Source organism: Cloacibacterium sp. DMC96 (assembly GCF_056313765.1).
Map to the genome: position 1 here is coordinate 787,313 of NZ_JBQUZQ010000001.1, position 57,671 is coordinate 844,983.

The following is a 57,671-nucleotide window of genomic DNA, read 5'->3' on the forward strand; positions in this document are numbered from 1 at the left end:
AGTTATTTGGAGAGCTTTCTCCTACTCAATTGAAAATTATTAATGATAATGAATCAAAACATATTGTAGTAGCAGCTGGTCCGGGTAGTGGAAAGACCAGGATTTTGGTACATAAACTGGCTTCGCTTCTTTTGATGGAAGATGTAAAACATGAACAGTTGTTGATGCTTACATTTTCAAGATCCGCTGCTACAGAATTCAAGAAAAGATTATTAAAGTTAATAGGCAATGCTTCTTATTTTATAGATATCAAAACCTTTCATTCTTATTGTTTTGACTTGTTGGGGAAAGTAGGCAATTTAGAAAAGTCTGAACACATTATAGAGAATGCTATTGAAAAAATCAAGAATGGAGAAGTAGAAATAAGTAGAATTACCAAAACTGTTTTGGTAATTGATGAAGCACAGGATATGAATAAGGAAGAATACCAACTGGTGAGAACTTTGATGGAGTATAATGAAGATTTGAGAGTAATTGCGGTTGGAGATGATGACCAGAATATTTATGAGTTTAGAGGAGCAAGTTCCAGCTATCTAGAAGATATGATGGTAAGGGATAAAGCTGTTAAATATGAATTGGTAGAAAATTATAGAAGCAAATCCAATTTGGTAGAGTTTACCAATTATTTTGTAAAACAAATTTCACATCGTCTTAAAGATACGTCTAATCTTTCTACGCAATCAGTCAATGGCAAAATTAAAATAGTTCATCATCAGAGTTCTCACCTAATAGAACCTATGGTATATGATGTGTTGAATTCAGAATTGGTAGGCAGCACCTGTATTCTTACGAAAACCAATGAAGAGGCTTTGCAGATTACAGGTAGACTACTGAAAAATCAGGTGAAAGCAAAATTAATCCAAACCAATGACAGTTTCAATTTATATGACTTAAAGGAAATAAGATATTTTATAAGTAAATTAAATCTTAAAGAGGATGTTTTCACCATTGATGATGAGATTTGGGAACAAGCCAAAAAAGATTTGAAATACCAATTGACTCAGAGCAATAAATTAGAGATATGTCTTCATTTAATCAGAGATTTTGAATTGATCAATGTCAAAAGGAAATTTGTGTCAGATTTAAAAATATATTTATTTGAATCTAAATTAGAAGATTTCATCAGAGAGAGTGGAGATACCATTTATGTATCTACTATTCACAAGTCAAAAGGGAAAGAATTTGATAATGTCTTTATTCTATTAGAAAATTTTAAATTATCAACCGATACTGAAAAACGACAGTTATTTGTAGCAATGACAAGGGCTAAAAATAACTTAACACTGCATCTGAATTCTTATTTTTTAAATACTATTTCTGTACCACAATTAGAGTTTATAGATGATTTTAGAATGTATGATGAGCCCAAAGAAATTGTTCTTCATTTAAATTATAAGGATGTAAATCTAGGTTATTTTGAATTTGTTCAACATAGAATCAAAGATATGTTTTGTGGACAATTATTAAAAGTTTCTTCAGAAGGATGTTGTAATGAAAATGGAGAACAGGTCTTAAAATTTTCAAAAAAATTCCTTGAAGTGATAAAAGCAAATGATGCAAAAGGATATGTAATGAAAGATGCAAAAATTAATTTTATGGTATATTGGTTTAAGGAAGAAATAGAAAAAGAAATTTTAATTATTTTACCAGAATTAAATTTTGAGAAAAATATTTAATATCTTTTTTTTTTTCTCTCTCCTGGTAGTGTGGATTTCTAATCCGATGGCGCGGATTTTTAACCAGAACTCTGTCATTCTGAACGAAGCACAGCATAGTGAAGAATCTCTTTATAATAGAATAGGTTCTTTTCTACATACATAAACTGAAAAACCTGTGCACTTGCCAGAACATCTCCGATGTTCCTCAGTGCTCTCAAAAACACAATCATTTCACCAATTCTCCGTGAACTTTGTGAAAGAAAATAAACAGACTTTCCACCCCACTTCATAGCGAATGAATTTCGCCAACTTTGCTTCCTTAAAACATAAAGAAAAAAAATCTTTGCGTTTAAAAACAATTATCCAAGAAAACCCATCCCAAGAATCTCCTCACCCTCATAAATAGCAACAAACTGCAAAGCTTCCTCCTCTTGAAAATAAGAATCAAAGGTGAAAATACCATTGTCAGCACTAACTTTTTGCTCTAGAATTTCAAAACGGTAACTTTCGTAATTCGGTAAAATTGAAACCAAATGCAGAGAGCGTAGAGGTTGTGGCGTATTTAGTTCTACCAAAATCCCATCATCATAACTTGTTTTTTTAATAAAATCCTTCGCCGAAGGAATCTTCCCAAAGACAAAAGAAGAAAGCAACCTTTTCCCTTCTGAGGTTTTCAAACCTTGGTAAACAGTTCTTTTTCCACGTTCAGAAATGGTATCTAAATCTTTAATCGCTGTCATTAATTTTGCGAATTTCTGATACAGATATCGGTCGCCACATTTTTTGTAATACGGATAAATGGCATTTCTGAGCATTTTCCCAGTTTTAGAACAATGCCCAAACTCACTACTGTTTTCTCTTACTCGAGCATAGTTTTCTTTGGTTTTAAAATCATCACGATTAAAACCCGCGATGGCGCGGATTTCTAATCCGTGACTTTCCCTAACTTATTTCATTTATTTTAATTAAATTTGTTTAAACTAATAAACAAGAACTCAAATACCGAACTAAGCAAATACTTATAATCACATACAAACGAATATTTATTTGATTATAAGTGTTTTACAACTACACTTTGTCTATTTGAGTGTTAGCAGATATTTTAGAAAACCAGAAAAATGAAAAGAACTTTACTATTATTATTGACACTTTTTAGTTTTACATTAAGTTACTCTCAAAATCTTTATCCAGAAAAATATAAAAATTGTAGTTTAACAAGTTTTTGTCTTGATTGTGGAGATACAAAAGCTGAGCCACCAAAATCTCTAATGAGTGAATTGTTGAATAAATTTGACAAAAAGAGCTTGAATAAGATAAAAGGAACCATTGAAGTACAAATTCTAATTGACGAAAATGGAAAACCGTGTTTATTGAGTTCCGTAAATCAAACAAATATTTCATCAAAAAAATTAGGATTACAAAAAGCGATAAATTCTACATCAAATTGGGAATCTGCAATTTCAGACAACAAAAAAACAAATAGCTCTGTTTCATTAATTTTTGAATTTGAAAATGGTAATTTTTCTGGAAAACGAAGAGTTTTCGACTTTAAAAATCAATCAAATGCAAAATCTGTTGGAAATCCACATGTAAAAGGAACAGACAAAAACAAACTTTCAAAAAATTGGACTGTATTTAATCAACAGAATTCAGAACTACCTTGGGATATGTCAAGAACGGTTGTAAATGATTTAGACAATAACATTTGGATTGGAACAGACAATGGAATTGTAAAAATAAGTAATGGAAAGTGGGAACATTTTAATTCAAAAAATACTACCATATCTTCTCCTGCTTATAACAAAAATGAAACACAATCTGTACGAGATTTAGAGGTTGACAAAACCAACAACAAATGGTTTGTTGCTGGCTGGGATGTTTACAGATATGATAATAAAACCTGGACTAAATACGACTCAATAAACTCTCCAATAAATTGGGCTCGAAAAATATTTGTTGACCATTCAAATAATGTGTGGTTTACATCTTGGGATGGTGTAGCAAAATTTGATGGAAAAAATTGGTCAGTAATTAACAAGCAAAATTCAAATCTGCCAACCGACAAAACTCTTGGTGTTTACGTAGATAAAAAAGACAGAATTTGGATTGGAACATTTGAAGGAAACGTTATTATTGAAAACGGAGTTACGAAATTATTAAACGATAAAAATTCACCTTTATCAAAAGCATTCATTTCAAAAATATATGAAGACAAAAAAGGAAATTACTGGTTTGATTTATACAATGACAAATCTGACGAGGCTGGAATTTACGTTTTAGACCTGCAAGGAAAATGGACAAAAATAAGTCATCCAAATTCTAAAATGTTTAGTGAAAATACTATCAATGATTTTTATTTGGACGAAGAAAGCAATTTGCTATGGATAACATTAAACGGAGTTGGTATTTTATGTTATGACACAATCTCAAAAAAATGGGAAACATATACAAATGAAAATTCAAACGTTCCAAGCATTCATTGCGAGAGAATAACGAAAGACAAAGATGGCTCAATTTGGATTGCAACTTACGCTGGAATTATAAAACTGGAAAAATAGAAACATCTGCTAACATCGGTTTGCCCGATGGCGCGGATTTCTAATCCGTGACTTTCCATACTCATATCATTTATTTTAATTAAATTTGTTATAAACTAATAAACAAGAACTCAAATACCGAACTCAAACAAATACTTACAATTATTTAAAAATGAATATTTAAATGATTATAAGAGTTTTTAAATTGTACTTCATCTATTTGAGTGTTAGCTGAAATATTTCTAAACCAGACCTCAAAAATGACACCAGAATTAAAAAATATCGAAAAGCAAATTAAAAAAACTCACAAATTTGCTTTTACCCCAAAATATAAATCCGAGTTTCACACCCAACTTTCTGAGAAAGCTTTTTTTGCAATTTCTAACCAAACATTTGAAAAATTAGATTGGGACATTATTTATGTTGATGAACATTCTATTGAAGCTAAACGAAAAGTAAAAAGCTTAGGAATGACTCAATATACAGAATCTATCATTGTTACTTATAATTATGGAAAAGTAACAGTGAAAAGCGAATCATTAGGGAATGAAATTTGGGATAATGGGCGAAATTCTAAAAGAGTCCACCTTTTCATTCACGTATTTCAAGACATTGGAAAAAAATACAATCGAGAGAAATTAAAAGAACTCGAAAAGCAACAAGAAGCAAAACATAATTGGGATGATTATATAATTCCTACTGAATTACCCAAACCCAATACCATACGTAAATCAAATATTTTTTTTCCGATTTTATTTGCTATTATTACAGCTGTAGTTTTAGCTTTTTTAATTGCTAAAATATCATTAACAGGGAATTATATTATTTTCCTTTTTGAATATATAGTTGGATTAGTATTAGCTTTTTCATTAAATATAGGTATTAAATTAGGTAATTTTACAGATTTTAATAAATTAAAAAATATACTAATTGGTTCAATTTTTATATTTTTCATTGGGAATCAGTTATTTCAATATAATCTAATTTTAGCAGAAAACAATTTTGATAGAATTGGATTTTTTGAATTTTTAAAACTTAGACTTGAACAAGGTTTAACTATTAAAAGTTTAAATGTTGGCACAATTGGTTTGATAATAAGTTGGCTTTTACAATTAGGTTTAACCTTTATATTTGGATATTTAAACTTAACCCGTTTTTTAATTTCTTATGTAGTTAAAAGAATTCCAACTGAAGTAATTGATTTTGCATTTTATCATATCGTTAAAGGTAAAGATGAAACCCAAGTTAGAGCTGAACTTTATTCTCTTGGTTGGACTAATGAAATTAATCAAAATGAAGTCTTTGAAGCTATAGATGGAATTCAGGGAGGTAATGAAATGAATAGAACTACTTAAATATTTCAGCGAGTATCGGTTTGACGAAATGCGTGAATAAGTTCACGATGCCTCAGATTTCTAATCCGTGACTTTCCATACTCATATCATTTATTTTAATTAAATTTGTTAAGAACTAATAAACAAAAATTCATATATCGAACTAAACAAATACTTACAATCATTTACAAACCAACATTTATTTGACTATAAGTTTTTTACAATTATACTTCGTCTATTTGAGTGTTAGGCATTATTTATTCATAACAAGGCTTTTGGCGAGTCATTGTTAGGAAATGTTTGTTAATCTTAAATACAAATAAATAATATGAGCATTAAACTTTCATTTGAGTTACAGAGAGAAGATTATATGAACTTTAATAAGTTTCATTACAAAAAAACACAGCTAAAAAAGACACTAATTACTGGTGGCCTAGTTTTAATAATCTTGCAAGTAGCTTTAAACCTCAATAAGTTTGATTTGATAGCAACGATTATTTCTTCTATTATTTTTATTGCAATTTACTTTTTCTTGATTTCAAGGAGTTTAAATAATACTAAAAAAATTCCAAAGGATGATGGTTCTATTCTTGGTAGAAAGGAAATTGAATTTAGTGATACTGGGATTGCATATATGGACAAAAATTCAAGTGGAAACTTCAATTGGTCCGCGATAAAAAGTTTGCAAAGTGATACAACAGAATTTTATTTATATACAGATACTAATATGGCTATTGTTATTCCTAAAAGGATTTTCAATAGCGATACAGAAATAATTGAATTTGAAGAATATATTAATGATAAAAAAAACAACTCCTAACATACCCCGATGGCGCGTATTTCTAATCCGTGACTTTTCACAAATCATTTCATTTATTTTAATTAAATTTGATTGAAACTAATAAGCATAAATTGAAATACTGACCTCATTAAATACTGACAATCATTTACAAACGGTAATACGTGTTTTACAGTCTATTTGTGTGTGAGCTGTTATAATAGAGAGACTGTCGCATGAACAAGAACATTTTAATAATTTTTATTTTACTAACCTTGACATTTTCTTGCAAATTCAAGGATAATAAAGTTGTTGAAACTAAGTCAACAGAGAATGACGCTATTTACAAAAACGATAGTTTAACTTATATACTAAATGCCAACAAAAAATTTATCAAGGACAGTTTATTGAAAGAAAAAACCGGAATTATTGAGCACTATTTTTCACTATATCAACCAGACAATTGTGAAGTTTTAACACATAGAAATTCAGAGCTGAAAGAAGGGTTTGAAGGGATAAGAATTATTAAAGGAATTAGAACAAGCAAAAAAAATGACACTGTCTTTGTAATGCCTAATTTCAATTATTGTGACGATGGAGAATCCTATTGTTTTTATGACAAGACATTACCCAGACTTTATACAGATTCTTATTGTTGCCTTCCCGATAATTTTTTTGTTTGTAGTGACATTGATGAAGACGGAATTAACGAAGTTGGAGTTTTCTATTCTTCTTGTGTGAGCAGATATAAATCTTTAAGAATTTACAGTTTAAAGAAAAACACTTGGAACGAAATTGCCATTACTACTTTTGACATAATGACGAAAGACCCTACAGAAGTTAAGTTTAGCGACTTGGTAAAGAAAATAAGTAAGGACAAATTTCAAATTTGTAGCTTTGACCAGGGGCAAACAAAATGGAAAACAATAAAAATGAGATAATTAAAGCAACTAACCCAACGGCGCTGAATTTCTAATCCGTGACTTTAATTTAACAAAACTTTTCATAATTTACAATAAATAATTTTCCTTCCATGGTGACTGAGCTTGTCGAAGTCAGGGTCGGGGAAAAGAAAATTGTCTCAGTCACAGTGGTATTTTCTGTTGAAGCTATATTTTTACATAAAAACCTAGATGCCTCAAATTTCTAATCCGTTATCATTAAAACTGCCAAATTTTTTACAGAATTCGCAATAATTAAAGAAAGCCCTGCGCTTCCCAGAACATCTCCGATGTTCCTCGGTGCCCTCAAAAACATAATCATTTCACCAATTCTCCGTGAACTTTGTGATAAAAAATAAGCTCAGTTTCCACATCGCTTCATAGCGAATGAATTTCGCCAACTTTGCTCCCTTAAAAACATAATGAGAATAAAAAAAATCTTTGCGTGTAAAAACAATTACCCAAGAAACCCCATCCCAAGAATCTCCTCTCCCTCATAAATAGCAACAAATTGCAAAGCTTCTTCCTCTTGAAAATAGGAATCAAAAGTGAAAATGCCATTGTCAGAGTTAACAACCTGCTCTAGAATCTCAAAACGATAACTTTCGTAATTCGGTAAAATAGAAACCAAATGCAGAGAGGGTAGAAGAAGTGGTGTATTCAGTTCTACAGAAATCCCATCATCATAACTTGTTTTTTTAATAAAATCCTTCGCCGAAGGAATCTTCCCAAATACAAAAGAAGATAGTAATTTTTTCCCTTCTGTGGTTTTCAAACCTTGGTAAACAGTCCTTTTTCCACGTTCAGAAACGTTGTCCAAATCTTTAATAGTGGTCATCAATTTTGCGAATTTCTGATATAGATATCGGTCGCCACACTTTTTATAGTAAGGATAAATGGCATTTCTGAGCATTTTCCCCGTTTTAGAACAATGCCCAAACTCACTGCTATTTTCTCTTACTCGAGCATAGTTTTCCTTAGTTTTAAAATCATCTCGATTAAAACCACTTTTCTTGCGTACCACAGAAACCCCGTTCAGTTCATAAAAAACCAAACCGTCTATAGCCCCCTGAAATTGTAAAATGCTCTTGTATCTTGCCATGAGTTAACTGAATGAATATCAAAAGTAAGGAATACTCATGACATATACAACTTTAATGTATAGTTATAGTATAGTTATAGTATAGTTGATATATAAATAATTAATGTTATATTTGTGTCAAAGTAGTAAATGAAAGGTGTTATAAGCTATAAATTTCAATAATGAATAAATCGTTGTAATATCCAATAAAGAGAGAAAACTAAATAATGAATAAAAGAATACTTTTTCTAGTTATAATCATACTTACGGTAATTTCTTGTGGTTCCCGTAAAACGGTGTCTCACAAACCTTATTCATCCACAGAAAACCTTAGAAACCTAACCTCTAAATTTGAAGGTCAAAATTCTTATCAAGTCAAAAAAATCCTAAATGACGCCGAAGATTTCTTAGGTGCTCCTTATAAATTGGGCGGAACCAGCAAGTCTGGATTAGATTGCAGCGGTTTGGTCATCAATGTCTACAATGAGAACAAAGTGAAAATGCCAAGACGTTCTGCAGATCAAGCACAACAAGGAAAAAAAATAGAAATTTGGGAAGCAAAACCCGGGGATTTGTTGTTTTTTGCCACCAATGGAAATGGAGCGGTTTCTCATGTTGGCATCGTAAAAGAAATTAAAAACAGAGGAGAAATTACCTTCATTCATGCTTCTACTTCTAAAGGAGTAATCGTATCTTCGCTGAATGAAAAATATTGGAATAAAGCTTTTCTCTTTGCCAAAAGAGTACTCTAAATAATGAATTATATTATCCAAAAACTTAAAAAATTACCTTATCATACGCATTTAGGTTCACTCTTAAAATCTATAGAAAGTGAACTGAAAGAGTATCAGTTTTTAATAACAGATTACCTTTTTCTATCTCCTGAAAAAGACTTGCCTATTCAGAATTTTTCCAGCAATTATGAAATCTTTGAAGCTGAAAAATTTTTAGAGTTAGCCCAAAAAGATATCAAGTTCAATTATGGATATTTTGCAGCTATTCCCAAGGATAAAGAGATTGTTTTAGACTTAGAAAATTTGCCTTATGTAGAAGGAAATCCAGAAATTTGGTATAATGATTTTTTAAGAGATGACGCCGAAATAGAGATTTATGCTTACGATGGCAGTTATAGTCTAATAAAATTTAAAAATTCAAAATTATCTAATACCTTTGCAGAGTATTTTCCAGAGGCTGAATTGCTGGAGAATTTTCAATTTTAACTAAAAAATTAAAATAATGATGTCTTTACAACAAACCATCGAGAACATTTGGGATAACAGAGATTTATTACAAAAAGAAGAGAGTAAAACTGCCATTAGAGAAGTGATTGCTCTTTTAGATAAAGGCGAATTGCGTGTTGCTGAACCTACAGAAAACGGTTGGCAAGTAAACGAATGGGTGAAAAAAGCAGTAGTAATGTATTTCCCTATTCAGAAAATGGAAACCATAGAAGTTGGTCCTTTTGAATTCCATGATAAAATTCCTTTGAAGAAAAATTATGCAGAAAAAGGTGTGAGAGTGGTTCCTCATGCTGTGGCTAGAGAAGGGGCTTACATTTCTCCGGGAGTAATCTTAATGCCTTCTTATGTAAATATTGGTGCGTATGTAGATTTCGGGACTATGGTAGATACTTGGGCAACGGTGGGTTCTTGTGCTCAAATTGGTAAAAACGTTCACTTAAGCGGTGGAGTAGGAATTGGTGGAGTTCTCGAACCATTACAAGCAGCTCCAGTAATCATTGAAGATGATTGTTTCGTGGGTTCTAGATGTATTGTAGTAGAAGGAGTTCATGTAGAAAAAGAAGCAGTTTTAGGTGCAAATGTAGTGCTTACAGCTTCTACAAAAATTATAGACGTAACAGGTGATACTCCAGTAGAATTGAAAGGAAGAGTTCCTGCACGTTCTGTAGTAATCCCTGGAAGTTATACGAAGCAATTTCCTGCAGGCGAATTCCAAGTTCCATGTGCTTTAATTATCGGTAAAAGAAAAGAATCTACAGATAAGAAAACCTCTCTTAACGATGCTTTAAGAGAAAATAACGTAGCAGTATAAATGGAGAAAATCGTAGTTTACACTGCTATTTTTGGAGGGTATAATGAGCTTATTGAACAACCCCAATTTGAAAATGTAGATTACGTTTGTTTTACAGACCGTAATCTTTCATCTTCTACTTGGAAGGTGGTGGTGGTTCCAGAACCGCCAGTTGGCGACGACAATACCCGAAACAACAGATACTACAAAATTTTACCGCATCTTCATTTGCAGGATTATCAATACAGCATTTATATTGATGGTAATTTTATCATCAAAAAAAATCCACAGTTATTGATTAAAAATTTCTTGAATGAAGAAGTTTCCATGGCCTGTTTTGATCATAATCAAACCATTATGGATCCTAGAAATTGCGTTTATCAAGAATATGAAGCCATCGTAGCATTAGCCGAAACTGAAAATAAGGTAAAAGACGATTTAGACGTTATCAAAAAACATATTGATTTCCTAAAATCTGAAAATTATCCTGAAAACAATGGTCTTATTTCTGGTGGAGTGTTAGTAAGAAAACATTTTGACGAAAAGCTCATCAAAGTCATGGAAGAATGGTGGTATTTCGTGAAGAATTTTTCTAAAAGAGACCAATTAAGTTTCAACTATGTCGCGTGGAAAGATCATTTTAAATACAATATAATTCCAGGAGACATCAGAAAGAAAAATGATTACGTTTACCTTCTTGGGAAGCATAAAAGCAATATTGCTAAAGACTTATGGAAATATAAAATCAAACGATTTTTAGGTCTTAACTCATAAAAAAAATCTACTCGAAAAGAGTAGATTTTTTATTTATGTATTTTCTTCTAATTTTTTCAATCCATTAAGTGTAACGTATCTTTTTAGCCTTTGATTTTCTTTCATAATGGCTTCATTTACACTTTGGTCGCTCCAATTTTCTTTGTGATAAAGGTGATATTGTATTGCAAAATTTCTAAGCGAATATAAGTGGTAACCCATTCCTTCAAAACGCCAAGTTAAGTCAATATCTTCACCAATTGCGGGCAAAACATAATCTTCATTAAACCCATTTATTTTTTCCAATGCTGATTTGTAACAAGAAAAATTACAACCTTTTATTTGGCTCATTTTTCTAAGATAGGCAATGAAAGAAAATATAGATTTTGGTGAAATGTAAATTCCTTCTTCATAGAATTTTGCACCATCTTTTTTGATGGATTTTATCTCGGGGAGAATCACTTTTGCAAATTCAGAAACCGTTTTTGCATTTCTTAATTGGTCAGAATAGTTAGGACCTAGCTTGATTCTTTTACCCGCTAAAATTCTATCTTCTCTAGCAAATTTTAAGTGATTTTCTATAAAATTTGGGTGTAAAACACAGTCGCCATCTATAAAAATAAAATAATCAACACCAATAGTTCTAATGGTATTGTTGAGCGCTTTATTTTTTTGCCAACCCAAATCTTCTTGAGTTAAGTGAATTAAATCTAATTTACCACTGTAATTTTTGACAAAATCAGCCATTTCTGTACTGTTTCCATCCTCGGAAATCACAGTTATAAAGCCAGAAACACTTTGTTGCTCTACAGATTTTAAAACGACGGCTAAATCGGCAGTATTTTTATATACAGAAATGATAAGTGCTGATTTCATATGTAGTTATTTATTGTTTTTTAAAGGTCATATGCAATCGCTGATTCTTCATTAGCTTTTGTGTTTGCTAATTATGGCGATTTCATACTTATAAATTGGTGGTGATTCCTTGTTCAGTCCAAGTCAGTTTTTGGTCTCTTGTGTTTTTTCTGATGGCATTGTTTTTTGCCCAAGTTTCAGGATTTACATAACCTCTTGCATGGTCTAGATGCACGCAAATTGCGCTGTATCTTATTTGTTTTCCTTTAATTCCTAAATTTTCCAGCCTTTCTCCTAATTCTCGGTCTTGTCCACCATATTGCATCTCTTGGTTGAATCCATTGATTTTAACCAAATCTTTTTTCCAGCCAGAAGCGTTATGACCATTCCAAGAAGGTTTAGTAGGGGTTAAAAAATTGAGAAGTTTCGCTTTGAAAGCTTTAGCTGTCAATTTATTATTTTTGAAAGACTTTTTCAATCCATTTTGGGTTAACCAATTCACATCAAAACACTTTTGTGAAAGCACATCTTCTCTACTGATGAGTTTTGAAATATTCATGGGCAACATGAAATAACCTCCCGATAAAAATCTTCCCGATTCTCTATTGTTAAAGTGAGTTTCTACAAAATCTTTTCTGGGAATACAGTCTCCATCAGTAAAAATCAAATAATCCGTAGTAGAAGCAAGGATGGCTTTATTTAGAATCTGCGATTTCTGAAAACCATTGTCTTCTTGCCAAACATGAATAATAGGAATATCGAGTTCAGTTTTGTATTTCTCAATCAAGTTTTTTGTGGCTTCTCTAGAGCCATCATCAGCAATAATAATTTCGAAATCTTTGGTAGTTTGTACGCTAAATCCCCAAATCACTTTTTCTAGCCATTCTTCCGAATTATAGGTGCTAAAAATTACCGATGCTTTCATATTTTTTATATTTCGTCACAAAGATACTTTTTTAGCCTAATATTCAAAAATTCAGCAGAACGATATTTGTTACGTTCAAAAAATTGAAAAATAATTTTCATTTTCAAAAAAATCTCTATATTTGCAAAAGAATTAGACAAAAAATGAAAAATTTAAACTTAATCCATCATCTTCATCATCTCATCTAAAGGCGAGTTGATAATGTATCATGTATTATAGTTAATAAAATATTTACAATCCGCCTTGAGTTTTTCAGGCGGATTTTTCTTTTTCATCACTGCAGAACTCGAGGCTTAAAAAAATAAAATCAAAAAATGAGTTCACTAAAAATTGCAGTTCAAAAAAGCGGAAGACTTTTCGAAGATTCTATTAAACTTCTTAAAGATTGTGGAATTTCTTATGATAATGGCAAAGACCAATTAAAAGTTCAGGTAGAAAATTTCCCTATCGAAATCTATTTCCTTAGAAATTCAGATATTCCTCAATACGTAGAAGATGGAGTGGTAGATGTAGCCATCGTTGGCGAAAATTTACTTATCGAAAAGCAAAAAGACATCGAAATTGTACAGAAATTAGGTTTTTCTAAATGTAGAGTTTCTTTAGCAGTTCCGAAAGAGGTAGAAACCGATGATGTAACGTATTTCCAAGGAAAAAAAATAGCGACTTCTTATCCAAATACCGTTAAAAATTTCTTATCCGAAAACAATATTGAAGCAGAAATTCACGTGATTTCTGGATCCGTGGAAATTGCTCCAAACATGGGATTAGCAGACGGAATTTGTGATATTGTAAGCTCAGGAAGTACACTTTTTAAAAATGGTCTTAGAGAGACTGTAACGATTCTTAAATCTGAGGCAGTTTTGGCAAAAAATAAAAATCTTACTGCTGAGAAATTAGAAATTTTAGAGAGACTTTTGTTCAGAATTCAGGCCGTTTTAAAATCTAAAAACACCAAATACATCTTGATGAACGTTCCAAATGAAAAAATTCAAGAAGTTTCTAGCATTTTGCCAGTATTGAAAAGTCCTACTATCGTACCTTTGGTTGAAGAAGGTTGGAGCAGTTTACACTCTGTGATTGAAGAAAAAAGATTCTGGGAAGTAATAGACCAACTTAAAAAAGCTGGAGCAGAAGGCATTCTCATCATTCCAATAGAAAAAATGATTCTATAATTTACAACTCGACGACTGTACGACTTCACATTTTTACGATTTTACGACTGTACAACTTTACAAACGAATTATGAACATAATAGAATTTCCACCTAGAAATACATTCAGCAGTCTTACCAAAAGACCTGTTTTTGAGAAAAATGACATCGAAAATCTTATCAAAGGAATTTTCGAAAAAGTAGAAAGAGAAGGCGATAATGCTTTGAAATTTTACGCTGAAAAATTTGATAATCAGATTCTTGAAACTATTGAAGTTTCTCAGCAAGAAGTTAAAGAAGCCATCAGTTTGGTTGATGAAGAACTGAAAATTGCCATTAATACTGCAAAAAACAATATTGAAAAATTTCACCAATCTCAAAAAGAAACTCCACAACAAATAGAAACAACAGAAGGAGTGGTTTGTTGGCGAGAAAGCAGAGCGATTGATAAGGTAGGTTTATACATTCCGGGAGGAACAGCGCCACTTTTTTCTACGGTTTTAATGTTGGCGGTTCCAGCACAAATTGCGGGTTGCAAAGAGATTATTCTCTGTTCTCCACCTCAGAAAAATGGAAAAATTAATCCTATTATTTTATATGTTGCGAATCTTTGCGGAGTTTCTAAAATTTTTAAAGTGGGTGGCGCTCAAGCCATTGCTGCAATGAGTTTAGGTACAGAAACTGTTCCGAAAGTGTATAAAATTTTCGGGCCAGGAAATCAATTTGTTACTGAAGCCAAGATTTTTGCTCAAAAATTAGGAATCGCTATTGATATGCCAGCTGGACCGAGTGAAGTTTTGGTCATCGCAGATGAAACCGCTAATCCAAGTTTTGTAGCTGCAGATTTACTTTCTCAGGCTGAGCACGGTGCAGATTCTCAGGTGGTTTTCTTGACGATTTCTAAGGAAATTTTAGAAAAAGTTAAACAAGAAACCGAAGCTCAATTACAAGATTTACCTAGAAAAGATATCGCCGAAAAAGCTCTAGAAAACAGCAGTTTTATTCTCTTGAATTCCATCGATGAATGCATAGTATTTACCAATGAATATGCTCCAGAACACTTAATTCTTTCCATTGAAAATCCTGAAAATGTTTTATCAGAAATTACCAATGCTGGTTCTATTTTCTTAGGAAATTACACGCCAGAAAGCGCAGGAGATTACGCGAGCGGAACCAACCACACTTTACCTACCAATGGTAATGCAAGAGCTTATAGTGGCGTTTCTTTAGACAGTTTTGTAAAGAAAATTACCATTCAAAAAATTTCTGAAAAAGGAATTCAGAACCTTGGGAAAACGATTGAAAAAATGGCAGCAGAAGAAGGACTTTTAGCACATAAAAATGCAGTTACATTACGCTTAAAAAATTTAGAAAATGGAATTTAAACTCGAAAATTTGATAAGAGAAAATCTTAGAAATTTAAAACCCTATACTTCGCTTCGGGATAGTCAAAATTTTGATGCACCCGTTTTTTTAGAAGCCAACGAGAATCCTTTCGGTGAGTACAATCGTTATCCAGATTCTACACAAAAGAAACTGAAGGAAAAATTAAGTGAACTTAAAAATATCAACCCAGAGAATCTCTTTGTAGGGAATGGAAGTGATGAATTGATAGACTTGATTATCAAAGCTTTTTGTGAACCCAAAAAAGATGAAATTTTGGTCATGAATCCATCATTTGTGATGTATTCTTTTTATGCTAAAATCAATGATAATAAAGTTAATTCGCTGGAATTAGATGAAAATTTTCAAATCAATAAAGAAGATTTTTTACAAAAAATTCAGAATGAAAATTTGAAGGTTTTGTTTCTTTGTTCGCCCAATAATCCAACAGGAAATGAAGTGGATGATTTAGAGTTCTTCATTGAAAATTTTTCAGGAATTGTGGTTTTAGATGAGGCTTATATAGAGTTTTCTTCTAGAAAATCAGCTATTTCTTGGTTAGCGAAATATCCAAATCTTATAGTATTGCAAACCCTTTCAAAAGCTTATGGAATGGCAGGTTTGAGAATTGGAATTGGCGCAGCTTCTACAGAAATCGCTACTTTGATGAATACCATAAAAGGGCCTTATAACGTGAATTCTTTAAGTCAAAAAAAAGCTTTGCAACAACTTAATGATGAAAAAGTTTTTAAGGAAAATCTTGAAAAGATTTTAGCAGAAAGAGAGTTTCTAAAAGTTCAACTGAATCAATTGGATTTTGTAAAAAAAATCTATCCTACAGAAGCCAATTTTTTCTTAATCAAAATAGAAAATCCAATAGAAATATATGAATTTTTACTCGCTCAGAATATTTTGACCAGTCTGAGACATCCTCAAATTGAAAATGCGTTGAGAATTAATGTAGGCTCAAAAGAAGAAAATCAAAAATTAATAGAAACCTTGAAAAATTATAAAAAGTAAAATGAAGAAAAAAGTATTATTCATCGATAGAGACGGAACTTTAATCATCGAACCTCCGATTGATTTTCAGGTGGATTCATTAGAAAAATTGGAATTTTATCCGAGAGTTTTTCAGAATTTAGCCAAAATCGCTAAAGAACTGGATTACGAATTGGTGATGGTGACCAATCAAGACGGTTTGGGAACCGAGAGTTTTCCGTATGAAGATTTCATCAAACCACAAGAAAAAATGATGAAAGCTTTCGAAAATGAAGGGATTTTCTTCTCTGAAGTTTGTGTAGATGATAGTTTCGAGCACGAAAATTCGCCTAACAGAAAACCAAGAACGGGAATGCTTCAGAAGTATATTTTCGGAAATTACGATTTAGAAAATTCTTTTGTGATTGGAGATAGAAAAACCGATGTAGAATTGGCGGAAAATCTTGGTTCAAAATCTATTTTTATTTCAGATGAAACCAATGATGAAGCTACTTTTTCTACAAAAAGTTGGGACGAAATCTATCAATATCTTAAACAAATTCCAAGAAAAGCCAAAGTAAAAAGAACAACTAAAGAAACCGACATTTCAGTTGATTTAAATCTTGATGGAAGCGGAAAATCTAGTATTGATACAGGCTTGAAGTTCTTTGATCATATGTTAGAACAAATTTCAAAACACGGAAATTTTGATTTATTTGTAAAAGTTGATGGTGATTTAGAAGTTGACGAGCATCACACCATTGAAGATACAGCCATCGTTTTGGGAGATTGTTTTTTACAAGCTTTAGGAAGCAAAAAAGGCATCGAAAGATATGCTTTTGTTTTGCCGATGGACGATTGTTTGGCGCAAGTTGCGATTGATTTTGGTGGAAGACCTTGGATTGTTTGGAATACAGAATTTAAGCGTGAGAAAATTGGAGAATTGCCAACGGAAATGTTTTATCATTTCTTCAAATCGTTTTCAGACAGTGCAAAATGTAACCTGAATATTTCTGTGGAAGGTGAAAATGAACACCACAAAATTGAAAGCATTTTCAAAGCTTTTGCGAAAGTTTTAAGAAATGCAGTGGCACAAACCGACCAAAATTTCAACCTTCCAAGTACAAAAGGAACTCTTTAAATTTTAAATTTTGGATTTTAGATTTTGTAATTTAAAAATATAGATTCTAAAAATCGTAAATCACAAATCGTAATTCGTAAATAAATATGATAGCAATTATAGACTACGATGCAGGAAATGTAAAATCCGTTCAAAATGCCTTGAAAAAATTAGGCTTTGAAGCGGTAATTACTTCTAATATCGAAACGATAAAAAACGCTGATAAAGTGATTTTTCCAGGAGTTGGGGAAGCTTCTTCAGCGATGAAAAAACTTATGGAAAGAGGTTTAGATGCAGTAATTCCTAATTTAAAACAACCTGTTTTGGGAATTTGTCTCGGAATGCAACTGATGTGTAATGCTTCGGAAGAAGGCAATACAAAAGCACTTGGGATTTTTGATTGCGAAGTGAAATTGTTCCCAAATTCAGACATCGTTCCACATATGGGTTGGAATAATGTTTCGGAAAGGAAAGGAAAATTGCTAGAAAATATATCAGAAACGGATAATTTTTACTTTGTACACAGTTATTATGCGGAAATTGGTGAAAGTACAACTTCGGTTTGCGACTATATTACTCCATTCAGTGCAACTTTGGAAAAAGATAATTTCTACGCAGCTCAATTTCACCCAGAAAAGTCTGGAGATGCTGGTTTTAAACTATTAGAAAACTTTTTGAAAATCTAAAAAATGAAAATTATTCCTGCAATAGACATCATCGACGGAAAGTGTGTAAGGCTTTCTAAAGGTGATTATGATACCAAAAAAATATACAACGAAAATCCTGTTGAAGTAGCCAAAGAATTTGAAGATTTCGGGATTCAATATTTACATTTAGTGGATTTAGATGGAGCAAAAGCCAAGAAAATCATCAACCAAAAAGTAATTGAAAACATTGCTAAAAATACGAATCTTATCATTGATTTCGGAGGAGGAATCCGCTCTGAAGAAGATTTGCAAAAAGCTTTTGACAGTGGTGCTAAAAAGGTGACTTTGGGAAGTATTGCTGTCGTAAATCCTGAATTGTGTTTGGCTTGGTTAGAAAAATTTGGCGCCGAAAAATTGATTTTGGGAGCAGATTGTTTGGATAGAAAAATCAAAACTTCGGGTTGGTTAGAAAATTCTGAAACAGATGTGGTAGATTTCATCAAAGAATATCAGAAAAAAGGCTTCAGAGAAGTGGTTTGTACCGATATTTCAAAAGACGGAATGCTGCAAGGTCCATCCACAGCATTGTATCAAGAAATTATAGAAAATTCAACCATTGAACTCATTGCAAGTGGTGGAATTTCGAACATAGAAGATGTGCAAAAAATGAAAGAAATTGGTTGCGCTGGAACCATCATTGGCAAAGCGATTTATGAAGGAAGAATTTCTTTAGAACAACTTTCAAAAATTTAAAAAATGCTCAAGAAAAGAATTATTCCTTGTTTGGATATAAAAGACGGAAGAACGGTAAAAGGCGTTAATTTTGTGGGGTTGATTGATGCAGGAAACCCTGTGGAATTGGCAAAAAGATATGTAGAAGAAGGCGCAGATGAATTGGTTTTTCTAGATATTACCGCAACTCACGAAAACCGTAAAACATTAGTGCAATTGGTAGAAAAAATTGCAGAGGAAATCAATATTCCGTTTACTGTTGGTGGTGGAATTTCAGAAATTTCTGATGTTGACAATCTTCTAAAGGCTGGTGCAGATAAAATCAGCATCAATTCTTCGGCGGTGAAAAATCCTGATTTAATCAAGACTTTTGCAGATAAATTCGGGAGTCAATGTGTAGTTGTGGCGATAGATTCTAAACAATTTGGAGATGAAGATTACGTTTTTGTAAACGGAGGAAGAATAAAAACCGACTATAAAACCCACGATTGGGCAAAAAAAGTAGAAGAATTAGAAGCTGGAGAAATCTTATTGACTTCCATGGATTTTGATGGAACGAAACAAGGTTTCGATGTGAGATTGCTCAATGAAATTTCACAAATCGTCAATATTCCCATTATCGCTTCTGGAGGTGCTGGAAAAATAAAAGATTTTACTGAAGTTTTTAACGAAACCAAAGCAACAGGAGCTTTAGCAGCAAGTATTTTCCACTTTGGAGAAATTAATATCAACGATTTAAAACAAGTTTTAAAACAACAAAATATTGCCATAAGATTTTAGATTTACGATTTTAGATTTACGATTTTAGATTTTAAAATTCAAATCAAAGACTTTTTCAGGTCTCATCTAATAAATAATTTTGAAATTCCGTAGGAATTTAAGGTTTGTAGAATATAGAATTAATAGTAATAGAGCTCCGTAGGAGCGAAACAAAAAATATAAAAATGATCAATTTTGAAAAAGGAAACGGATTAGTTCCTGCAATTATACAAGACGAAATTACATTACAAGTGTTAATGCTAGGTTTTATGAATGAAGAAGCCCTAAAATTAACAGAAGAAACGGGGAAAGTTCACTTTTTTAGCAGAACCAAAGATAGAATTTGGTTAAAAGGCGAATCTTCTGAAAATTATTTATACGTAAAAAGCATCGAAAAAGACTGTGATGATGATACTTTACTGATTAAAGTGAAACCAACAAATGTGGTTTGTCATACTGGTAATTTCAGTTGTTTTGGAGAAAAAGATACCAAAGGTTTTCTGTATGAATTAGAATCGATTATCAACCAAAGAATCGATGAAAATGTAGAAGGTTCTTATACTTCAAAACTCTATCAAAGAGGCATCAATAAAGTAGCTCAAAAAGTAGGAGAGGAAGCAGTAGAATTGGTAATTGAGGCGAAAGATAATAACGATGACTTGTTCAAAAACGAAGCAGCAGATTTATTGTATCACTTTTTAATTTTATTGAAGGCTAAAAATTTCAAATTACAAGACATTGAAGAAGTTTTGATGGGAAGACATTAATTTGAAATGTAATTTTCTTGTAAAAAAGTATTGAGAATATGTTTACCTTTACTAGAAAAATTAATAATGGTAAAATATTTAACTTTAGCATTTTCATTCTCTGGAATTGCTATTTTTTCTCAAACAGCAGAAAGTATTAACAGTAGTAGAGTTTCTCAGCAAACTTATAATAGTCAGGTATCAAATTATCAAAGAGAAAGAGCTTTGAGCCAAATGGAAGCTAGTGCAAAGGCAAGTAAATCTAGCGAAATGAAAGATTTAGATGAAAAATTTGAACTCAATTTTATAAAAAAGAGAGATTAGATTCTAAATTTAAAGTGCTTAATCAGAAAAAAATAGAATTACAATCCTTACTATTGTCTTCTAAAAATGATGCGGAGAAAGAAAAAGTAAATCGAAAATTACAAGAAATTGTAGTTGAATTAGATAAAAATCAAATGAAACAGAAAGAGAATGAAGTTGAACTCAAAATTTTACAAGAAAAGTACAATAGCTTACTGAAATAATAAAAAAGCAGAGCAAATAGCTCTGTTTTTTATTTGATAGATTTGATAAAAGCTTCTGCTTTTTCTTTCCAATCTTTATTTTCTAAAAGAATTTTCACGAAAGCAGTTCCTATAATTCCGCCTTGTGATTTTTCTGTAACTTGTTCAAAATCAGTTTTGTTTTTAATTCCGAAACCAATCATTACAGGATTTTTCAGTTTGATTGAAGCCAATTTATTTAAGTATTCATCATTTTTAACCTCTTTGTTTTCGTTTCCTGTGGTAGATGAACTAGAAACAGCGTATAAAAACCCTGAACTCAAAGAATCTAAATATTTGATGCGTTCTTCCGAAGTTTCTGGAGTCACCAAAAAGGTAAAATTCAATCCATATTTCTCTAAAATAGGTTGATAATTTCTTTCAAATTCAATCGGAGGTAAATCTGGAATAATTAATCCTGAAACTCCAGAATTGGCACATTCTTCACAGAATTTTTCGAATCCAAAACTTAAAACAGGGTTAATGTAGCCCATCAAAATCACGGGAATTTTAATTTCATCTTTTACAGATTTCAGTTGAGAAAAAAGTTGAGCGATGGTCATTCCGTTAGACAGAGCCAATTCGTGTGCACCTTGAATAACTGGACCATCTGCAACAGGATCAGAATATGGCATCCCGATTTCCATCATATCTGCGCCAGAATTCTGGATGGTTTTCATAATTTCTGCAGTATCTTCCAGAGTGGGAATTCCCGCAGTAAAATATATATTTAATTTTTTCATTTTAATATCTTTTTATTTGATAAATATTTCGCCTTTTAAATAGGTTTTGCACTTTCCGCTGATGAGAACTCTATCATTTTTGAGTTCACATTCTAAAACGCCACCACGTTTGGAAATTTGTTTTGCAGTAAGTTTAGTTTTGCCCAATTTTTCTGCCCAAAAAGGAGTTAATGTAGTATGAGCAGAACCTGTAACAGGATCTTCGTTTACACCGCAGTTTGGACCAAAAAATCTAGATACAAAGTCAAAATTTTCTGAAATCGAGCTTACAATTATTCCTCTTGCATCGATTTTTGCAATTTCAGGAATGTTGGGTTCTATATTTTGAATTTGATGTTCGTTTTCAAAAATCAATAAATAATCTGTTTTTCCTTGATAAGCTTCAATAGGTTGATACGCAAAACATTTCTCAAAAATAGCTAAATCTTCCACTTTTTGTAAGTTGTCTACTGGAAAATCTAAAGTTAAAAAATCTCCGTTTTTAGTTACAGTTAGCGTTCCGCTGTTTCTAGAAAAAAAGTTGATTTTTTCTCCTGAAAATCCTTCAAAATTCATCAATGTATAGGCGGAAGCTAATGTTGCGTGACCGCATAAATCTACTTCAACTTCTGGCGTAAACCAACGAATTTCGTAGCCGTTTTCTAGAGGAACAGTGAAAGCAGTTTCTGCCAAGTTATTTTCGGCAGCTATTTTTTGCATTATATCTGTATCTAACCAACTGTCTAACGGACAAACCGCAGCAGGATTTCCTGAAAATAAAGCGTCTGCAAAAGCGTCTATTTGATATATTTTTTGGCTCATTATCAATACTTGAGTTTAATTTTTATACAAAAATTTCTAATTTTTTCTGAGTTGCGCCCCGACTTGAGCGGAAATCCTTTTTTTTCAATGGCAAAAGCGTTGGCAAAAAAAAGATTGGGAGCGGAAGGCGGAATTTGGCGCCATAAAAAATATTATTTATCAATTATTTTGAGGTAAGTTTCCATGTCTTTATCGCCACGTCCGCTTAAACAAATCACTACTACATCGTCTTTTTGGAAGTTTTTTTTCTTCAGAACGTGTATTGCATGAGAGCTTTCCAAAGCAGGAATGATGCCTTCTAATTTGGTGAGTTCAAAAGCAGATTCTAGCGCTTCATCATCATCAATACTGAAAAATTCTGCACGATTATTTTTAAACAAATTCGCGTGAAAAGGCCCAATTCCTGGATAATCCAATCCCGCAGAAATAGAATGCGGCTCGATAACTTGTCCATCATTGGTTTGCATTACAATGCTTTTGCTGCCGTGCAAAACGCCAGTAGTTCCTAAAAAAGTTGTAGCGGCAGATTTCCCTGAATTTACACCAAAACCACCAGCTTCTGCTGCGATAATTTTTACACTTGGTTCATCTACAAAATGGTAGAAAGTTCCTGCAGCATTACTTCCGCCACCAACACAAGCGATAACGTAATCTGGGTTTTCTCTTCCGATTTTCTCTTTCAATTGCCATTTAATTTCCTCAGAAATTACACTCTGGAATCTCGCCACCAAATCAGGAAAAGGATGCGGACCAACTACACTTCCGATGATGTAATGCGTGGTAGTAGCGTTGTTAATCCAGTCTCTTAACGCTTCATTTACAGCATCTTTCAATGTTTTAGAACCCGAAGTTGCAGGAATTACAGTTGCGCCGAGCATTTTCATTCTGGCTACGTTGGGAGCTTGTCTTGCAATATCTACTTCGCCCATGTAAACGATGCATTCTAAATTCATCAAAGCGCAAGCCGTAGCAGTTGCAACGCCATGTTGACCAGCTCCTGTTTCGGCAATAATTCTCTTTTTTCCTAGTTTTTTGGCGAGAAGAACTTGTCCGAGAGCATTATTGATTTTATGCGCACCAGTGTGATTTAAGTCTTCGCGTTTTAGGTAAACTTTTGTGCCATATTTTTCGCTTAAATTTTTCGCAAAATAAAGTGGAGTAGCTCTTCCAACATAATCTTTCAATAAATCGTTGAGTTCTTTTTTAAACTCTTCAGATTCAATAATTTCTATATAATTTTGTTGAAGTTCTTCCACGTTTGGATAGAGCATTTCTGGAACAAATGCGCCTCCAAATTCTCCGTAATATCCGTTTTCGTCGGGATTTCTATATGTTGTCATTTCAATAATGATTTAAATGTTTTTATTTTTTCTAGGTTTTTAATTCCGGGTTCTGTCTCAAATTTTGAGTTGATGTCTAAAACTAAAGGTTTTTGATTTAAAATTTTTAAATTTTCTAGGTTTTCTAAAGAAATTCCACCACTCAAAAAATAAGGTATTGGAATTTCTATTTCGTTGAGAATTTGCCAATCAAAGGTTTTTCCTGTTCCGCCAAAAGCTTTGCTGTCTGTGTCGAACAATAGATTTGAGATTTGAGATTTGAGATTTGACATTTTTTTAATTTCGTTTTCAAAATTCTTTTTATCATCACCAATTCTAATTACCTTAATGATTTTAGTGTTTTCATTTAGCATTTGCCTTAACCTTTTTATAAATTCTTCATCTTCATCACCATGTAATTGGATGAAATTCAAATTGGATTTCTCTGAAATTTCCACAATTTTTTCAACCGTTTCATTTACAAAAACGCCTACTTTTCCTTGATGATTAATTTCTGAAATCTCTTCTAAACTCAATTGATTCAGGACAAATCTTGGTGATTTTTCGTAGAAAATAAAGCCTAAAAAATTGGTGTTCAAAGAAATTAATTCTTGAATTTGAGAGAGTTGTGTTAAACCACAAACTTTAAGTTGATAGTTGTTGGTTGATGGTTGTTGGCTCATTTTAATTTTAAAATTATCAAATTATCACATCAACAAATTCTTTGAATTTGTTTCCCGGATTTTCGTTTTTCATAAAATATTCTCCCATCAAGAAAGCATCAAATCCTTTTTCTTTCAAAAATTTAAAATCTTCCACTTTGTAAATTCCACTTTCTGCAACAGATAAAGTTCCTTTTGGAAGCAAGTTTTTCAAATTGACAGAATGTTGTAAATCTACCTTGAAATCTTTCAAATTTCGGTTGTTGATGCCGACCAAATCAATATTTGGATTGAAGTGTTCTAATTCTTCTTCGGTGTGAATTTCTAATAAAACCTCCAAATTCAATTCGTGTGCTAACGCAGTAAATTCTTGAACTTGAGCTGGAGAAAGACATGCTGCAATAAGTAAAACAACATCAGCACCAATAGATTTTGCTTCGTAGAATTGATATTCATCAACCATAAAATCTTTCCTTAAAATCGGGATATTTACAGAATTTCTCACACTCAAAATATCTTGGAAACTGCCTCCAAAAAAATCTTTATCTGTTAAAATTGAAATTCCACTTGCGCCAAATTCTTCATATTTTATTACAATTTCTAAAGGTGAAACTTTATCATTGATGATTCCCTTGCTTGGCGATTGTCTCTTGAATTCAGCAATAATTCCGTTTCTGGCTTTTACAGATTCTTTCAAAGAAAAAGTTTCTCTCTCGAAAAATTCAGAATTTTTCAGTTCCTCAACAGAGATTTTGCTTTTAGAGAAAGCAATTTCTTCCTTTTTTCGAGCTACTATTTTATCTAAAATATTCATTTTAAAGTTACATTTTATATACAATTTGAGCTTAAATTGTAACGAGTTTATTTAAACATTCTAGCGCTTTTCCACTTTCTAAACTCTCTTTTGCAGCTGCTAAGCTTGTCTCGTAGTTTTCATATTTTCCTGTGTTTTGAAGTGCTTTTGCAGCATTGGAAATAACTACAGCATTTTGTTCATAAGTTCCTTTTCCTTCCAAAACATTTTTGAAAATTTGTGCCGCTTCTTCCTTAGTATTTCCACCGAAAATAGTTTCTGCTTCTATATTTTTGAATCCTAATTCTTCAGCAGAAAAAATTTCCTCACCGTTTTTGTTGAAAATTTTACTGTCTCCTGTCAAAGAAATTTCGTCATAACCATCTAAAGCATGAACCAACATGAAATCTTCGTTGTTTTTTTGTAAAATATATTGATACAATCTTGCGATTTCTAAGCTGTAAACGCCAATCATAGAAAATTTAGGTTTTGCAGGATTTACCAATGGTCCTAAAAGATTAAAAAACGTTCTCAAGCCAAGACCTTTTCTCAAAGGAGCAACGGTTTTTAATGCTGGGTGAAAAAGCGGAGCGTGAAGAAAACAGATGTTTGCTTTATCTAGATCTTTCTTTAAATCTTCCTGATTATCTTTGAACTGATAGCCCAATTCTTCTAAAACGTTAGAAGCTCCAGAAATAGTAGAAGCGCCATAATTCCCTTGTTTAGCTACTTTTTGCCCGGTTCCAGCCACAATAAAACTTGCCAAAGTTGAAATGTTGAACGTGTTTTTTCCATCGCCACCAGTTCCTACAATGTCCACTAAATCATCTGTTCCTAAATCAATAGGTTTTGCCAACTGCAACAGAGCTTCGCGGAAGCCTTGCATTTCTTCCAGTGTAATGCTACGCATCATAAAAACCGTGATAAAGGCAGAAACTTCTGTTTCGTTGAATTTATTTTGTGCAATTTCAATCATTATTGCCTTTGCTTCGGCTTTGGTCAAAGTTTGATGATTGAAAAGGTATTGTAAAATTTGTTTCATTTTAATTTTTCAAAAAATTGATTAAAATTTCTCTTCCTTTTGGAGTTAAAATACTTTCAGGGTGATATTGAACCGCGTGAACATCATATTCTTTGTGTTTTAGGCTCATAATCATTCCAGAATCATCTACAGAGGTAATTTCTAATTCTTCTGGGAAATCGTCAGGATTCACAGCCCAAGAATGATAACGCCCAACTTCTAAAACTTCAGGTAAATTTTCTAAAATTTTATGAGGTTTTACCTGTTTGGCTTCGGTGGCAACACCGTGGTAGATTTCTGAAAGATTAATGAGACTTCCGCCAAATGCTTCGGCAATCGCTTGTTGACCAAGACAAACTCCGAAAATAGATTTAGTAGGTGCATATTTTTTAATCACGTCTAATAAAATACCTGCTTCCTCAGGAATTCCAGGACCTGGAGAAAGAATGATTTTATCATATTTATTGATGTCTTCTAAATGAATTTCGTCATTTCTGAAGACATCTACTTTTTCGCCCAAAATTTGTTCTACAATTTGAACGAGATTGTAGGTAAAACTATCGTAATTATCGAAAACTAAAACTTTCATAATTTTTCTGCTTTTTTAACTGCCATTTTCAAGGCATTTAGTTTGTTATTTACTTCTTGCAACTCATTTTCTGCGGAAGATTTGGCTACAATTCCAGCGCCAGCCTGATAGAAAAGCGTATTATTTTTGCTTAAAAATGTTCTAATCATAATGGCTTGGTTGCAACTTCCGTCAAAGCCTACAAAACCAATACAACCGCCATAATAACCGCGAGAAGTTTTTTCGTAAGCATCGATGAGTTCAAGAGCTTTATATTTTGGAGCGCCACTTAATGTTCCCTGCGGAAAAGTAGTCGCAATCATTTCATAAGGATTGGTTTTTTCGTCTAATTCTGCGGTGACTTCTGAAACCATGTGTATGACGTGAGAAAACAATTGAATTTCTTTCAGTTTAGAAACCGTTACATTTTTTCCTAATTTGCTTAAATCGTTTCTGGCTAAATCTACCAACATAGTATGTTCTGCGTTTTCTTTCGGGTCTTTTTTTAGGGTTTCTACCGATTGTAAGTCCTTTTCAGTATCGCCAGTTCTGCGAAAAGTTCCTGCAATAGGGTGAATTACGGCTTTATGATTTTGAATAATCAACTGGCTTTCTGGACTTGAGCCCATTAATTTATAATCGCCATAATCAAAGAAAAATAGGTAGGGAGAAGGATTGATATTTCTCAATGCTCTGTAAACATTGAACTCATCTCCTCTAAATTTTTGCTCAAATCTTCTGCTTAAAACCAATTGGAAAACATCTCCACGGAAACAGTGTTTCTTTGCTAATTCTACCAAATCTCTGTATTCTTCATCACTTAAATTAGAGGTTTCTTCGTCTATTTTTTCGAAAGGGTAGAGTGCAACGTCTTTATCTTGAATGATACTCTCAATTTCTGAAATATCAGATTTTAAACCATCAATTTTATTTTCGATGAGGAACATTTCATCATTAAAATGATTAATAGCAATCACATATTGATAAAATCTGTAACGTAAAATAGGGATTTCTACTTCCTTGCTTTGAGGTTTGAATTGGATGGTTTCAAAAAACTGAACGGCATCAAAACTGGTGTAACCAAATAAACCTTGAGCCATTTTTTCAACTGGTTTTTTTACCTTTTCGCAATCAAAACTTTTGGAAAAATTTTCTAAATATTCAGTGATATTGAAATTTTCTGGAATTTGATATTTTTCTGGAGCGGTTAATGGAAATTTCACTTCCATTTCCTGTAGATTTTTAATTTCTACTCCTGCAATCGCATTGATAGCGATGTAAGAAAAACTGTTGTTATTTACATTGTGGTCGGCACTTTCCAGTAGAATGGTATCTCTGAATTTATCTCTGAGTTTCAGATAAATTCCCATCGCTGTATGAAGGTCTCCCATCAATGATTTAGAGGTGGTTTTGATTCTAAGTTTTGAGTTTTGCATATATTTTAAGAGATATTTTTAAAAAGTTTTTAAATAAAAAAAGACTTCAACGGTATAATCGCTGAAGTCTTCTCATGAAATGAATTTTATTTTAGTATAGATTCAAAGCATAGCAGTATTACCTTAGACTCAGCGTAGAGTATAAGTGCCACCACCAATTTTTGTTGCTATTCATTTTCATTGGGGCAAATTTATAAAAGTTTTTGAAATAAAAAAATCCTAAACTAAAAAAGTTTAGGATTTATTATTGATAACAAATTTGTTTTACATTATTTTACTTGATCTACAACAGCTTTGAAAGCTTCTGGATGATTCATTGCAAGGTCTGCAAGAACTTTTCTGTTTAGCTCGATGTTGTTCTTTTTAAGAGCTCCCATAAATTGAGAGTAAGACATTCCGTGCTCTCTAGTTCCAGCGTTAATTCTGGTAATCCAAAGGCCTCTGAAGCTTCTTTTCTTCTCTTTTCTACCGCGGTAAGCATATTGCATTGCTTTTTCTACGGCATTTTTAGCTACAGTCCAAACATTTTTTCTTCTACCGAAAAAACCTTTAGCCTGCTTTAAAACTTTTTTTCTGCGCGCTCTAGACGCTACAGCGTTTACTGATCTTGGCATAATTTAAATTTTTTGTTTTTTTGAAAAGGGCGGAACTGCGTTTAAAGTTCTCTTATAGGCACCGTTTCAGGGTTAACTTTTAATGAATTTTTTAGGAATTCTTATAAACCGAATATTGATTTATAAAAACTACTTAATTGCTAATTGGCGAAGAACGCTTTTCTCATCCACAGTAGCAACGTAAGAAGTTTGCGTAAGATTTCTCTTTTGCTTCGTTTCTTTTTTAGTTAAGATGTGGCTTTTGTAAGCATTTTTTCTTTTGATCTTACCTGTACCAGTAAGAGCAAAACGCTTTTTAGCACCTGATTTCGTTTTTAATTTTGGCATTGTTTTGCTTTTTATGTATTTGTTATCAATGAGTTTGCAAAATTATAAAAATTTATAATACTCTGCAATACTATAATCAAGAGATTTCAGAGGAGAAATCCCTTGATGTAAAATTATTTTTATTAAAGATTATTTAGCCGCTTTTTTAGGGCTCATCATCATAATCATTCTCTTACCTTCCAGTTTAGGCATTTGGTCTACTTTTCCTACGTGTTCTAGCTCTTGAGCGAGTCTTAGAAGTAAGATTTCACCTTGATCTTTGAAGATAATAGAACGTCCTTTGAAGAAAACATACGTTTTCAATTTAGAGCCTTCTTCTAAAAATTTCTCGGCATGTTTTTTCTTGAACTCGAAATCATGATCGTCTGTTTGAGGTCCGAATCTGATTTCTTTAACTACAACTTTTACTTGCTTAGCCTTGAGTTCCTTTTGTTTTTTCTTTTGTTCGTAAAGAAATTTTTTGTATTCAAGAACTCTACAGATATAAGGTTCTGCTTTATCTGAAATAACGACTAAATCAAGATCTTGTTCCTGAGCAATTGCAATAGCTCTTGCTAAAGGATACACTCCTGGTTCTACATTATCTCCTACTAAACGAACTTCCTTTGCACGGATTTTTTCGTTAATTTGATGTAAGTCTTCTTGTACAGGGCGACGCATTGGTCCTCTTCCTCTGTTGTTAAATTTCTGTGCTATAGTTGTATAATTTTAAAGTTAATTCTTTGTTGTAAGCTTTTTTAGCTTTTTTAAATTTTTGCCGCTTCTTTGAAATAGGTTACGAAATCTTCTAATTTCATTACTCCTAAATCGCCCTCTCCACGTCTTCTTACAGAAATGGTGCCGTTCTGTTCTTCATTTTCTCCTACGACTAACATAAACGGAATTTTCTTCAATTCTGCATCACGAATTTTCTTACCTGTTTTTTCGTTTCTATCGTCAATTAGACCGCTAATATCGTGATTTTCTAATAATTGTGAAACTTTTTTAGCATAATCTACATATTTTTCAGAAATAGGCAGAATGATAAATTGGTCTGGACTTAACCAAAGAGGGAAGTCTCCTGCAGTGTTTTCTAGTAAAATGGCAATGAAACGTTCCATAGAACCAAATGGTGCTCTGTGAATCATCACTGGTCTGTGTTTTTCATTGTCATTACCAGTGTACCAAAGATCAAATCTCTCTGGTAGATTGTAATCTACTTGAATAGTTCCTAATTGCCAACTTCTGCCTAAAGCATCTTTTACCATGAAGTCTAATTTAGGACCATAGAAAGCTGCTTCGCCGTATTCTACAATGGTTTTAAGACCTTTATTTTGTGCAGCAGTGATAATTGCAGTTTCTGCTTTTTCCCAGTTTTCTTCTGAGCCAATGTATTTTGATCTGTTTTCTTTGTCTCTAAGTGAAACTTGAGTCACGAAATCTTCGAATCCTAGGCTTCTGAAAACGTAAAGAACCAAATCAATTACCGCTTCAAATTCGGTTAATAATTGGTCTGGAGTACAAAATAAGTGTGCATCATCTTGAGTGAAACCTCTTACTCTGGTTAAACCATGTAATTCACCAGATTGCTCGTATCTATAAACCGTTCCGAATTCTGCATATCTCTTTGGTAAATCTTTATAAGACCATTGAGAAGTTTTATAAATCTCGCAGTGATGAGGGCAGTTCATTGGTTTTAAGAAAAATTCTTCACCTTCGTTTGGCGTTTTAATCGATTGGAAAGAATCTGCTCCATATTTCTCATAGTGCCCAGAAGTTTTGTACAATTCAATATTCCCAATATGAGGAGTCATTACAAACTCATAACCGCCTTTTTTCTGTGCTTCTGAAAGGAAATTTTCTAATTTTTTTCTCAGTGCAGTTCCTTTTGGCAACCAAAGTGGTAAACCAGCACCTACTTTTTCAGAAAATGCGAAGATTCCTAGTTCTTTTCCAAGTTTTCTGTGGTCTCTTCTTTTTGCTTCTTCTAATCTTTCTAGATATTCTGTCAATTCTTTTTGTTTAGGGAAAGAAATTCCGTAAACTCTAGTTAATTGCTTGTTTTTTTCGTCTCCTCTCCAATATGCTCCTGCTGCATTAAGAATTTTTACAGCTTTTACGATACCAGTACTTGGAATATGACCACCTCTACAAAGGTCTGTGAAGTTATCATGAGTACAGAAAGTGATTTCGCCGTCTTGTAAATTTTCGATTAATTCAGTTTTGTAAGGATTGTCTGCATATTCTTTCAGTGCATCTGCTTTTGAAACCGAATAAAGATTGAAAGTCGCATCTTTTTTAGCGTTTTCGAGCATTTTTTTCTCGATTTTTTCAAAATCTTTTTCAGAAAGTGATTCATCACCGAAATCTACATCATAATAAAACCCGTTTTCAATCGCAGGACCAATAGTTAATTTAGCATTTGGATAAAAATCTAAAATAGATTGAGCCAAAATGTGTGCTGAAGAATGCCAAAAAGCTTTCTTTCCTAAATCATCATTCCAGGTGAGCAACGTAAGCGTAGCATCTTCTTTAATTGGCGTCGTGACTTCTACTTGTTTGCCGTTTACCACAGCAGAAATAGTGTTTCTAGCCAAACCTTCAGAGATAGATTTTGCAACTTCTAGAGGTGTAACTACACCTTCAAACTCACGAATGCTTCCGTCTGGAAGAGTAATTTTAATCATTTTGGAATCCTAATTTTAATAATGTGCAAAAATAAGGATTTTTTTTGATGTTTCTTAAATTCAAAGATAATATTAGAACTTAAAATAGAAAACCGAAGAAATTACTCTTCGGTTTTATTTTGTTCGGTATTGTCGGTTCTGCCATCTTGGTGAAGTTTAGAAGTTTTTTTGACTTGTTTTTCTTCAACTTTAGAAGCACCTTCTAATCTTGGAGTTTGAGGCAAATTAGGAAAATCTTGATTTTGTTTTGCGTTTTGCGCGTTATTTTCTGCGGTATTTTTTCTTTTATCTTTTTTCATGATTTTTGAATTTTTAAGTTATTCAAAATTCTGAAAAATTCTAAGGAAATCTGTTATACAATATTGTGAAAAGTTTTTAGAATTTAGACAAATCAAAGCTTTGCGTTTCGTCTACGATTTCATAATTCAATGCTTTCGCTAAAACGAAAATTTCATTCAGATTTGTCATTAATTGTTTTCTGCCTTCAGTTCTCAACTTGTTTTGGTCAACGGTTTTTTCGGCGTTTTTTCTAGCATTATTGGTTATTCTTTTGAAATCTTCTTCGGAAAAACGGTCGAAAAATGAATCGTCAAGCGAAGTGATTTCCGCATCAGTAAAAATCTTGATGTCAGCATTTGGTATTTCTTTGATAATCAGTTTTTTATCAGCAGAATCTACCTCGATTTTCATTTTTTTCAAATCATAAGTTACTTGCGCTTTTGCTTTGGTGAAAATCACGATTTCTTTTTCACTAGAAGGTAAACCTTTGATTCCGAAAAGTTGATTGGTGATTTTGGTTTTTTGCAAGTTTGAAAAATCTTGTTCTATCACCACCATTTTATTCATTTTAGAAATTTGGTTGGTGAGCACATAGTAATCTGTAGAAACTTGGTCATCATTTTTGCCCATATTTCTAAAAAAATAAACGAGCAATAAAGTAAGGATTACACCTAAGGTAAAACCAACGATTTGTTTAATGTAATTCATTATTTTTTGATAATGTTCAATAAATCTTTTTCAATAAAACCAGTTTCTGGTTCTTCGGTTATTCTACCAATTTCCTTGCCATATTTTTCTACGATAATGGTAGGAACGTGCGTAATGTTATATTTTACTTCTTCGCCATCTGGAGCTTGTTTCTGTCTGTTTACCCCAATGATTTGGAGTTTGCTTTCAGGGAATTTTGTTTCTTCTAGAATTTTCATCAGTCTAGGGAAATTTCTTTTGCTGTCTCCGCACCAAGTTCCTAGAAATACGATGATATTATATGAATTGATTTTTTCTTTCTTTAAACCTTCAAGAGCGGTTTTATCGATAGGATAGATGGTATAATTTTCGTCATACCAAGCTTTATAAGGTTCTTTTTGAAATTGATCCAAAGATTGGCTTCCTAGAAGCATTTTTCCGTATTCTGGAGTGTCAATTTCTCTATTGATGATTACTTTTTGAGCGCAAGAATTAAGTGCCATACCTAAAATAATTAATGTGATTATTTTTTTCATTTTTTTCAAAATTATGTGTTTATTTTTCTAATATACTTTTGAGATTTGCACTAGAATAGTACTTATTTTTTAAAACTTTATTGTCTGAAACTCTGTGTACATTATATTTGTCTCCAGACATTTCGTAATAAGCTTCTTCTCCTCTTGAAGTGTAATATTCTACGGTTTCTTGGGCTTGTTCTTCTGTTTCACAAGCTTTTGACATGTTAGAACGCTGTACTTCATTAAACAAATCTACAAATTTTTCGCCTAAACCAAATTCAAGAACCGCGCCAGAAAGTACATACTGTAAATCGCAAAGAGCATCTGCAATTTCTACGATGTCTTGGTCTTCAATGGCTTGTTTCAGTTCGTTTAATTCTTCCTGAAGTAAAGCTATTCTTAGGTTACATCTTTCTGCAGAAGGAATCTGTGGATTTTCTAAAATGGGTGCGTTAAAGGTTCTGTGAAATTCTGCAACTTGGTTTAAACTGTCTATTTTTTCCATTTAATTTTTATGATTTTTTATCTATTAATTTAAAACTTCTTTTAAGCATAATTGGAGTAGAAAGAGTGGTGAGAACTCCCATAATTACTAGAATGGAGAAGACTTCAGCGTTAATGAGTCCTGCTTTGTAAGCAATATTTGCAATCACTAATTCCATGATTCCTCTTGCATTGAGACCAATCCCAAGTGTAAGTGAATTTTTGCTGTCTAAACCAGCCATTCTTCCTCCAAAATAGCCTCCAAAAATTTTAGAAAAATATGAAACGGCAATTACGGTGAGTAAAAGTCCAATGTTTTGAATAGAAGTCACATTAAATTCTAAGCCAATTCCTGCAAAGAAAATTGGTGCTAAAAATCCCATTGCTAAACCATTTGTTGTTTTATGAAAGGATTCCAAATGTTTTTTGCCCACTAAATTTTCGCTGATGAGCATCGCTGCAAAAAATGCTCCGATGATAAAATGAAGTCCTAAAGATTCTGTAATGGTAGAAAAAGTAAGTACAAAAACAAAAAATATAGCATAAAGTGATTCTTTTCCTTTTAATAAAAGCAGTAATTTATTCAATTGTCTTTCGAAGTAATTCTCTCGATTAGACAATTTCTTAATTAAATAATAAGCAGCGAATAAAATCACTACAAAAATGGTTAGTTTTAATAGAGAAATTGAAGCGTTTTTTACCACATTAGAAAGGGTCATTTCGCTGTCATTGATATTCAGAATAAGTCCTAAAATGGTAAGTGCAATGACGTCGTCAAAAATGGCAACCGATATGATTTTCTGACCAATATAAGAGTTGATTTTTCCTAAATCCATTAAAATTCTAATACTTACAGGTAATGCAGTGATGGCTACACATAATCCTATAAATACGGTGGTCATAATGTCTTTGTCAAAATAATAACCTACGGCAATTCCACTTAGAATTGGTACAAAAAACGCCATCAATGAAATGATGATATTTCTGCCTTTTAAAGATTTTAAAATGTCATCTAAGTTGATTTCCAATCCGGCAATAATTACTAAAAGGAAAATTCCCAATTCTGAAATGACTTTGATGTCTTCTGTTCTGTGAACAATGTTTAAAAGTGAAGGACCTACAATAATTCCGGCTATAATTTCGCCAATCATAGCAGGTTGTTTGAATCTTTCAAAAATTTCACCAAAAACTTTTGCTACCACTAACAGAATAAGCAAATTGGTGAAAAAAGGAAGTTCAAAATGAGGCATGTTAAAATCCATAGTTTTCTCTTAATTTTTGACAAAAATATAATTTAAAATCGATAAATAAATAAAGGCAACTAAATTTTAGTTGCCTTTATGATTAAATTTAATGAATGATTTTATTCTTTGATGAAAATCTTAGAAACTTGGTCTATTTTTAGGATATAATTTCCTTTTGGAAGACCATTAACATGAATGGTGTCATTCGTAAGTTTTCCTTTTTGAACTAATTTTCCAGAGAAATCAATGATTTCGTAGTTAGTGTTGTTTTTTACGTTTTTCACCATCATCACATCTCCTTTTACAGGATTTGGAAGAATTACTACATCTGTAGGATTTAATGTAGTGTCTTTCACACCTAGTGCACTTGCAGGATTTACAATTCCTAGATTATCACAATTAGGAACTGTAGTTGTAATAGCAAGAACGTCCCATTCTGATGGAGTATATACAGGATTTGGAATAATTACATTTCTTCTTAAATCCGTATCTTTTGCAAAATTAGTAGTTCCGTTAAATGTTCCTACTACGTCTATTAAAGTTCCATTCTTAAATAAAGCAACTGGATCATCTCCGTTGAAATCTATTGGAGCCCCTACAACGCTTTGTGCTGTAAACGTACATGAAGATAATGAAGATAAAGAATTTTTAAGTAAAAATGTAGATTTAGGATTTATGGTTCCTGATAAATTTAACTCAAAACTCCAAGCTCCAGATCCATTTGATTGCTTTTTGATAGAATATCCACTTAAAGAAATTGCAGAAAGAGTAGGATTGGTAATTTCTAATACTTTATTATTGCTTGTACCTTCGTAATATTCTGAAATGTAAAGTTCTGTAGCGGCAGGAGCAGCTAAAGTGGTTACAGAAACTGCATTGCTTAATGGAGAAACATTTCCTGAATCATCTTTTGCTTTTACGGTAAAAATATAAGTAGTAGATGCGCTAAGTCCATTTACTGTGTAAGGAGAGTTATTTACGGTAGCGATTAACGCTCCATCTTTGTAAATTTCATAAGCGGTTACGCCAATATTATCAGTAGCTCCTGTAAATGTTAAAGTTGTAGAAACATTTGTAGTTCCAGAAGGTGACAGTGAAGGAGCTGTAGGAGCCTCTGTATCTGGAGCTAATGTCGTAACTGTAACAGCGTTGCTGCTTACAGAAATATTATTAGAAGCATCTTTTGCTTTTACCGTGAAAACATAACTTGTAGAAGCGGATAATCCTGTTACTGTGTAAGGAGAAGTGGTAGAATTTGCAACCAAAGTTCCATCTTTGTAAATATCATAACTAGCCACTGCTACGTTGTCAGTAGCTCCTGTCCAAGATAATGTAGTCTTTGTAGAAGTTGTATTATTTGCTGATAAGGTAGGAGCTGTAGGAACTTCAGTGTCTGGTGCAGTAACAGAAAAGTTAGCAGTGTTAACATTGAAGAAAACATTTCCAGATGCTTTTACCATAAATCTACAAGTATTACTTGTAACGCTAGGAATGGTAACGCTTTGTGAGCCATCATTAGGAGTCCCGGTAATTAGAGTAGACCAAGTGTTTCCTGAGTCTGTAGAAAGTAATATGTCTACATTTGCAGCAAGTGTATTGGTATTGGCTACATTCCAAGTTACATTTTGACTTGAACCTTGAGGATAAGAGATTCCTGTAGCGTTCTGTGAGGTTACCGTTAATGGACCATAACTAGAATTTACAGTTACTACCATATCGTCATAAGCATTTCCTGCGCCATTAGCTTTATTATCTCTCGCTGTAAATCTAAATTTTAAAGTTCTGCTTACAGATGGTAAAACTTCTACGTTAAGTTCTAGACCAGCAGTTGTAGTTGCGCCATTTAGAACAGAGCTCATTTTAGGAAAATATCTAACAGGAGATGTTGTAGGGCTGTAAGATCTAAAAGCAGGGCCAGTAGTTTTGGTTGCCGAAGGGTTAGATGTTGTAGAATTTTGAACATCCATCTGTTCCCATGTGTAGGTAAGTGCATCTCCGTTTGAGTCAGAAGCACTACCTGTTAGCATAAAAGGAGTACTTTTTGGAATGGTAAAATCAGCTCCAGCATTTGCAGTAGGAGCGTTATTTCCAGTAGGAGTATTTACCGAGCAGCTTCCACTTGTACTTTTTACATATTCTGTAATTTGTTGAATAGATACAGCATGAAAATAAGGATCTGAATGCGCTTGTACATCTTCTGTAGTGATACCTGCATATCCCATAATTGTAGAGCCGCTTCCAGGTTCTACTTGAGCAATCGTGTATTCTTCAGAATCTGTAAAAGTGTGGTTTCCGCCAAATTGGTGTCCTATTTCGTGTGCTACATAATCTATATCGAAACTGTCGCCAGAAGGTACATTATCTGCTGGTGAAGTAAATCCTTGACCTTTATACCAATACCATTGTTCAGTAGCATCATAAGTAGTGCTGTTATTACAAACGCAACCGATACATCCTGCATTTCCACCACCACCACTTGCTCCGAATAAGTGACCAATATCAAATTTACTGTCACCAATTCCGTAAGTGGTACCATGTAATACATTCATTAATTCTGTATTCCAAGCGCCATCTGCTCCAGCAGTTGCATTAGAGTACGGATCAGAAGAGGCAGAAGTAAATATAATGTTTTCCTGTTCTGGAATAAGAACTAATCTTATCCCAAAATCATTCTCGAAAACACCATTTACTCTAGTCATGGTGTTATTCATTGCTGCAAGAGCAAGAGCTTTAGTTCCACCAAAATATTGTGTGTATTCTCCAGTACAAGATAAAGCTAAACGATAAGTTCTCAATAAGCCATCATCTGCACTAAGGATTTTTCCCATTTTTAGACCATCGGTAGAACTTTTTGCAGAAGTAGCGCATTCAAATTTATTTTTTGAAATTCCTTTGTCAGATTTTTTATATACTACATAAGTAGAATTGTTATTATCATAAGGTTCTACAAAAACTGCTTCCTTGCCAAGTCTTAACTGCATAGACGAAAGTCCAAGAGGAGAAAGGCTGAAGTAAATTTTTGCAGATTTTCCATCAATGCTTTCACCATAATAGGTTGCGATTTCTGGATGTGCAGCTTCTAATTCTGGTGAGAAGTTAGAAGTTTTATAAATGCTGAAATTTTGAAATTCACTTTCAGAAATGGGAAACGAAACGGTAACCGCAGATTTTGAAAGTTTGGTTGTTTTTCTAGGGGATTCCGAAATAATTTGTTTCAGTTTATCTACGTCTAGATTAAACAGAGTGGGTGTGCTAATTGCTCTTTTGTTTGCCTTAATTTCTTTGTTGTTTAGATTCTTTGCGGGTGTCCACAAGTTGTCTTTTTGTCCAAAAATTAAAGTAAAACAAAGAAGAGCAAAAAGAGATAGTAGTGTCTTCTTCATAGTTAATTTTTTAAAAAGGACAACAAAGCTAGTAAATATCAATTAATTACCTGCGGTTAAATTAATAAATTTTTAAAAAGTTAATATTTGTGTTAAATTTAATTCATAAAAAAGCCATACTTAAAAAGTATGGCATGATACATTGAATTTATTTTTCTATCTGGTAATTTCTCTACCAATTACTAATCTTTGGATTTCAGAAGTTCCTTCTCCTATGGTACAAAGTTTAGAATCTCTGTAGTATTTTTCCGCTGGGAAGTCTTTAGTATAGCCATAGCCACCAAAAATCTGAAGAGCGTTGTTCGCGATTCTAACACAAGCTTCTGATGCGTAAAGTTTTGCCATTGCGCCTTCTTTGGTCATTTTTTGTTTATTATTTTTAAGTTCTGATGCTCTTTGGATGAGTAATTCTGCTGCGTCAATTTCTGTTGCCATATCAGCTAACATAAAATTTACCGCTTGGAAATTAGAAATAGATTTCCCAAATTGATGTCTTTCTTGAGCATATTTCAGAGCGGCTTTATATGCACCTCTTGCAATTCCTAAACTCAGTGCTGCAATAGAAATTCTACCTCCATCAAGAATTTTCATAGCTTGTTTAAAACCATCACCTACTTCTCCTAATCTATGAGAATCTGGAATTCTAACATTGTCAAAAATCAATTCTGCAGTTTCAGAAGCTCGCATTCCGAGTTTATTTTCTTTTTTGCCAGAAGTAAATCCAGGCATTCCTTTTTCTAAAACAAAAGCAGTAGAATTATTAGGTGCTCCTTTTTCGCCAGTTCTGGTCATTACTACAGCAATGTCTCCAGAAATAGCATGGGTAATGAAGTTTTTAGCACCATTAATCACCCATTCGTCACCATCTTTAACAGCAGTGGTAGACATTCCTCCTGCATCAGAACCTGTATTATGCTCTGTTAAACCCCAAGCTCCAATCACTTGACCACTCGCTAATTTTGGTAACCATTTTTTTCTTTGTTCTTCATTTCCAAATTCATAGATATGATTAGTACAAAGTGAATTATGAGCAGCTACAGAAAGACCAATAGAAGGGTCTACTTGTGAAATTTCATCTAAAATAGCTACGTATTCATGATAGCCTAGTCCAGAACCTCCGTATTCTTCTGGAATGATGATTCCCATGAATCCCATTTCGCCTAATTTATGGAATAAATCTACAGGGAAAGTTTGGCTTTCGTCCCATTCCATAATGTGAGGTCTAATGTTTACTTCTGCAAAATCTCTTGCAGTTTCGGCTATCATTTTGAGATTATTTAATATTTCTGTATTCATAAATTTTTGTTTGCTCAAATATAATTGAAAAACTTTAGGCGTAAAAGTATTTTTTTGAATCAAATTTAAAAAAAGAGATATTTATCATGCTAATTTTTAACCTTTTGATTTTCAGTTTTCAACTCCTATTACTTATTTTTTATGTTAAATAATGTAGTATCTTTGTAGACCCTATAAAATCGAAATGAAGAAGTTTTTACTATTTTTATTTATCGTGCCAATAAGTTATTGTGCACAGATTCCTGTTGGTTATTATAACGGAACTGAAGGATTAACTGGCTATGCACTAAAAAGTAAAGTGCATGAAATTATTTCACAAAAAATATTTTCTTACAGTTATAGTCAAATAGGACCACTGTATGCTTATACAGATTTAGATAAATATTATGAAAATGACAATACCGTTTTAGATATTTATTCTGAAAAACCAACGGAAGCAGACAGTTATAATTATAATTTAACACAGAATATAAGTTCTGCAACAGCTGAAGGTGAAGGTTGGAATAAGGAACACGGAATGCCTCAAAGTACTTATTATGGAATTTATCCTATGTATTCTGATATGCATTATTTAATTCCTGCTGATGCTAGAATTAACCAATTAAGAAGTAACTATCCGTATGCAAGAAATAATGGCGAATCTAATGTTTTCAGCAATGGTTCAAAAAGAGGTAAAAGTACTACTCCTGGCTACAGTAATTTAGTGTATGAACCCATAGATGAATTCAAAGGAGATGTGGCGAGATATTTATTGTATTTTGCAGTAAGATACGAAGGAAATCTGAACCTTTATAATCATCAAATATCTACTATGCCTCTTGATGGAAGCGAAGAAAAAGCTTTTGAAGATTGGTATATCACTATGCTAAAAGATTGGAATGCACTAGACCCTGTTTCTCAGAAAGAAAGAGATAGAAATAATGCAGTGTTTTCTATTCAAAAAATAAGAAATCCTTTTATAGACCATCCAGAATGGGTAAATATGATTTGGAGTGAAACACCAGATGCAGTTGCTCCACAAGCTCCTTCTAATTTGTCGATTTCGCAAGTAGGCAAGAATTTTGTTACCCTTTCGTGGACGCCAAGTTCAGATACAGATGTATTAGGATATAAAGTTTATGTAAATGGAACTTATGTAAAATATTCTAAAACCAATTCGGTTACCATTGATAGATTATCTCCTTCTACAGCATATAATGTGACTGTAAAAGCTTATGATAAAGGATATTTACTTTCTCCAGATAGCAATCAAATTACTGCAACTACTTTGTCATCAGATAATTTTGCTAAAGATTTAATGATTACCAAATATATAGAAGGTACTACAAGTAGTACTTCTGACATATATAATACCGCTATTGAAATTACTAATCTTACTGGTCACGATGTGAATTTAGGCAACTATTATTTAAATATAGAATTTAAAGGTTCTACATCTTATTATTTATCAGATCCTTATCAATTAGAAGGGAAAATTGCTCACGGTGAAAGTATTGTGATTATTAATCCTAAATCTAATTTTGCAGGAGTAGATGTTAATCAATATAAATTTGTGACCAATTCCACACCATTAACCTTTACGGGAAGTCAATATGTAGAACTTTCTTACGGTACTAAAACCATAAAAACTGTTTCTACCAATAATTATGAAATGTTATTTGAAACGGTAGATGCTGTAGGTTCAAGAGGAATTTCTAATACGAATGCTAATAAATCACTTTACAGAAATGTTAATGTGAATAATCCTAATACTACTTTTACTGCTTCTGAATGGACAGAATACGGAATGAATTATGCAACAGGATTAGGAAGTTTCTTAGCTACAAATGAACCTGAAAAAGTAGATTTAGCATTTGCAATTTATCCAAATCCAGTTTCTGAAAAGCTTTATATAAGCGGTAAAAATCTTTCTAAAGTTTCAAAAGTAGAAGTGTATGATATTTCAGGAAAACTTCTACAAATTATTCCAAAAGCTTTTGCGACAGAAAACTTTATAGATGTTTCCTCGTATAAAGCCGGAGTGTATATTATAGCAATTGACGGGGTTTCTTACAAGTTTATTAAAAAATAATTCATTTAAAATATCATTTAAAAACCATCCATTTTTTGGGTGGTTTTTTTATTGTTTATAAAAAATACGTAATCCAACGTATTGAATTTATAGAAAAAGATGATGAATTTTGGCAAGGTTTAAATACCCACAAACACAACCTCTAAAAACACAAACAGATGAAAACAAAAAAAACTCTTTTATTAGTGATGCTATTATTTTGGGCCGTCTTACCAGCCCAAAGAGTAGGTATTAATACGTCGGATCCTAAAGCTACACTAGAAATCAAATCTTCAGACCCTCTAAATCCTTCTGCTTCTGATGGTTTCTTAGTTCCTAAAGTAGAAAAACTTAATTTAAATTTAACTGCCGATCAAGATGGAATGATTCTTTTTTTATTAAAAGATTGGGTAGATACAAGTGTTACACCTAATATTGTTTACACGGCAGGTCTCTATACTTGGGATTGGAATTACACTACATTAACGGGAACTTGGTTGAAATTATTAGCCTCTAAATCTACAACTAAAGCAATTACTGTTTTCAGATCATTATCTTCAGGTAAAATAGCAATTGGTGATGTTGGGGGTTCAGGTAGAAGTGATGGAACAAATTTTACCGCTTTACCTGGAAATGATAACATTTTAAAGGCAACTTTAGTTAAAACCGTAAGCCAAACAGAATATTTTAAAATTCATATGACTACCCCTTTAGAAAGTGCAGCTTATCTAACCATTGTTACCTTAGAATCTAAAGGAATAGAAGGAGATTTATCAAACAACAACAGTACGATACTTAATGATAGTAATTGTTTTGTACCAGGCACAGCAGATTTTAAGAACGGAAGCTTCATCGTAGGAGTTAAATGTTCTGGTGGTACAAACAATTTAGTTTTGAACATCTTAGTTTTCGACTTATATAAAGGAGAATAAAGATTGTTTTTATTGGTTTTGATTAGAGAATAGTCGTGAAGTTTCTATTGCGGCTATTCTTTTTGGTCTGATTTTTGTTACAATCTGTTGATTTATTATGTCATGAAAAAGATTATTCTGTTATTATTTGGATTTACTTTTAATATATATTTTACACAATCATTCACTACAATTCATCCATTTTTTGATGATTTGAAAACTATTTTTGATAAAAAAAATGATAGTGTCAAAAAAGATTCGGTAGATGAAACTCAAGCTTATTTAGAAGACGTTACAAGAAATTTCTCATCCAAGTCTGGCAACGCTATCACGCTAAGTTCTTTTCCTAAGGTGTCGTCTAATTTTATTTTAGGAAGTGATGCTACTGGTTGGTCTTATCTCGATACATCTACACAGATTTCTGTTGATAAAAACCAAAATACAGCTCTAATTGAAGTGGATGGAGCTGCCCAAATTGATAATTTAACTAAAGAATCTCCTTATCAATTTGCGATAGGAATTTTTATAGATGATGAATTGAAATTAGTGAAAAATTTTCATGTAGATGCCTCAGAAAAGAAGTGCAACTTCAAGAAATTTAATATAGCAGGAGTTTTTGAAAATCTTACACCTGGAAGTCATGTAGTAAAAGTATATGCTTATAATTTGCCAAAATTGTCTAACAATTATTCTAATATTACTTATGGTGGCGCTGCTTCTACTTCATGTAATAATTTAAATGAAGAGATGGCGAGAATATTCCTCACTGCGCAAATTGCAGAGTAATTATTTCAGATACAATCGCATTTTAGCCTCATCTTCAGGTTTTGCTTTCATCTTTTCAAAAATGGTAGATTCTTTTAGGAAACTTATTCTGTAATAGATGATTTTATTGGCATAATATCTGAAATAAGGATGGTTTTTCAACCAATCTTCTGGAGCATCTAATAAACTAAACTTTTGAACATTCATATTATTTAGCGGAGAGACATTGATAAGTTTCTCCGCTAAATTTTTGTCAATATTATACGTTTCTAAAATCTGACTGCTTTTCACAAATCCACCCAGTTTATTTCTAAAACCAATGAAACTAGCAGCAGATTTTTCGTCGAAACCAAATTCTATTAGTTGCTGAAACGTTATTTTATTCAAATCAGTTTTACTAAAATCAGTAACTGTTATTGCTTTTTCAGGAGGGTTTTGAATGGTGTTTTCAGTGTTTTTTTGCACAGAATTCCATTTAATATAAGGCTTCAAATCATTAAATTTTTCCTCTGAAATCACAAAGCATTTTTTTATATCTTCTAGCGATTTGAAACTGCCTTTCAGATTTCGTTCTCTATAATTTACAATAACTGAAGCTTGTTTTTTGCTAAAACCCAATTTTTGCCAACCGTTTACATCTAAACTGTTAGGGTCAAATTCAAAGTACTGAATTTTAGGCTTTTCGGAAGCAATTTTTTGGTATTTTCTTTCAAAATTTTCGGGTGTTTTTTCTGGAATAAGCAAGAAAGGAGAGAGTTTTTGGTAATTTTCTGGACTGATGATGAAGCATTCTTTAAATTTTTCTTTACTCACAAAACTTCCGCCTAAATATTGCTTGTATTTAATGATTGCAGCAGCTTGTTTCTCCGAAAAACCTAATTTTGCCCAATCTTTTTGAGAATATTCGTCTGGATTGAATTTACCTTTAATTAGGAGCTCTTTATGCTCAAATTTTGTAAAATTTTTCTGTGAATTTTTAGAATTATTTTCGGGTAAAAGAATGTAGGGTTCTAGTTCTGCAAACTTTTCTTCGGAGATAGAATAGCATTTTTTCAGTTGTTCTTTAGAAGTGAAATTACCGCCTACAATTTCTTTATATTTTAAAATAGTTTTCACTTGTTTGGCAGTAAAACCTAAGTTTTCCCATTGCTTTTCATTGAGCTGATTTGGGTCAAAATCTGTAAGAAAAAGTTGAGGTTCAATGCTATTTGTAAAATGAATTTCAGGGAATTTTGTTTCTTGTTTTCCTTTGTAAACAAGATAGCTTAATTGAAATATGACAATGAAAATTCCGAGTAAAGAAAGAGCATAGAATTGCTTTTTCCTTATTTCAAAAGGTAATTTGGGTTTCATGGTGTTTGTTTTACCCAAATATAAGAATTTTCAGAAAAACTAAATGAAATTTTTAAACGGCTTCGTCTCTGTCAAGTAAAGAATTTTTGAGTTTCAAAAGTTCAGATTTTACAAATTCTAAACGGTCTAAAACTTCTACCGTTTCATTGATTTTTTGATTGGTAGTAAGTGCAATTCTGGCGCCGTCTAAAGTATAACCCTTTTCTTTTACGAGATGATAAATGATTTTAAGATTTTTGATGTCTTCTGGAGTAAAATAACGGTTTCCTTTTTTGTTTTTCTTAGGTTTTATAATAGGAAATTCTTGCTCCCAATATCTGATTAAGGAAGCATTTACACCGAAAGCTTTTGAAACTTCTCCTATAGAATAGTATAATTTGTCTGGTAAATTGAGTTTCATAGTCTATAAAATCGAATTTCAAAGATAGAAATTTTTTTGTTTTAAAGCGCTATCGTAACTTGCCAAGAAATTTAAATCTCATGTTTAAAAAAATCACTGCACTTTTCTTTGCTTTCTTACTGATTGTAAATTGTTCTTCAAAAAAATCCATAATATCAAATGATTTGGTTCAAGAAAATGCAGAAATAGAGCTTGTTTCCAGCCAATTTAGTTTTACAGAAGGTCCTGCTTCTGATGCGTTTGGAAATGTTTATTTTACAGACCAACCGAATGACAAAATTTACGTTTGGAACTGGAAAACCAATCAAATTGAAGAATTTCTAGATAAAACAGGAAGAGCTAACGGAACTTTTTTTGACCAAAAAGGAAATTTACTGACGTGTTCTGATGAAAACGGAGAAATTTGGAAAATCAACGAAGATGGAGTAGCAGAAGTGTTAACCACCAGTTTTGAAGGCAAAAGATTAAACGGTCCTAATGATTTATGGGTTGATGAAAACAACGGAATTTACTTTACAGACCCTTTATATGTGAGAGATTATTGGAAAAGTTTCAAACAAGAAATTCCTGAAAAAAACTTGTATTACAGAAATTCTGATGGTAAAATTACCAAATTAGATACTTTCACTCAACCCAATGGAATTGTAGGAAGTCAGAAATTTAAAAAATTGTACGTTTCTGATATTGATGCTAATAAAACTTATGTGTATGACATTCAAGGAGATGGGAAATTGACAAATAAAAAATTATTTTGCAATTTAGGTTCAGATGGAATGACTTTAGATAATAGAGGAAACCTTTATTTAACTGGAAAAGGAGTGACGGTTTTTAATAAAAATGGAGAACAAATTCATCATATTTCTGTGCCAGAAAATTGGACGGCAAATGTAACTTTCGGTGGCGAAAATTTCTCTACTCTGTTTATAACTGCTTCTAAATCAGTTTACACGCTAAAAATGAATGTTTCAGGAATAAAATAATAAACGAAATAAAAATGCCAAAGAAATTTATCTTTGGCATTTATTTTAATAAGCGATTTCCATTTTTATTTTCTTGCCTTTCAGCTTTTCGTTGGCGAGTTTTTTTAGAACATCTTTCACTTTATTTCGGGCAACTGCTACATAAGAAGTGGTGTCTTTTACTTCAATAATACCGACATCTTCTTTGGCTAATTCTCCTTTTTTGATAAGGTAACCAACAATATCTACTTTGTTGACTTTGTCTTTTTTTCCTGCGCTTATGTAAATAGTTTGGAAAGGAGTTTTTGCCGGAATTCTGTAATTTTCAGTAATGTTTTCTTCTGGCGTATTTCCTTTAATGAAAGGGAAGTTTTCTTCCTCAGTCATAATTAAATACGCAAAACCTTTGGCGTGCATTCTTGCAGTTCTTCCGTTTCTGTGGATGAAAGCGTCTTCTTTTGGAGGTAATTGATAATGAACAATAGATTCTACTTCTGGAATATCTAAACCTCTGGAAGCCAAATCTGTAGTAATTAAAATTCGGGTAGAGTCGTTTCTGAATTTCAGCAAAGCGCGTTCTCTTTCGTCTTGTTCCATACCACCGTGAAAGGTTTCTCTATCGATTCCTTTTTCCCTTAAAAGTTCAGAAATTCTATCCACAGCATCTCTGTGATTGCAGAAAATTAGCGTTCTTTTGTTCCCGATTTTGCAAATGAGTTTAAAAAGTGTTTCCAGTTTTTCTTCTGGAATCGTCATCACTTTTTTGAGTTGAATATTAGGTTTTACTTCGCCTAATTTTAAAAAGTTGATAGTCTTTTCGTTGTCTAATCCTACAAATTTCGGAATATTATCCATCGCAGTTGCAGAAGTAAGAAAACGTTGAGATATATTTTTTAAAGAATTGATAATGAAATTCATATCTTCTTCAAAGCCCAATTCTAAAGCTTTGTCAAATTCATCTAAAACCAAAGTTTTAATGGTTTTGGGCTCGAAATTATTATTTTTGAGATGATAAGCAACTCTTCCTGGAGTTCCTATTAAAACAGCAGGAGCTTGGGTAAGATTATTGATTTCAATTTTTTTATCATGACCGCCATAACAAATAGTCACCTTGAAATCGGTTCCCATATTTTTGAAAACTTGTTCTATTTGCAGTGCCAATTCTCTTGCCGGAACCAGAATAATCGCTTGAATTCCCGAAATATCTTTTTGTAAATTTCTAAGCACAGGAAACAAAAACGCGAGCGTTTTTCCCGAACCTGTTGGGGAAAGTAAAATGATATCTTGTTCGTTTTCAGATGCTTGAAAGGTAGATTTCTGCATTTGATTCATTTCTTGAATCTGCAGTTTTTCATAAATTGGTTGTAATTCCATTTTGCAAATTTAAGGTAAAGGTTTGGGTTTATCAGAAACTTATTGATAATGCATTAAATTAATACCTTGATTAAGTATATTTTAAGTTGAATAATTCTTTGAAAATTAGCAGAAAAAGCCATTGCTATTTTGTAAAAAGTTTGTATTTTTGCACCACTTTTGTGGAAGTAGTTTTGGCGAAGTAAAACATTAGTAATTAACATCTTCCGTATTTTTTAGAATCCACATAATGCCAAAGCTAAAAAAGAAGGAATACAAATTTTTTTATTATGTCTGAATTGACAAACCAAGAAGCATTATTAAATGCAAACGTAGCACCAGAACAATTTGATTGGGATTCTTTTGAATCAGGTCTTGACGCTGATGCAAGAAAAGAAAAAAATGATTTAGAAGAAATCTACAAAGGTTCTCTTAATGATCTTTCTGAAACTGATGTAATCATCGGTAAAGTAGTAAGATTAACTGATAAAGAAGCGATTGTAGATATCAATTTCAAATCAGAAGGTGTAATTTCTCTTAACGAATTCCGTTACAACCAAGGTTTACAAGTAGGTGATGAAGTAGAAGTAATGGTAGACAGAAGAGAAGATAAATCTGGTCAATTACAATTATCTCACAAAAAAGCTAGAACGCTTAAAGCTTGGGATAGAGTAAATGAATACCACGAGTCTGGAGAAATCGTAAACGGTTTCGTAAAATCTAGAACTAAAGGTGGTATGATTGTAGATGTTTTCGGTATCGAAGCATTCTTACCAGGTTCTCAAATTGATGTTAAACCAATTAAAGATTACGATCAATTCGTAGGTAAAACTATGGAATTCAAAGTTGTGAAAATCAACCCTGAGTTCAAAAACGTAGTAGTATCTCACAAAGCGTTAATCGAAGCTGATATCGAAGGTCAGAAAAAAGAAATCATCGCTCAATTAGAGAAAGGTCAAGTTCTTGAAGGAACAGTTAAGAACATTACTTCTTACGGTGTATTCATCGATTTAGGAGGTGTAGATGGTCTTATCCACATTACAGATCTTTCTTGGTCTAGAGTTAACCATCCATCAGAAATCCTTTCAGACGGACAAGTGGTGAAAGTGGTTATCCTTGATTTCGATGATGAGAAAACTAGAATCCAATTAGGTATGAAGCAATTAGAAGCTCATCCTTGGGATGCTCTTTCTGCTGACTTAAAAGTAGGTGACAAAGTAAAAGGAAAAGTAGTAGTTCTTGCTGACTATGGTGCATTCGTAGAAGTTGCTCCAGGTGTAGAAGGTCTTATCCACGTTTCTGAAATGTCTTGGTCTACTCACTTAAGATCTGCTGGTGATTTCGTGAAAATTGGTGACGAAGTAGAAGCTGTAGTTCTTACTTTAGATAGAGAAGAAAGAAAAATTTCTTTAGGAATTAAGCAATTAACTCCAGATCCATGGGCTGATATCCAAACTAAATATCCAGTGGGTTCTCAACACGTTGGTACTGTAAGAAACTTCACTAACTTTGGTGTATTCGTAGAACTAGAAGAAGGAATTGATGGTCTTATCTACATTTCTGATCTTTCTTGGACTAAGAAAATCAAGCATCCATCTGAGTTCTGTGCTGTAGGTGATAAACTAGACGTAATCGTTCTAGAATTAGATACTGAAGCTAGAAGACTTTCTTTAGGTCACAAACAATTGACTGAAAATCCTTGGGATAAATTCGAAACTAAATATGCAGAAGGAACTGTTCACTCAGGAAAAGCTACAGATGTTTTCGATAAAGGTGCTCAAGTTCAGTTCGAAGATGCTGAAGTAGAAGCTTTCGCTCCTTCTAGATTATTAGAAAAAGAAGATGGTTCTAAAATCAAAAAAGGTGAAACTGCTGATTTCAAAGTAATCGAGTTCAACAAAGAATTCAAAAGAGTAGTAGTATCTCATACTGGTATCTTCAGAGATGAAGAGAAAAAAGCTGCAAAGGAATCTAAACCAGCTGCATCTTCTTCAGGTGAAGAAAAATCTACACTTGGTGATATCGATGCTTTAGCAGAATTAAAGAAAAGAATGGAAGAAGGTAAATAATCTTCCTGATATTTCATAAATTTTAAACCGTCTCATTTTATAAATGAGGCGGTTTTTTATGTTTAACCTATAACTCATTGATTTACTTGTCATTGATTTCAGTTTTTATCAATAAAAATTGCAAAAGATATTTGCTTGTTTCAAAGAAAATTAATAATTTTGCAACCTGTTAATCAACCTCTGACGAAAGCCGTGAACGTTGTTTAGCTTTCCAAAAATTATTTTTATAAAAAATGGATTTATTAAAGTACGTACAAGACAAGTACATTGCTAAAAAAGAATTCCCAGAATTCAAAGCTGGTGATACCATTACTGTGTATTACGAAATTAAAGAAGGTAACAAAACGAGAACTCAGTTCTTCAAAGGAGTTGTAATTCAACTAAGAGGAACAGGTGCTACAAAAACTTTCACCATCAGAAAAATGAGTGGTGATGTAGGTGTAGAAAGAGTTTTCCCAATCAACATGCCTGCTTTACAAAAAATTGAAGTAGATAGAAGAGGTAAAGTTAGAAGATCTAGAATTTTCTACTTCAGAGATCTTAGAGGTAAGAGAGCAAGAATCAAAGATGCTGCTTACAAAAAGTAATCACCTCTCTAGAAAAAGAATAAAAGCATTCCAAAAATTTTGGAATGCTTTTTTATTTTATGGAATTAAAGAATTTTAAAAATTCTCAAATATTGAATCTGTTAAGGTTCAAAAGCCTCGAATTTTCCGTTTTCGTAGAAGAAAACAATTCTCTTGATTTTATTTTCTGTAGGTAAATTTGTAATTGATTGATTTACAATATTTTGAACTTCTGAAATGTCTTCCTGAACTTCTAATCGCTGAGAATCGCTTATTTTTTCTTTTTTTGGAGTAGGGAAAGGTGTATTAAATTCTCGCGGCGTTTCTTTTTGAAGATTTTCTTGAATAAAAATTTCATTTTTATAATCTTCATCAATTAATGTAAAAAGATCAGGCGAAGAATTTTCTTCCTCTAGATTTATTTTCGATTCGCTAGTCGATAGAGCAGAATCATTTTGTAGCATTTCTCCCTGACCTAAAATTATCCAGTCCCAACTGATTTCTGGAAATCTGTTTTTAATCTTGACAATGAATTCTAGGGAAGGTTTATTTCTCCCCGAAATGATATGTGAAATACTGGAACGCTGAACATCTATTTCGTCTGCAAATTCTGATGCGGTAAATCCAGAATATTCTAAAATTTTAGTAAATCTGTCATTTATATTCATGTTACAAATGTAATAATTATAATTTACATAAGTAAATACAAATGTAAACAAAGAGAAAACTTACAATTTTACATTTGTATAAATACCACTAAAAACATTATGAATAAAGGATTTTATGTAATTTACAATATTAAAATTCCAAAATATTTTTCTAATAAAGCACAAAAAAAACTCTCAGTAATGAGAGTTTAAATTTTTATTCGTGATGATGAAGATGCTTTTCATCGTCTGGATTAAATTTCAGTTTCCTGTCTTTTTTCTTCTCTGGAAACAGTAATGAGAAGAATACACTAGCTCCTAAAATGCTTACAATAATTAACAGTGAATGCGTAGTAGTAAAGCCCCATTCTTCTAGATAACTATGTCCTAGCATTTTTAAACCAATGAATGTAAGTAATGCTGCTAAACCAATTTTTAAGAATCTAAACTTATCGATAATTCCTGCTAATAAGAAGAACATAGAACGAAGTCCGATAATTGCAAAAATGTTTGAAAAGAAGACAATATAAGGATCTTTAGTCACCGAAAATATTGCAGGAATAGAGTCTACTGCAAAAATCAAATCGGTAAATTCTATGATGATAAGAACTAAAAATAATGGCGTAAGTTTCTTTACTCCATCAATTTTTACAAAGAATTTACTACCTACAAAATGTGGATGAACTTTAAAATATTTATTGGCAAATCTTACAACAGGGTGGTTCTGAGTATCTATTTCCTCATCTTTATCTTTATCCACAAACATTTTAATACCTGTAAACACTAAAAATGCTCCAAATACATACATTATCCAGCTGAATTTCTCAATTAAAGCTGCACCTACGAAGATGAAGATGAAACGCATTACGATAGCGCCTAAAATGCCCCAAAAAAGAACTCTGTGGTAATTTCTTTGTGCCACTCCGAAAGCTGTAAATACCAACACGATTACAAATATATTATCTACTGATAATGCATATTCTACTACATAACCTGTAAGATATTCTAATCCTAAATTTTGATTATAAAGTGCAATACTGTGCTCTAAATCATTCGGAATTATTGTAACAGGATGGTGATGTTTATTAATTACCGTTTGTAATTTCTCAATACTATCAATTCCGTGGAGCATGTGTCCATAAGTAATCAACAGAAAATAAAAGCCTAAAGACAAACAAACCACAAAAAAACTCATTAATCCAGCTTGTTTCAGCGAGATGGTGTCTGATTTTTTGTGCAATAGTCCTAAGTCTAAAGCTAATATGAAAAAGATGAATACTACAAAGGATAGTAAAAACAAAGTCTCGTTTGACATAAATTTTAAAATTTTAAGTTGTCAAAGATAACTATAATTAAGAAAATTTCAATATTTTACATTTGTAAATAAATGAAATCTGAAAACTTTATTAATATTAAAAATGTTTAATGGTATAACTCTACAAATGGCTTTAATAACAGGATTTAAGTATTAAAGTATATTTATAAATTAGCTTTATATAAATTTCATAAAATACTGATTTTGTTTATTTTATATTTTTTAATTATTAAAAATGTAATTAACAATTTTTTCCACAGACATTATGTCTTTTTTTATTGTTTAAATAATTTACAAATGTTAATTAGGAGATTAATTCTTTTTATAGTATTTTTGAATCGTCAAAATTTATCCACATTATGCATTCTACTTTTCAGTATCAGAAAAACCCTAATTTCCCAAATCGTTATATTTCGCCTAAGAGCCTTCAAAATTTTCTACAAGAGAATCTCAGCGATTATATTACTTTAATTGGTACTTCTACTCTAGGTGAGCCTATTTATCAATTTTCTTATGGTTCTGGTGATATTAAGGTCTTGGCTTGGTCTCAGATGCACGGAAATGAGAGTAATTCTACTCACTGTATGTTGGATTTGTGGTATTCTTTAGAATCTCAACCTCAGCTCAAAGAGAAATTATTCCAAAATATATCTTTAGATTTCATTTTTATGCTCAATCCAGATGGTTCTAAAGTTTGGTCGCGCAGAAATTCTCTTGATATAGACATGAATAGAGACTATTTACAGAATGCTAGCTGCGAAATGAAGCTCTTAAAAGAAATTGCGTTTTCTAAAAAATATGATTACGCCCTGAATTTGCATGAACAAAGGACTATTTTTTCTACAGATGGTAAAAATCCAGCTACTTTATCATTTTTAGCGCCTTCAGAAGATTATGACAGAACTGTTACCGAAAATCGTAAAAAAAGTATGGCGGTTATTGCAAGTATATATAATGTATTGAGAATGCAAATTCCTAATCAATTAGCAAGATATTCTGATGAGTTTTACCCAACTTCTACTGGTGACAATTTCATGAGAGCAGGAATTCCAGTAATTTTATTTGAAGGTGGGCATTTTCCTGATGATTATCAACGTTTTGGGACTAGAAAATATTACACAATTGCTTTATATACAGCGCTTTCTAATATTGGATTGTTAGATAGGAAGACTTATGGCTACGAAACATATTTCGAAATTCCAGAAAACAAAGAATCGCATTTTGATGTTATTTACAGGAATGTGAAACTTAATACAGATTTTGAATGTGTATTAGATGTTGCGGTTCAATATAAAGAAGAAATTAAAGAAGGAGAAGAGGAAATATCTTTTGTTCCTATTGTAGTAGAAGTTGGAGACCTGCACAGAAAAAAAGGTTGGAAAGAAATAGATTGTACAGGAAAGAAATTTATTTCAGAGAATAAATTCCCTAAACTAGAAGCTGTTCAGAACTTTACTATTGAATAAATTAACAATTTTATTCTTTATATTATAGATTTAGCCTATTAATTTTTGAAAAATTATTAGGCTTTTTTATTTTCCAAATTTTATTTTATAAAAAACTTGTTTCTTGATTTATATCATAAAAGTTTACAAATTTTTTAATTTAAATAATTGATTAATAGTATTTTAATTTTTTTAAATTTTAAAAAAGTTTACAAAAATAAAAATTTTTATTAAAATTTAATATTGAGGATTTAATTTTTTGTCTAATTTTATTGTGTCAAAAAATTAATTATCTGCCATGGAGAAAATAACCAACCAACAAGCGTATGAAGAAACTTTACACTACTTCAAAGGAGACGATTTAGCAGCCAGAGTTTGGGTAACCAAATATGCGCTGAAAGATTCTGATGGGAATATTTATGAAAAAACACCTGATGATATGCACCAAAGAATTGCTTCTGAGGTTGCGAGAATAGAAAAAAAATATCCCAATCCGCTTTCCGAAGCAGAAATTTTTGATCTTATAAAAGACTTTAAATATATCATTCCGCAAGGAAGTCCGATGACGGGAATTGGGAATAATTTTCAGATTGCTTCGCTTTCTAACTGTTTTGTAATCGGTAACGGAACCAATAGTGATTCTTATGGAAGCATTATGAAAATAGACGAAGAGCAAGTTCAACTCATGAAACGTAGAGGTGGAGTTGGTCACGATTTGTCATACATTCGTCCAAAAGGTTCTGCGGTGAAGAATTCTGCGCTTACTTCTACAGGTTTAGCACCGTTTATGGAACGTTATTCTAATTCTACCAGAGAAGTGGCTCAAGATGGAAGAAGAGGCGCTTTAATGCTTTCTGTGTCCATAAATCATCCCGATTCTGAGGATTTTATCAATGCTAAATTAGAGCAAGGAAAAGTAACGGGAGCGAATATTTCTGTGAAAATAGATGATGAATTTATGAAAGCGGTAAAAACGAACAGTGAATATCAACAGAAATATCCTATTTACAGCAAAAATCCTAAATATACCAAGACTATTTTTGCAGATGAAATTTGGAAAAAAATCGTACATAATGCTTGGAAATCTGCTGAACCGGGAATTCTATTCTGGGATACCATTATCAGAGAATCTATTCCAGATTGTTATGCAGATTTAGGTTTTGAAACGGTTTCTACCAATCCTTGTGGCGAAATTCCCCTTTGTCCGTATGATTCTTGTCGATTGATTGCCATTAATCTCTATTCTTATGTAGAAAATCCATTTACCAAAGAGGCAAAATTTAATTTTGATTTATTCAAAAAACATGCAGCTTATGCACAAAGAATGATGGATGACATCATTGATTTGGAAATGGAGAAAATTGATGCAATTTTAGCAAAAATTGAAAAAGACCCAGAAAACGAAGAAATAAAACATACTGAAAAACAACTTTGGGAAAAAATCCGCAAGAAAACACTTCAAGGAAGAAGAACAGGGGTAGGAATTACTGCGGAAGGAGATATGTTGGCGGCTTTAAATTTAAGATATGGAAGCAAGGAAGCCAATGAGTTTTCAGTAGAAGTTCATAAAACGTTGGCACTTTCTGCGTATCGTTCTTCAGTAGAAATGGCGAAAGAAAGAGGTGCTTTTGAAGTTTTTAATGCAGAAAAAGAGAAAAATAACCCTTTCATTTTGAGATTAAAAGAAGCAGATGAAAATCTGTATCAAGACATGGTGAAATACGGCAGAAGAAATATCGCTTTATTAACCATTGCGCCAACTGGAAGTACCAGTTTGATGTCTCAGACTACTTCGGGAATTGAGCCAGTATTTTTGCCTGTTTACAAGCGTAGGAGAAAGGTAAATCCTAATGATAAAGATGTAAGAGTAGATTTTGTAGATGAAGTGGGAGATTCTTGGGAAGAGTACATTGTTTTCCATCATCATTTTAAAACTTGGATGGAAGTGAATGGTTATGATATTTCTAAAAATTATTCGAACGAAGAAGTTCAAGATTTAATCGAGAAATCTCCTTATTACAAAGCTACTTCTAATGATATTGATTGGCTCAGCAAAGTAGAAATGCAAGGTGCGATCCAGAAATGGGTAGATCATTCTATTTCGGTGACCATTAACATTCCTAATGAAGCTACAGAAGAATTGGTGAATCAACTTTACATCAAAGCTTGGGAAGTGGGTTGCAAAGGCGTTACGGTTTACAGAGATGGTTCTAGAAGTGGAGTTTTGGTTTCTGCAGATGATAAAAAAGAAGAAAAAGATGAGGAAGAAACTGCTTCATCTTTAGAAGCTTTCCCTACGAAAAGACCTCAGATTTTAGAAGCTGATGTGGTGAGATTCCAAAATAATAAAGAAAAATGGATTGCTTTTGTAGGTTTGGTTAATGGTAGACCTTATGAAATTTTTACTGGTTTGGCAGATGATGAAGAGGGAATTATGCTTCCACGTTGGGTAAATGAAGGTTTGATCATTAAAAATAGAGACGAAAACGGCGTTTCTAGATATGATTTCCAATTCAAGAATTTAAGAGGTTATAAAACCACTATTGAAGGACTTTCTCATAAGTTTAATCCAGAATTCTGGAATTATGCGAAACTGATTTCAGGAACTTTAAGACACGGAATGCCAATTGAAAACGTAGTAGAATTAATCAACAGATTAGAGCTAGATTCTGAATCTATCAATACGTGGAAAGCGGGAGTTGCAAGAGCTTTAAAGCGCTATATTCCTGATGGAACCGAAGTTGACGGACATAAGTGTAGCAATTGTGGTTCTGACCAAGTGGTTTATCAAGAAGGTTGTCTGATTTGTAAAAATTGCGGAAATTCTAAATGTGGGTAAGAGTCGGAAGAGGGAAGACGGAAGTCCGAAGATTAAAATGATGACGTTTATTTTGACTTTCCTTAGGAATCTAAATAATTTTACTTAATTTATAAACAATGAGCCACAAATTTTTGTGGCTTTTTAATTTTATAATATCTTTGAAAGTAATAATAAATAATGATGAATAAAACAACTTCAGAAAGAAATTTATTCTTAATTTCTGCATCTTCTATATTTTTTTGGCTTGGATTGAGAATGATTCAAGGTGTTTCAGTAAGATTAGTTAGAGATATAATGGTTTATAGTAATTCAAATAATATTTTGACTTATGTAATTGGTGTTATTATTGAAGTTAGTTTGATAGTATATGGTATTTTATATCTGTATAAAAAATTAAAAACGGAAACACTTTCAGAGGGGAATTTCTTCAAAATTTCTGTTATTATTATGTTTATTGGGTACATATTGAATTTTATTAATCCATTTTTGTACAATTTTTTTGATATGAATATTTATAACACAAATATTACCAAATATTTAGAGTTTTATTCGTCATTGTATGTTAGTATAATTCAGTTTATTGCAGAAATTTTTCCAATAATATTTATCGGCTATGTTGTTATGAAAAGTAAATCACAACCGCAATCTTAACCTGAAACTCGAAACAAAAAACTTTATGAATAAAAAATTAAAACTTTGGGACGCAACCATGCTTGTGATGGGTTCCATGATTGGAAGCGGAATTTTCATTGTTTCTGCGGATATGATGAGAAATCTGGGTTCTGGATATTGGCTCATCGTCGTGTGGATTATTACCGGAATTATGACGGTTGCAGCCGCTTTAAGCTATGGAGAACTTTCGGCAATGTTTCCAAAAGCAGGTGGACAATACACTTACATTACAGAAATTTTCGGGAAAAGACTCGGGTTTTTGTATGGTTGGGGAATGTTTACCGTGATTCAAACAGGTACCATTGCAGCAGTTGCCGTGGCTTTTGGGAAATTTTCGGCTTATCTTTTTCCAGCGCTCAATGATGCAGCTCCGCTTTTCCAAAGTGGCGAATTTAAAATTACTTGGATTCAAATCGTTGGTATTGCGGTGATTTTGTTGCTCACTTATATCAATACTCGAGGTGTAGAAAGCGGAAAACTCCTTCAAAATATCTTCACAGGTTCTAAAATCGTCGCGCTTTTAGGCTTGATTTTTTTAGGTTTTATATTGGT

At 32.4% G+C, this 57,671-nt stretch carries 57 protein-coding genes (2 of these 57 running past the window's edge); 29 read left to right on the forward strand and 28 right to left on the reverse strand.

Annotation, left to right across the window (positions count from 1 at the left end; genetic code table 11):
- On the forward strand, positions 1-1,676 hold the final stretch of the coding sequence (locus ACT53I_RS03475; RefSeq protein WP_476078440.1) for a RecQ family ATP-dependent DNA helicase. It extends 3,130 nt beyond the left edge of the window; the window shows 1,676 of its 4,806 coding nt (coding positions 3,131-4,806); its start codon lies beyond the left edge, outside the window; it ends in the stop codon at positions 1,674-1,676.
- A 341-nt stretch (positions 1,677-2,017) separates the two neighbouring features.
- Here the strand turns inward: ACT53I_RS03475 and ACT53I_RS03480 are convergent, their stop codons facing one another.
- Positions 2,018-2,473 (reverse strand): hypothetical protein, encoded by a 456-nt coding sequence (locus tag ACT53I_RS03480; protein ID WP_476078441.1) that lies wholly within the window; start codon positions 2,471-2,473, stop codon positions 2,018-2,020.
- A gap of 303 nt (positions 2,474-2,776) precedes the next feature.
- Here ACT53I_RS03480 and ACT53I_RS03485 point away from each other — a divergent pair, with 303 nt between their 5' ends.
- From ACT53I_RS03485 to ACT53I_RS03500, 4 genes are all read left to right on the forward strand, one after another.
- Positions 2,777-4,216 (forward strand): ligand-binding sensor domain-containing protein, encoded by a 1,440-nt coding sequence (locus ACT53I_RS03485; RefSeq protein WP_476078442.1) that lies wholly within the window; start codon positions 2,777-2,779, stop codon positions 4,214-4,216.
- Positions 4,217-4,455: 239 nt separating this feature from the next.
- The gene (locus ACT53I_RS03490) at positions 4,456-5,550 is read left to right on the forward strand and encodes a hypothetical protein (protein ID WP_476078443.1); all 1,095 of its coding nucleotides are present in this window, start codon (positions 4,456-4,458) and stop codon (positions 5,548-5,550) included.
- Between the two features lie 307 nt (positions 5,551-5,857).
- Positions 5,858-6,349 (forward strand): YcxB family protein, encoded by a 492-nt coding sequence (locus ACT53I_RS03495; protein ID WP_476078444.1) that lies wholly within the window; start codon positions 5,858-5,860, stop codon positions 6,347-6,349.
- Between the two features lie 194 nt (positions 6,350-6,543).
- Positions 6,544-7,248 (forward strand): hypothetical protein, encoded by a 705-nt coding sequence (locus ACT53I_RS03500; protein WP_476078445.1) that lies wholly within the window; start codon positions 6,544-6,546, stop codon positions 7,246-7,248.
- A gap of 457 nt (positions 7,249-7,705) precedes the next feature.
- Here the strand turns inward: ACT53I_RS03500 and ACT53I_RS03505 are convergent, their stop codons facing one another.
- Positions 7,706-8,350 (reverse strand): hypothetical protein, encoded by a 645-nt coding sequence (locus ACT53I_RS03505; protein ID WP_476078446.1) that lies wholly within the window; start codon positions 8,348-8,350, stop codon positions 7,706-7,708.
- Between the two features lie 206 nt (positions 8,351-8,556).
- Here ACT53I_RS03505 and ACT53I_RS03510 point away from each other — a divergent pair, with 206 nt between their 5' ends.
- Genes ACT53I_RS03510 through ACT53I_RS03525 form a run of 4 tightly spaced genes read left to right on the forward strand, consistent with a single transcriptional unit; the run spans position 8,557 to position 11,134 of the window.
- Positions 8,557-9,081 (forward strand): C40 family peptidase, encoded by a 525-nt coding sequence (locus ACT53I_RS03510; protein ID WP_476078447.1) that lies wholly within the window; start codon positions 8,557-8,559, stop codon positions 9,079-9,081.
- 3 nt (positions 9,082-9,084) lie between these two features.
- The gene (locus ACT53I_RS03515; RefSeq protein WP_476078448.1) at positions 9,085-9,549 is read left to right on the forward strand and encodes a hypothetical protein; all 465 of its coding nucleotides are present in this window, start codon (positions 9,085-9,087) and stop codon (positions 9,547-9,549) included.
- Between the two features lie 19 nt (positions 9,550-9,568).
- Positions 9,569-10,381, forward strand: a complete 813-nt coding sequence (locus ACT53I_RS03520; protein WP_213190672.1) for a 2,3,4,5-tetrahydropyridine-2,6-dicarboxylate N-succinyltransferase — start codon at positions 9,569-9,571, stop codon at positions 10,379-10,381.
- Entirely contained in the window at positions 10,382-11,134 is a 753-nt protein-coding gene (locus tag ACT53I_RS03525) for a glycosyltransferase domain-containing protein (RefSeq protein WP_476078449.1), read from the forward strand. It begins immediately after the preceding gene.
- A gap of 33 nt (positions 11,135-11,167) precedes the next feature.
- Here the strand turns inward: ACT53I_RS03525 and ACT53I_RS03530 are convergent, their stop codons facing one another.
- Both ACT53I_RS03530 and ACT53I_RS03535 read right to left on the reverse strand, forming a co-directional pair.
- The gene (locus ACT53I_RS03530; protein ID WP_476078450.1) at positions 11,168-11,989 is read right to left on the reverse strand and encodes a glycosyltransferase; all 822 of its coding nucleotides are present in this window, start codon (positions 11,987-11,989) and stop codon (positions 11,168-11,170) included.
- Between the two features lie 88 nt (positions 11,990-12,077).
- Positions 12,078-12,893 carry a glycosyltransferase family 2 protein gene (locus ACT53I_RS03535; protein WP_476078451.1) on the reverse strand — a complete coding sequence of 272 codons (816 nt, stop codon included), beginning with the start codon at positions 12,891-12,893 and terminating at the stop codon, positions 12,078-12,080.
- 314 nt (positions 12,894-13,207) lie between these two features.
- Here ACT53I_RS03535 and hisG point away from each other — a divergent pair, with 314 nt between their 5' ends.
- The 10 genes from hisG (at position 13,208) to ACT53I_RS03585 (ending at position 20,935) form a co-directional block, all read left to right on the forward strand.
- Positions 13,208-14,065 (forward strand): ATP phosphoribosyltransferase, encoded by an 858-nt coding sequence (gene hisG / locus ACT53I_RS03540; RefSeq protein WP_476078452.1) that lies wholly within the window; start codon positions 13,208-13,210, stop codon positions 14,063-14,065.
- A gap of 70 nt (positions 14,066-14,135) precedes the next feature.
- Positions 14,136-15,428 (forward strand): histidinol dehydrogenase, encoded by a 1,293-nt coding sequence (hisD, locus tag ACT53I_RS03545; RefSeq protein WP_476078453.1) that lies wholly within the window; start codon positions 14,136-14,138, stop codon positions 15,426-15,428.
- Positions 15,418-16,446 carry a histidinol-phosphate transaminase gene (gene hisC / locus ACT53I_RS03550; protein ID WP_476078454.1) on the forward strand — a complete coding sequence of 343 codons (1,029 nt, stop codon included), beginning with the start codon at positions 15,418-15,420 and terminating at the stop codon, positions 16,444-16,446. Before hisD ends, hisC begins: the two co-directional genes overlap by 11 nt.
- 1 nt (position 16,447) lies before the next feature.
- On the forward strand, positions 16,448-17,545 hold the full coding sequence (hisB, locus tag ACT53I_RS03555; protein ID WP_476078455.1) for a bifunctional histidinol-phosphatase/imidazoleglycerol-phosphate dehydratase HisB: 1,098 nt from the start codon (positions 16,448-16,450) through the stop codon (positions 17,543-17,545).
- 86 nt (positions 17,546-17,631) lie between these two features.
- On the forward strand, positions 17,632-18,210 hold the full coding sequence (hisH, locus tag ACT53I_RS03560; protein ID WP_476078457.1) for an imidazole glycerol phosphate synthase subunit HisH: 579 nt from the start codon (positions 17,632-17,634) through the stop codon (positions 18,208-18,210).
- Positions 18,211-18,213: 3 nt separating this feature from the next.
- A complete protein-coding gene (hisA, locus tag ACT53I_RS03565; RefSeq protein WP_476078458.1) occupies positions 18,214-18,924 on the forward strand; it encodes a 1-(5-phosphoribosyl)-5-[(5-phosphoribosylamino)methylideneamino]imidazole-4-carboxamide isomerase in 711 nt (236 codons plus the stop codon).
- A 3-nt stretch (positions 18,925-18,927) separates the two neighbouring features.
- A complete protein-coding gene (gene hisF, locus ACT53I_RS03570; protein WP_476078459.1) occupies positions 18,928-19,683 on the forward strand; it encodes an imidazole glycerol phosphate synthase subunit HisF in 756 nt (251 codons plus the stop codon).
- Between the two features lie 158 nt (positions 19,684-19,841).
- Entirely contained in the window at positions 19,842-20,429 is a 588-nt protein-coding gene (gene hisIE, locus ACT53I_RS03575) for a bifunctional phosphoribosyl-AMP cyclohydrolase/phosphoribosyl-ATP diphosphatase HisIE (RefSeq protein ID WP_476079373.1), read from the forward strand.
- A 66-nt stretch (positions 20,430-20,495) separates the two neighbouring features.
- Positions 20,496-20,732 (forward strand): hypothetical protein, encoded by a 237-nt coding sequence (locus tag ACT53I_RS03580; protein WP_476078460.1) that lies wholly within the window; start codon positions 20,496-20,498, stop codon positions 20,730-20,732.
- Between the two features lie 14 nt (positions 20,733-20,746).
- Positions 20,747-20,935, forward strand: a complete 189-nt coding sequence (locus tag ACT53I_RS03585; protein ID WP_476078461.1) for a hypothetical protein — start codon at positions 20,747-20,749, stop codon at positions 20,933-20,935.
- Between the two features lie 29 nt (positions 20,936-20,964).
- Here the strand turns inward: ACT53I_RS03585 and trpA are convergent, their stop codons facing one another.
- The 19 genes from trpA to ACT53I_RS03680 form a co-directional block, all read right to left on the reverse strand.
- On the reverse strand, positions 20,965-21,696 hold the full coding sequence (gene trpA, locus ACT53I_RS03590) for a tryptophan synthase subunit alpha (protein WP_476078462.1): 732 nt from the start codon (positions 21,694-21,696) through the stop codon (positions 20,965-20,967).
- 12 nt (positions 21,697-21,708) lie between these two features.
- Positions 21,709-22,497: a PhzF family phenazine biosynthesis protein gene (locus ACT53I_RS03595; RefSeq protein WP_476078463.1), complete on the reverse strand. Its 789-nt coding sequence runs from the start codon at positions 22,495-22,497 to the stop codon at positions 21,709-21,711.
- Positions 22,498-22,649: 152 nt separating this feature from the next.
- Positions 22,650-23,837 carry a tryptophan synthase subunit beta gene (gene trpB, locus ACT53I_RS03600; protein WP_476078464.1) on the reverse strand — a complete coding sequence of 396 codons (1,188 nt, stop codon included), beginning with the start codon at positions 23,835-23,837 and terminating at the stop codon, positions 22,650-22,652.
- Positions 23,834-24,499 (reverse strand): phosphoribosylanthranilate isomerase, encoded by a 666-nt coding sequence (locus tag ACT53I_RS03605; RefSeq protein WP_476078465.1) that lies wholly within the window; start codon positions 24,497-24,499, stop codon positions 23,834-23,836. The genes trpB and ACT53I_RS03605 overlap by 4 nt, the downstream gene beginning before the upstream one ends.
- Positions 24,500-24,515: 16 nt before the next feature.
- On the reverse strand, positions 24,516-25,292 hold the full coding sequence (gene trpC / locus ACT53I_RS03610) for an indole-3-glycerol phosphate synthase TrpC (protein WP_476078466.1): 777 nt from the start codon (positions 25,290-25,292) through the stop codon (positions 24,516-24,518).
- A 31-nt stretch (positions 25,293-25,323) separates the two neighbouring features.
- Positions 25,324-26,313, reverse strand: coding sequence for an anthranilate phosphoribosyltransferase (gene trpD / locus ACT53I_RS03615; RefSeq protein ID WP_476078467.1), 990 nt, complete (start codon positions 26,311-26,313; stop codon positions 25,324-25,326).
- A 1-nt stretch (position 26,314) separates the two neighbouring features.
- Positions 26,315-26,881 carry an anthranilate synthase component II gene (locus ACT53I_RS03620; RefSeq protein ID WP_476078468.1) on the reverse strand — a complete coding sequence of 189 codons (567 nt, stop codon included), beginning with the start codon at positions 26,879-26,881 and terminating at the stop codon, positions 26,315-26,317.
- Positions 26,878-28,296: an anthranilate synthase component I family protein gene (locus ACT53I_RS03625; protein ID WP_476078469.1), complete on the reverse strand. Its 1,419-nt coding sequence runs from the start codon at positions 28,294-28,296 to the stop codon at positions 26,878-26,880. Before ACT53I_RS03625 ends, ACT53I_RS03620 begins: the two co-directional genes overlap by 4 nt.
- Before the next feature lie 269 nt (positions 28,297-28,565).
- Positions 28,566-28,910, reverse strand: a complete 345-nt coding sequence (gene rplT / locus ACT53I_RS03630; RefSeq protein WP_069799160.1) for a 50S ribosomal protein L20 — start codon at positions 28,908-28,910, stop codon at positions 28,566-28,568.
- Positions 28,911-29,039: 129 nt separating this feature from the next.
- A complete protein-coding gene (rpmI, locus tag ACT53I_RS03635; protein WP_069799163.1) occupies positions 29,040-29,237 on the reverse strand; it encodes a 50S ribosomal protein L35 in 198 nt (65 codons plus the stop codon).
- A 129-nt stretch (positions 29,238-29,366) separates the two neighbouring features.
- Positions 29,367-29,897 carry a translation initiation factor IF-3 gene (gene infC / locus ACT53I_RS03640; RefSeq protein ID WP_069799165.1) on the reverse strand — a complete coding sequence of 177 codons (531 nt, stop codon included), beginning with the start codon at positions 29,895-29,897 and terminating at the stop codon, positions 29,367-29,369.
- An 86-nt stretch (positions 29,898-29,983) separates the two neighbouring features.
- The gene (gene thrS / locus ACT53I_RS03645) at positions 29,984-31,903 is read right to left on the reverse strand and encodes a threonine--tRNA ligase (RefSeq protein ID WP_476078470.1); all 1,920 of its coding nucleotides are present in this window, start codon (positions 31,901-31,903) and stop codon (positions 29,984-29,986) included.
- 101 nt (positions 31,904-32,004) lie between these two features.
- The gene (locus tag ACT53I_RS03650) at positions 32,005-32,202 is read right to left on the reverse strand and encodes a hypothetical protein (RefSeq protein ID WP_476078471.1); all 198 of its coding nucleotides are present in this window, start codon (positions 32,200-32,202) and stop codon (positions 32,005-32,007) included.
- Between the two features lie 76 nt (positions 32,203-32,278).
- A complete protein-coding gene (locus ACT53I_RS03655; RefSeq protein WP_476078472.1) occupies positions 32,279-32,890 on the reverse strand; it encodes a DUF4230 domain-containing protein in 612 nt (203 codons plus the stop codon).
- Positions 32,890-33,405, reverse strand: a complete 516-nt coding sequence (locus ACT53I_RS03660) for a TlpA family protein disulfide reductase (RefSeq protein WP_213189039.1) — start codon at positions 33,403-33,405, stop codon at positions 32,890-32,892. The genes ACT53I_RS03655 and ACT53I_RS03660 overlap by 1 nt, the downstream gene beginning before the upstream one ends.
- A 19-nt stretch (positions 33,406-33,424) precedes the next feature.
- Positions 33,425-33,892 carry a pyrophosphohydrolase domain-containing protein gene (locus ACT53I_RS03665; protein ID WP_476078473.1) on the reverse strand — a complete coding sequence of 156 codons (468 nt, stop codon included), beginning with the start codon at positions 33,890-33,892 and terminating at the stop codon, positions 33,425-33,427.
- 7 nt (positions 33,893-33,899) lie between these two features.
- Complete coding sequence (locus tag ACT53I_RS03670; protein ID WP_476078474.1) at positions 33,900-35,132, reverse strand: cation:proton antiporter; 1,233 nt, start codon at positions 35,130-35,132, stop codon at positions 33,900-33,902.
- Positions 35,133-35,233: 101 nt separating this feature from the next.
- Entirely contained in the window at positions 35,234-38,497 is a 3,264-nt protein-coding gene (locus tag ACT53I_RS03675) for a reprolysin-like metallopeptidase (RefSeq protein ID WP_476078475.1), read from the reverse strand.
- Between the two features lie 156 nt (positions 38,498-38,653).
- Positions 38,654-39,793, reverse strand: coding sequence for an acyl-CoA dehydrogenase family protein (locus ACT53I_RS03680; RefSeq protein WP_476078476.1), 1,140 nt, complete (start codon positions 39,791-39,793; stop codon positions 38,654-38,656).
- Positions 39,794-39,977: 184 nt separating this feature from the next.
- On the opposite strand from ACT53I_RS03680, the gene ACT53I_RS03685 reads away from it, so the two are divergent.
- From ACT53I_RS03685 to ACT53I_RS03695, 3 genes are all read left to right on the forward strand, one after another.
- Positions 39,978-41,864 carry an endonuclease gene (locus ACT53I_RS03685; RefSeq protein WP_476078477.1) on the forward strand — a complete coding sequence of 629 codons (1,887 nt, stop codon included), beginning with the start codon at positions 39,978-39,980 and terminating at the stop codon, positions 41,862-41,864.
- A gap of 158 nt (positions 41,865-42,022) precedes the next feature.
- Positions 42,023-42,775, forward strand: a complete 753-nt coding sequence (locus ACT53I_RS03690) for a hypothetical protein (RefSeq protein ID WP_476078478.1) — start codon at positions 42,023-42,025, stop codon at positions 42,773-42,775.
- 102 nt (positions 42,776-42,877) lie between these two features.
- Positions 42,878-43,540 carry a hypothetical protein gene (locus ACT53I_RS03695; RefSeq protein WP_476078479.1) on the forward strand — a complete coding sequence of 221 codons (663 nt, stop codon included), beginning with the start codon at positions 42,878-42,880 and terminating at the stop codon, positions 43,538-43,540.
- Here the strand turns inward: ACT53I_RS03695 and ACT53I_RS03700 are convergent, their stop codons facing one another.
- Positions 43,541-44,872, reverse strand: coding sequence for a helix-hairpin-helix domain-containing protein (locus ACT53I_RS03700; protein WP_476078480.1), 1,332 nt, complete (start codon positions 44,870-44,872; stop codon positions 43,541-43,543). It abuts the gene before it with no gap.
- Between the two features lie 52 nt (positions 44,873-44,924).
- Positions 44,925-45,272 (reverse strand): MerR family transcriptional regulator, encoded by a 348-nt coding sequence (locus ACT53I_RS03705; RefSeq protein WP_069799204.1) that lies wholly within the window; start codon positions 45,270-45,272, stop codon positions 44,925-44,927.
- A gap of 80 nt (positions 45,273-45,352) precedes the next feature.
- Here ACT53I_RS03705 and ACT53I_RS03710 point away from each other — a divergent pair, with 80 nt between their 5' ends.
- Positions 45,353-46,252, forward strand: coding sequence for an SMP-30/gluconolactonase/LRE family protein (locus ACT53I_RS03710; protein WP_476078481.1), 900 nt, complete (start codon positions 45,353-45,355; stop codon positions 46,250-46,252).
- Positions 46,253-46,297: 45 nt separating this feature from the next.
- On the opposite strand, the gene ACT53I_RS03715 is transcribed toward ACT53I_RS03710, so the two are convergent.
- Positions 46,298-47,605, reverse strand: a complete 1,308-nt coding sequence (locus ACT53I_RS03715; RefSeq protein ID WP_476078482.1) for a DEAD/DEAH box helicase — start codon at positions 47,603-47,605, stop codon at positions 46,298-46,300.
- Positions 47,606-47,874: 269 nt separating this feature from the next.
- Here ACT53I_RS03715 and rpsA point away from each other — a divergent pair, with 269 nt between their 5' ends.
- Complete coding sequence (rpsA, locus tag ACT53I_RS03720; protein WP_104792700.1) at positions 47,875-49,653, forward strand: 30S ribosomal protein S1; 1,779 nt, start codon at positions 47,875-47,877, stop codon at positions 49,651-49,653.
- 233 nt (positions 49,654-49,886) lie between these two features.
- Positions 49,887-50,240: a 50S ribosomal protein L19 gene (rplS, locus tag ACT53I_RS03725; protein ID WP_069799210.1), complete on the forward strand. Its 354-nt coding sequence runs from the start codon at positions 49,887-49,889 to the stop codon at positions 50,238-50,240.
- Positions 50,241-50,341: 101 nt separating this feature from the next.
- Here the strand turns inward: rplS and ACT53I_RS03730 are convergent, their stop codons facing one another.
- Both ACT53I_RS03730 and ACT53I_RS03735 read right to left on the reverse strand, forming a co-directional pair.
- Positions 50,342-50,887 (reverse strand): helix-turn-helix domain-containing protein, encoded by a 546-nt coding sequence (locus ACT53I_RS03730; protein WP_476078483.1) that lies wholly within the window; start codon positions 50,885-50,887, stop codon positions 50,342-50,344.
- 196 nt (positions 50,888-51,083) lie between these two features.
- On the reverse strand, positions 51,084-52,181 hold the full coding sequence (locus tag ACT53I_RS03735; protein WP_476078484.1) for a TerC/Alx family metal homeostasis membrane protein: 1,098 nt from the start codon (positions 52,179-52,181) through the stop codon (positions 51,084-51,086).
- A gap of 359 nt (positions 52,182-52,540) precedes the next feature.
- On the opposite strand from ACT53I_RS03735, the gene ACT53I_RS03740 reads away from it, so the two are divergent.
- From ACT53I_RS03740 to ACT53I_RS03755, 4 genes are all read left to right on the forward strand, one after another.
- A complete protein-coding gene (locus tag ACT53I_RS03740) occupies positions 52,541-53,647 on the forward strand; it encodes a M14 family zinc carboxypeptidase (protein ID WP_476078485.1) in 1,107 nt (368 codons plus the stop codon).
- A 277-nt stretch (positions 53,648-53,924) separates the two neighbouring features.
- Entirely contained in the window at positions 53,925-56,465 is a 2,541-nt protein-coding gene (locus ACT53I_RS03745; protein ID WP_476078486.1) for an adenosylcobalamin-dependent ribonucleoside-diphosphate reductase, read from the forward strand.
- 159 nt (positions 56,466-56,624) lie between these two features.
- On the forward strand, positions 56,625-57,098 hold the full coding sequence (locus tag ACT53I_RS03750) for a hypothetical protein (protein WP_476078487.1): 474 nt from the start codon (positions 56,625-56,627) through the stop codon (positions 57,096-57,098).
- Positions 57,099-57,123: 25 nt separating this feature from the next.
- Positions 57,124-57,671, forward strand: partial view of an APC family permease gene (locus tag ACT53I_RS03755; protein ID WP_476078488.1) — the 5' portion only. 865 nt of this gene lie beyond the right edge of the window; only the first 548 of its 1,413 coding nucleotides appear in the window; the start codon lies at positions 57,124-57,126; the stop codon falls past the right edge of the window.

Coding starts and splice junctions, on each gene's coding strand:
- ACT53I_RS03480 (WP_476078441.1), bottom strand. CDS start 2,473: ATGCTCAGAAATGCCATTTATCCGTATTACAAAAAATGTGGCGACCGA.
- ACT53I_RS03485 (WP_476078442.1), top strand. CDS start 2,777: ATGAAAAGAACTTTACTATTATTATTGACACTTTTTAGTTTTACATTA.
- ACT53I_RS03490 (WP_476078443.1), top strand. CDS start 4,456: ATGACACCAGAATTAAAAAATATCGAAAAGCAAATTAAAAAAACTCAC.
- ACT53I_RS03495 (WP_476078444.1), top strand. CDS start 5,858: ATGAGCATTAAACTTTCATTTGAGTTACAGAGAGAAGATTATATGAAC.
- ACT53I_RS03500 (WP_476078445.1), top strand. CDS start 6,544: ATGAACAAGAACATTTTAATAATTTTTATTTTACTAACCTTGACATTT.
- ACT53I_RS03505 (WP_476078446.1), bottom strand. CDS start 8,350: ATGGCAAGATACAAGAGCATTTTACAATTTCAGGGGGCTATAGACGGT.
- ACT53I_RS03510 (WP_476078447.1), top strand. CDS start 8,557: ATGAATAAAAGAATACTTTTTCTAGTTATAATCATACTTACGGTAATT.
- ACT53I_RS03515 (WP_476078448.1), top strand. CDS start 9,085: ATGAATTATATTATCCAAAAACTTAAAAAATTACCTTATCATACGCAT.
- ACT53I_RS03520 (WP_213190672.1), top strand. CDS start 9,569: ATGTCTTTACAACAAACCATCGAGAACATTTGGGATAACAGAGATTTA.
- ACT53I_RS03525 (WP_476078449.1), top strand. CDS start 10,382: ATGGAGAAAATCGTAGTTTACACTGCTATTTTTGGAGGGTATAATGAG.
- ACT53I_RS03530 (WP_476078450.1), bottom strand. CDS start 11,989: ATGAAATCAGCACTTATCATTTCTGTATATAAAAATACTGCCGATTTA.
- ACT53I_RS03535 (WP_476078451.1), bottom strand. CDS start 12,893: ATGAAAGCATCGGTAATTTTTAGCACCTATAATTCGGAAGAATGGCTA.
- hisG (WP_476078452.1), top strand. CDS start 13,208: ATGAGTTCACTAAAAATTGCAGTTCAAAAAAGCGGAAGACTTTTCGAA.
- hisD (WP_476078453.1), top strand. CDS start 14,136: ATGAACATAATAGAATTTCCACCTAGAAATACATTCAGCAGTCTTACC.
- hisC (WP_476078454.1), top strand. CDS start 15,418: ATGGAATTTAAACTCGAAAATTTGATAAGAGAAAATCTTAGAAATTTA.
- hisB (WP_476078455.1), top strand. CDS start 16,448: ATGAAGAAAAAAGTATTATTCATCGATAGAGACGGAACTTTAATCATC.
- hisH (WP_476078457.1), top strand. CDS start 17,632: ATGATAGCAATTATAGACTACGATGCAGGAAATGTAAAATCCGTTCAA.
- hisA (WP_476078458.1), top strand. CDS start 18,214: ATGAAAATTATTCCTGCAATAGACATCATCGACGGAAAGTGTGTAAGG.
- hisF (WP_476078459.1), top strand. CDS start 18,928: ATGCTCAAGAAAAGAATTATTCCTTGTTTGGATATAAAAGACGGAAGA.
- ACT53I_RS03580 (WP_476078460.1), top strand. CDS start 20,496: ATGGTAAAATATTTAACTTTAGCATTTTCATTCTCTGGAATTGCTATT.
- trpA (WP_476078462.1), bottom strand. CDS start 21,696: ATGAAAAAATTAAATATATATTTTACTGCGGGAATTCCCACTCTGGAA.
- ACT53I_RS03595 (WP_476078463.1), bottom strand. CDS start 22,497: ATGAGCCAAAAAATATATCAAATAGACGCTTTTGCAGACGCTTTATTT.
- trpB (WP_476078464.1), bottom strand. CDS start 23,837: ATGACAACATATAGAAATCCCGACGAAAACGGATATTACGGAGAATTT.
- ACT53I_RS03605 (WP_476078465.1), bottom strand. CDS start 24,499: ATGAGCCAACAACCATCAACCAACAACTATCAACTTAAAGTTTGTGGT.
- trpC (WP_476078466.1), bottom strand. CDS start 25,292: ATGAATATTTTAGATAAAATAGTAGCTCGAAAAAAGGAAGAAATTGCT.
- trpD (WP_476078467.1), bottom strand. CDS start 26,313: ATGAAACAAATTTTACAATACCTTTTCAATCATCAAACTTTGACCAAA.
- ACT53I_RS03620 (WP_476078468.1), bottom strand. CDS start 26,881: ATGAAAGTTTTAGTTTTCGATAATTACGATAGTTTTACCTACAATCTC.
- ACT53I_RS03625 (WP_476078469.1), bottom strand. CDS start 28,296: ATGCAAAACTCAAAACTTAGAATCAAAACCACCTCTAAATCATTGATG.
- rplT (WP_069799160.1), bottom strand. CDS start 28,910: ATGCCAAGATCAGTAAACGCTGTAGCGTCTAGAGCGCGCAGAAAAAAA.
- rpmI (WP_069799163.1), bottom strand. CDS start 29,237: ATGCCAAAATTAAAAACGAAATCAGGTGCTAAAAAGCGTTTTGCTCTT.
- infC (WP_069799165.1), bottom strand. CDS start 29,897: ATGCGTCGCCCTGTACAAGAAGACTTACATCAAATTAACGAAAAAATC.
- thrS (WP_476078470.1), bottom strand. CDS start 31,903: ATGATTAAAATTACTCTTCCAGACGGAAGCATTCGTGAGTTTGAAGGT.
- ACT53I_RS03650 (WP_476078471.1), bottom strand. CDS start 32,202: ATGAAAAAAGATAAAAGAAAAAATACCGCAGAAAATAACGCGCAAAAC.
- ACT53I_RS03655 (WP_476078472.1), bottom strand. CDS start 32,890: ATGAATTACATTAAACAAATCGTTGGTTTTACCTTAGGTGTAATCCTT.
- ACT53I_RS03660 (WP_213189039.1), bottom strand. CDS start 33,405: ATGAAAAAAATAATCACATTAATTATTTTAGGTATGGCACTTAATTCT.
- ACT53I_RS03665 (WP_476078473.1), bottom strand. CDS start 33,892: ATGGAAAAAATAGACAGTTTAAACCAAGTTGCAGAATTTCACAGAACC.
- ACT53I_RS03670 (WP_476078474.1), bottom strand. CDS start 35,132: ATGGATTTTAACATGCCTCATTTTGAACTTCCTTTTTTCACCAATTTG.
- ACT53I_RS03675 (WP_476078475.1), bottom strand. CDS start 38,497: ATGAAGAAGACACTACTATCTCTTTTTGCTCTTCTTTGTTTTACTTTA.
- ACT53I_RS03680 (WP_476078476.1), bottom strand. CDS start 39,793: ATGAATACAGAAATATTAAATAATCTCAAAATGATAGCCGAAACTGCA.
- ACT53I_RS03685 (WP_476078477.1), top strand. CDS start 39,978: ATGAAGAAGTTTTTACTATTTTTATTTATCGTGCCAATAAGTTATTGT.
- ACT53I_RS03690 (WP_476078478.1), top strand. CDS start 42,023: ATGAAAACAAAAAAAACTCTTTTATTAGTGATGCTATTATTTTGGGCC.
- ACT53I_RS03695 (WP_476078479.1), top strand. CDS start 42,878: ATGAAAAAGATTATTCTGTTATTATTTGGATTTACTTTTAATATATAT.
- ACT53I_RS03700 (WP_476078480.1), bottom strand. CDS start 44,872: ATGAAACCCAAATTACCTTTTGAAATAAGGAAAAAGCAATTCTATGCT.
- ACT53I_RS03705 (WP_069799204.1), bottom strand. CDS start 45,272: ATGAAACTCAATTTACCAGACAAATTATACTATTCTATAGGAGAAGTT.
- ACT53I_RS03710 (WP_476078481.1), top strand. CDS start 45,353: ATGTTTAAAAAAATCACTGCACTTTTCTTTGCTTTCTTACTGATTGTA.
- ACT53I_RS03715 (WP_476078482.1), bottom strand. CDS start 47,605: ATGGAATTACAACCAATTTATGAAAAACTGCAGATTCAAGAAATGAAT.
- rpsA (WP_104792700.1), top strand. CDS start 47,875: ATGTCTGAATTGACAAACCAAGAAGCATTATTAAATGCAAACGTAGCA.
- rplS (WP_069799210.1), top strand. CDS start 49,887: ATGGATTTATTAAAGTACGTACAAGACAAGTACATTGCTAAAAAAGAA.
- ACT53I_RS03730 (WP_476078483.1), bottom strand. CDS start 50,887: ATGAATATAAATGACAGATTTACTAAAATTTTAGAATATTCTGGATTT.
- ACT53I_RS03735 (WP_476078484.1), bottom strand. CDS start 52,181: ATGTCAAACGAGACTTTGTTTTTACTATCCTTTGTAGTATTCATCTTT.
- ACT53I_RS03740 (WP_476078485.1), top strand. CDS start 52,541: ATGCATTCTACTTTTCAGTATCAGAAAAACCCTAATTTCCCAAATCGT.
- ACT53I_RS03745 (WP_476078486.1), top strand. CDS start 53,925: ATGGAGAAAATAACCAACCAACAAGCGTATGAAGAAACTTTACACTAC.
- ACT53I_RS03750 (WP_476078487.1), top strand. CDS start 56,625: ATGATGAATAAAACAACTTCAGAAAGAAATTTATTCTTAATTTCTGCA.